General features: G+C 69.2%; 64 protein-coding genes and 1 pseudogene (2 of these 65 running past the window's edge). 50 read left to right on the forward strand and 15 right to left on the reverse strand.

The window, feature by feature from the left end; translation table 11 throughout:
• Window positions 1–130, forward strand: partial view of a Scr1 family TA system antitoxin-like transcriptional regulator gene (locus ACFY9I_RS13650; protein WP_391000889.1) — the 3' end only. 746 nt of this gene lie to the left of the window's left edge; the window shows 130 of its 876 coding nt (coding positions 747–876); the start codon falls outside the window, past its left edge; it ends in the stop codon at window positions 128–130.
• Window positions 127–336 (forward strand): DUF397 domain-containing protein, encoded by a 210-nt coding sequence (locus tag ACFY9I_RS13655; RefSeq protein ID WP_391000892.1) that lies wholly within the window; start codon window positions 127–129, stop codon window positions 334–336. The genes ACFY9I_RS13650 and ACFY9I_RS13655 overlap by 4 nt, the downstream gene beginning before the upstream one ends.
• A 21-nt stretch (window positions 337–357) precedes the next feature.
• Here the strand turns inward: ACFY9I_RS13655 and ACFY9I_RS13660 are convergent, their stop codons facing one another.
• Both ACFY9I_RS13660 and ACFY9I_RS13665 read right to left on the reverse strand, forming a co-directional pair.
• Entirely contained in the window at window positions 358–768 is a 411-nt protein-coding gene (locus ACFY9I_RS13660) for a PIN domain-containing protein (RefSeq protein WP_391000895.1), read from the reverse strand.
• The gene (locus ACFY9I_RS13665; RefSeq protein ID WP_391000898.1) at window positions 765–983 is read right to left on the reverse strand and encodes a type II toxin-antitoxin system VapB family antitoxin; all 219 of its coding nucleotides are present in this window, start codon (window positions 981–983) and stop codon (window positions 765–767) included. Before ACFY9I_RS13665 ends, ACFY9I_RS13660 begins: the two co-directional genes overlap by 4 nt.
• Window positions 984–1454: 471 nt before the next feature.
• Between ACFY9I_RS13665 and ACFY9I_RS13670 the strand changes: the two genes are divergently transcribed.
• Window positions 1455–2282 carry a hypothetical protein gene (locus tag ACFY9I_RS13670; RefSeq protein WP_391000901.1) on the forward strand — a complete coding sequence of 276 codons (828 nt, stop codon included), beginning with the start codon at window positions 1455–1457 and terminating at the stop codon, window positions 2280–2282.
• 13 nt (window positions 2283–2295) lie between these two features.
• On the opposite strand, the gene ACFY9I_RS13675 is transcribed toward ACFY9I_RS13670, so the two are convergent.
• Complete coding sequence (locus tag ACFY9I_RS13675; protein ID WP_391000904.1) at window positions 2296–5112, reverse strand: RNA repair domain-containing protein; 2817 nt, start codon at window positions 5110–5112, stop codon at window positions 2296–2298.
• A 19-nt stretch (window positions 5113–5131) separates the two neighbouring features.
• Complete coding sequence (locus ACFY9I_RS13680; RefSeq protein ID WP_391000907.1) at window positions 5132–6805, reverse strand: RNA ligase family protein; 1674 nt, start codon at window positions 6803–6805, stop codon at window positions 5132–5134.
• Between the two features lie 95 nt (window positions 6806–6900).
• Between ACFY9I_RS13680 and ACFY9I_RS13685 the strand changes: the two genes are divergently transcribed.
• From ACFY9I_RS13685 to truA, 33 genes are all read left to right on the forward strand, one after another.
• Entirely contained in the window at window positions 6901–7179 is a 279-nt protein-coding gene (locus tag ACFY9I_RS13685) for a DUF1275 family protein (protein WP_391000910.1), read from the forward strand.
• A 32-nt stretch (window positions 7180–7211) separates the two neighbouring features.
• Window positions 7212–7526 (forward strand): hypothetical protein, encoded by a 315-nt coding sequence (locus ACFY9I_RS13690; RefSeq protein ID WP_391000913.1) that lies wholly within the window; start codon window positions 7212–7214, stop codon window positions 7524–7526.
• 407 nt (window positions 7527–7933) lie between these two features.
• Window positions 7934–8242 carry a 30S ribosomal protein S10 gene (gene rpsJ, locus ACFY9I_RS13695; protein ID WP_003948644.1) on the forward strand — a complete coding sequence of 103 codons (309 nt, stop codon included), beginning with the start codon at window positions 7934–7936 and terminating at the stop codon, window positions 8240–8242.
• 17 nt (window positions 8243–8259) lie between these two features.
• Complete coding sequence (rplC, locus tag ACFY9I_RS13700) at window positions 8260–8904, forward strand: 50S ribosomal protein L3 (RefSeq protein ID WP_005481233.1); 645 nt, start codon at window positions 8260–8262, stop codon at window positions 8902–8904.
• A gap of 7 nt (window positions 8905–8911) precedes the next feature.
• Window positions 8912–9568 carry a 50S ribosomal protein L4 gene (gene rplD / locus ACFY9I_RS13705; RefSeq protein WP_391000916.1) on the forward strand — a complete coding sequence of 219 codons (657 nt, stop codon included), beginning with the start codon at window positions 8912–8914 and terminating at the stop codon, window positions 9566–9568.
• The gene (gene rplW, locus ACFY9I_RS13710) at window positions 9568–9987 is read left to right on the forward strand and encodes a 50S ribosomal protein L23 (RefSeq protein ID WP_215448529.1); all 420 of its coding nucleotides are present in this window, start codon (window positions 9568–9570) and stop codon (window positions 9985–9987) included. The genes rplD and rplW overlap by 1 nt, the downstream gene beginning before the upstream one ends.
• Window positions 9988–10036: 49 nt before the next feature.
• Entirely contained in the window at window positions 10037–10873 is an 837-nt protein-coding gene (rplB, locus tag ACFY9I_RS13715; RefSeq protein WP_149825919.1) for a 50S ribosomal protein L2, read from the forward strand.
• A gap of 12 nt (window positions 10874–10885) precedes the next feature.
• Window positions 10886–11167 carry a 30S ribosomal protein S19 gene (gene rpsS / locus ACFY9I_RS13720; RefSeq protein WP_033528345.1) on the forward strand — a complete coding sequence of 94 codons (282 nt, stop codon included), beginning with the start codon at window positions 10886–10888 and terminating at the stop codon, window positions 11165–11167.
• Between the two features lie 42 nt (window positions 11168–11209).
• Window positions 11210–11557, forward strand: a complete 348-nt coding sequence (rplV, locus tag ACFY9I_RS13725) for a 50S ribosomal protein L22 (RefSeq protein WP_184904641.1) — start codon at window positions 11210–11212, stop codon at window positions 11555–11557.
• A complete protein-coding gene (gene rpsC / locus ACFY9I_RS13730) occupies window positions 11557–12378 on the forward strand; it encodes a 30S ribosomal protein S3 (protein ID WP_380853521.1) in 822 nt (273 codons plus the stop codon). The genes rplV and rpsC overlap by 1 nt, the downstream gene beginning before the upstream one ends.
• A 5-nt stretch (window positions 12379–12383) precedes the next feature.
• Window positions 12384–12803, forward strand: a complete 420-nt coding sequence (gene rplP / locus ACFY9I_RS13735; RefSeq protein ID WP_004927269.1) for a 50S ribosomal protein L16 — start codon at window positions 12384–12386, stop codon at window positions 12801–12803.
• The gene (rpmC, locus tag ACFY9I_RS13740; RefSeq protein WP_003998824.1) at window positions 12803–13027 is read left to right on the forward strand and encodes a 50S ribosomal protein L29; all 225 of its coding nucleotides are present in this window, start codon (window positions 12803–12805) and stop codon (window positions 13025–13027) included. The genes rplP and rpmC overlap by 1 nt, the downstream gene beginning before the upstream one ends.
• Window positions 13027–13314: a 30S ribosomal protein S17 gene (rpsQ, locus tag ACFY9I_RS13745; protein ID WP_391000923.1), complete on the forward strand. Its 288-nt coding sequence runs from the start codon at window positions 13027–13029 to the stop codon at window positions 13312–13314. The genes rpmC and rpsQ overlap by 1 nt, the downstream gene beginning before the upstream one ends.
• A 97-nt stretch (window positions 13315–13411) precedes the next feature.
• Window positions 13412–13780 (forward strand): 50S ribosomal protein L14, encoded by a 369-nt coding sequence (rplN, locus tag ACFY9I_RS13750; protein WP_003998823.1) that lies wholly within the window; start codon window positions 13412–13414, stop codon window positions 13778–13780.
• 2 nt (window positions 13781–13782) lie between these two features.
• Window positions 13783–14106, forward strand: coding sequence for a 50S ribosomal protein L24 (gene rplX, locus ACFY9I_RS13755; RefSeq protein WP_033528346.1), 324 nt, complete (start codon window positions 13783–13785; stop codon window positions 14104–14106).
• Window positions 14106–14663: a 50S ribosomal protein L5 gene (gene rplE, locus ACFY9I_RS13760; RefSeq protein ID WP_020135807.1), complete on the forward strand. Its 558-nt coding sequence runs from the start codon at window positions 14106–14108 to the stop codon at window positions 14661–14663. The genes rplX and rplE overlap by 1 nt, the downstream gene beginning before the upstream one ends.
• A 5-nt stretch (window positions 14664–14668) precedes the next feature.
• Window positions 14669–14854, forward strand: coding sequence for a type Z 30S ribosomal protein S14 (locus ACFY9I_RS13765; protein WP_003948630.1), 186 nt, complete (start codon window positions 14669–14671; stop codon window positions 14852–14854).
• A 214-nt stretch (window positions 14855–15068) separates the two neighbouring features.
• The gene (rpsH, locus tag ACFY9I_RS13770; protein WP_013001411.1) at window positions 15069–15467 is read left to right on the forward strand and encodes a 30S ribosomal protein S8; all 399 of its coding nucleotides are present in this window, start codon (window positions 15069–15071) and stop codon (window positions 15465–15467) included.
• Window positions 15468–15491: 24 nt separating this feature from the next.
• Window positions 15492–16031, forward strand: coding sequence for a 50S ribosomal protein L6 (gene rplF / locus ACFY9I_RS13775; RefSeq protein ID WP_033528347.1), 540 nt, complete (start codon window positions 15492–15494; stop codon window positions 16029–16031).
• 3 nt (window positions 16032–16034) lie between these two features.
• Entirely contained in the window at window positions 16035–16418 is a 384-nt protein-coding gene (rplR, locus tag ACFY9I_RS13780; RefSeq protein WP_005481210.1) for a 50S ribosomal protein L18, read from the forward strand.
• 39 nt (window positions 16419–16457) lie between these two features.
• Window positions 16458–17063 carry a 30S ribosomal protein S5 gene (gene rpsE, locus ACFY9I_RS13785; RefSeq protein ID WP_003992370.1) on the forward strand — a complete coding sequence of 202 codons (606 nt, stop codon included), beginning with the start codon at window positions 16458–16460 and terminating at the stop codon, window positions 17061–17063.
• A 2-nt stretch (window positions 17064–17065) separates the two neighbouring features.
• A complete protein-coding gene (gene rpmD, locus ACFY9I_RS13790; protein WP_003974250.1) occupies window positions 17066–17248 on the forward strand; it encodes a 50S ribosomal protein L30 in 183 nt (60 codons plus the stop codon).
• Between the two features lie 2 nt (window positions 17249–17250).
• Window positions 17251–17706, forward strand: a complete 456-nt coding sequence (gene rplO, locus ACFY9I_RS13795; protein WP_059079051.1) for a 50S ribosomal protein L15 — start codon at window positions 17251–17253, stop codon at window positions 17704–17706.
• A 242-nt stretch (window positions 17707–17948) separates the two neighbouring features.
• On the forward strand, window positions 17949–19262 hold the full coding sequence (gene secY, locus ACFY9I_RS13800) for a preprotein translocase subunit SecY (protein ID WP_391000931.1): 1314 nt from the start codon (window positions 17949–17951) through the stop codon (window positions 19260–19262).
• Window positions 19262–19924 (forward strand): adenylate kinase, encoded by a 663-nt coding sequence (locus ACFY9I_RS13805; protein WP_391000934.1) that lies wholly within the window; start codon window positions 19262–19264, stop codon window positions 19922–19924. The genes secY and ACFY9I_RS13805 overlap by 1 nt, the downstream gene beginning before the upstream one ends.
• A 143-nt stretch (window positions 19925–20067) precedes the next feature.
• The gene (gene map, locus ACFY9I_RS13810; protein WP_391000937.1) at window positions 20068–20904 is read left to right on the forward strand and encodes a type I methionyl aminopeptidase; all 837 of its coding nucleotides are present in this window, start codon (window positions 20068–20070) and stop codon (window positions 20902–20904) included.
• 295 nt (window positions 20905–21199) lie between these two features.
• A complete protein-coding gene (gene infA / locus ACFY9I_RS13815) occupies window positions 21200–21421 on the forward strand; it encodes a translation initiation factor IF-1 (protein WP_003948620.1) in 222 nt (73 codons plus the stop codon).
• 72 nt (window positions 21422–21493) lie between these two features.
• On the forward strand, window positions 21494–21607 hold the full coding sequence (rpmJ, locus tag ACFY9I_RS13820) for a 50S ribosomal protein L36 (RefSeq protein WP_003998809.1): 114 nt from the start codon (window positions 21494–21496) through the stop codon (window positions 21605–21607).
• Between the two features lie 196 nt (window positions 21608–21803).
• A complete protein-coding gene (gene rpsM / locus ACFY9I_RS13825; RefSeq protein WP_030788235.1) occupies window positions 21804–22184 on the forward strand; it encodes a 30S ribosomal protein S13 in 381 nt (126 codons plus the stop codon).
• A 70-nt stretch (window positions 22185–22254) separates the two neighbouring features.
• On the forward strand, window positions 22255–22659 hold the full coding sequence (gene rpsK / locus ACFY9I_RS13830) for a 30S ribosomal protein S11 (protein WP_003956432.1): 405 nt from the start codon (window positions 22255–22257) through the stop codon (window positions 22657–22659).
• Between the two features lie 158 nt (window positions 22660–22817).
• Window positions 22818–23840 carry a DNA-directed RNA polymerase subunit alpha gene (locus ACFY9I_RS13835; protein ID WP_003966937.1) on the forward strand — a complete coding sequence of 341 codons (1023 nt, stop codon included), beginning with the start codon at window positions 22818–22820 and terminating at the stop codon, window positions 23838–23840.
• A gap of 211 nt (window positions 23841–24051) precedes the next feature.
• Entirely contained in the window at window positions 24052–24558 is a 507-nt protein-coding gene (gene rplQ / locus ACFY9I_RS13840; protein WP_230219591.1) for a 50S ribosomal protein L17, read from the forward strand.
• Between the two features lie 154 nt (window positions 24559–24712).
• Window positions 24713–25576, forward strand: a complete 864-nt coding sequence (gene truA, locus ACFY9I_RS13845) for a tRNA pseudouridine(38-40) synthase TruA (RefSeq protein WP_391000944.1) — start codon at window positions 24713–24715, stop codon at window positions 25574–25576.
• 25 nt (window positions 25577–25601) lie between these two features.
• Here the strand turns inward: truA and ACFY9I_RS13850 are convergent, their stop codons facing one another.
• A complete protein-coding gene (locus ACFY9I_RS13850) occupies window positions 25602–26486 on the reverse strand; it encodes a hypothetical protein (RefSeq protein ID WP_391000947.1) in 885 nt (294 codons plus the stop codon).
• 406 nt (window positions 26487–26892) lie between these two features.
• Between ACFY9I_RS13850 and rplM the strand changes: the two genes are divergently transcribed.
• The 3 genes from rplM to glmM all read left to right on the forward strand — a co-directional run bounded on the left by rplM (window position 26893) and on the right by glmM (window position 29550).
• A complete protein-coding gene (gene rplM, locus ACFY9I_RS13855; protein WP_391000950.1) occupies window positions 26893–27336 on the forward strand; it encodes a 50S ribosomal protein L13 in 444 nt (147 codons plus the stop codon).
• 43 nt (window positions 27337–27379) lie between these two features.
• Complete coding sequence (gene rpsI / locus ACFY9I_RS13860; RefSeq protein ID WP_391000952.1) at window positions 27380–27892, forward strand: 30S ribosomal protein S9; 513 nt, start codon at window positions 27380–27382, stop codon at window positions 27890–27892.
• A 299-nt stretch (window positions 27893–28191) separates the two neighbouring features.
• A complete protein-coding gene (glmM, locus tag ACFY9I_RS13865; protein WP_391000955.1) occupies window positions 28192–29550 on the forward strand; it encodes a phosphoglucosamine mutase in 1359 nt (452 codons plus the stop codon).
• A gap of 127 nt (window positions 29551–29677) precedes the next feature.
• Here glmM and ACFY9I_RS13870 read toward each other — a convergent pair whose 3' ends face one another.
• The gene (locus ACFY9I_RS13870; protein WP_391000958.1) at window positions 29678–30607 is read right to left on the reverse strand and encodes a DUF389 domain-containing protein; all 930 of its coding nucleotides are present in this window, start codon (window positions 30605–30607) and stop codon (window positions 29678–29680) included.
• Window positions 30608–30651: 44 nt separating this feature from the next.
• Complete coding sequence (gene coaA, locus ACFY9I_RS13875; protein ID WP_391000960.1) at window positions 30652–31641, reverse strand: type I pantothenate kinase; 990 nt, start codon at window positions 31639–31641, stop codon at window positions 30652–30654.
• Window positions 31642–31870: 229 nt separating this feature from the next.
• On the opposite strand from coaA, the gene ACFY9I_RS13880 reads away from it, so the two are divergent.
• A complete protein-coding gene (locus ACFY9I_RS13880; RefSeq protein WP_391000962.1) occupies window positions 31871–32101 on the forward strand; it encodes a hypothetical protein in 231 nt (76 codons plus the stop codon).
• A gap of 83 nt (window positions 32102–32184) precedes the next feature.
• Here the strand turns inward: ACFY9I_RS13880 and ACFY9I_RS13885 are convergent, their stop codons facing one another.
• Window positions 32185–33285: a Tat pathway signal sequence domain protein gene (locus tag ACFY9I_RS13885; protein WP_391000965.1), complete on the reverse strand. Its 1101-nt coding sequence runs from the start codon at window positions 33283–33285 to the stop codon at window positions 32185–32187.
• Between the two features lie 268 nt (window positions 33286–33553).
• On the opposite strand from ACFY9I_RS13885, the gene ACFY9I_RS13890 reads away from it, so the two are divergent.
• Both ACFY9I_RS13890 and ACFY9I_RS13895 read left to right on the forward strand, forming a co-directional pair.
• Entirely contained in the window at window positions 33554–40444 is a 6891-nt protein-coding gene (locus tag ACFY9I_RS13890; protein ID WP_391000967.1) for an RHS repeat-associated core domain-containing protein, read from the forward strand.
• Window positions 40441–40947 (forward strand): hypothetical protein, encoded by a 507-nt coding sequence (locus tag ACFY9I_RS13895; protein ID WP_391000969.1) that lies wholly within the window; start codon window positions 40441–40443, stop codon window positions 40945–40947. The genes ACFY9I_RS13890 and ACFY9I_RS13895 overlap by 4 nt, the downstream gene beginning before the upstream one ends.
• Before the next feature lie 107 nt (window positions 40948–41054).
• Here ACFY9I_RS13895 and ACFY9I_RS13900 read toward each other — a convergent pair.
• The 4 genes and pseudogenes from ACFY9I_RS13900 to glmS form a co-directional block, all read right to left on the reverse strand.
• A pseudogene (locus ACFY9I_RS13900) lies at window positions 41055–41492 on the reverse strand (tyrosine-type recombinase/integrase); the annotation flags it as partial.
• Between the two features lie 122 nt (window positions 41493–41614).
• On the reverse strand, window positions 41615–43057 hold the full coding sequence (locus ACFY9I_RS13905; protein ID WP_391000972.1) for an NAD(P)H-hydrate dehydratase: 1443 nt from the start codon (window positions 43055–43057) through the stop codon (window positions 41615–41617).
• 217 nt (window positions 43058–43274) lie between these two features.
• Window positions 43275–43646 (reverse strand): holo-ACP synthase, encoded by a 372-nt coding sequence (locus tag ACFY9I_RS13910; RefSeq protein WP_391000975.1) that lies wholly within the window; start codon window positions 43644–43646, stop codon window positions 43275–43277.
• A gap of 46 nt (window positions 43647–43692) precedes the next feature.
• Window positions 43693–45540 (reverse strand): glutamine--fructose-6-phosphate transaminase (isomerizing), encoded by a 1848-nt coding sequence (gene glmS / locus ACFY9I_RS13915; protein ID WP_391000977.1) that lies wholly within the window; start codon window positions 45538–45540, stop codon window positions 43693–43695.
• Between the two features lie 228 nt (window positions 45541–45768).
• Between glmS and ACFY9I_RS13920 the strand changes: the two genes are divergently transcribed.
• The 4 genes from ACFY9I_RS13920 to tsaE all read left to right on the forward strand — a co-directional run bounded on the left by ACFY9I_RS13920 (window position 45769) and on the right by tsaE (window position 49479).
• Window positions 45769–46323: a hypothetical protein gene (locus ACFY9I_RS13920; protein ID WP_391000980.1), complete on the forward strand. Its 555-nt coding sequence runs from the start codon at window positions 45769–45771 to the stop codon at window positions 46321–46323.
• The gene (alr, locus tag ACFY9I_RS13925) at window positions 46320–47480 is read left to right on the forward strand and encodes an alanine racemase (RefSeq protein WP_391000982.1); all 1161 of its coding nucleotides are present in this window, start codon (window positions 46320–46322) and stop codon (window positions 47478–47480) included. Before ACFY9I_RS13920 ends, alr begins: the two co-directional genes overlap by 4 nt.
• Before the next feature lie 258 nt (window positions 47481–47738).
• Window positions 47739–48980 (forward strand): alpha/beta fold hydrolase, encoded by a 1242-nt coding sequence (locus tag ACFY9I_RS13930; RefSeq protein ID WP_391000984.1) that lies wholly within the window; start codon window positions 47739–47741, stop codon window positions 48978–48980.
• Window positions 48946–49479 carry a tRNA (adenosine(37)-N6)-threonylcarbamoyltransferase complex ATPase subunit type 1 TsaE gene (gene tsaE / locus ACFY9I_RS13935; protein ID WP_391000987.1) on the forward strand — a complete coding sequence of 178 codons (534 nt, stop codon included), beginning with the start codon at window positions 48946–48948 and terminating at the stop codon, window positions 49477–49479. Before ACFY9I_RS13930 ends, tsaE begins: the two co-directional genes overlap by 35 nt.
• Before the next feature lie 100 nt (window positions 49480–49579).
• Here tsaE and ACFY9I_RS13940 read toward each other — a convergent pair whose 3' ends face one another.
• Both ACFY9I_RS13940 and ACFY9I_RS13945 read right to left on the reverse strand, forming a co-directional pair.
• Window positions 49580–49732 (reverse strand): hypothetical protein, encoded by a 153-nt coding sequence (locus tag ACFY9I_RS13940; RefSeq protein ID WP_391000989.1) that lies wholly within the window; start codon window positions 49730–49732, stop codon window positions 49580–49582.
• Between the two features lie 199 nt (window positions 49733–49931).
• Entirely contained in the window at window positions 49932–50492 is a 561-nt protein-coding gene (locus ACFY9I_RS13945) for a hypothetical protein (RefSeq protein WP_391000992.1), read from the reverse strand.
• 124 nt (window positions 50493–50616) lie between these two features.
• On the opposite strand from ACFY9I_RS13945, the gene tsaB reads away from it, so the two are divergent.
• The 4 genes from tsaB to ACFY9I_RS13965 are packed head-to-tail and all read left to right on the forward strand — an operon-like array spanning window position 50617 to window position 53138.
• Window positions 50617–51282: a tRNA (adenosine(37)-N6)-threonylcarbamoyltransferase complex dimerization subunit type 1 TsaB gene (gene tsaB / locus ACFY9I_RS13950; protein ID WP_391000995.1), complete on the forward strand. Its 666-nt coding sequence runs from the start codon at window positions 50617–50619 to the stop codon at window positions 51280–51282.
• The gene (gene rimI, locus ACFY9I_RS13955; RefSeq protein ID WP_391000998.1) at window positions 51279–51791 is read left to right on the forward strand and encodes a ribosomal protein S18-alanine N-acetyltransferase; all 513 of its coding nucleotides are present in this window, start codon (window positions 51279–51281) and stop codon (window positions 51789–51791) included. The genes tsaB and rimI overlap by 4 nt, the downstream gene beginning before the upstream one ends.
• Entirely contained in the window at window positions 51784–52881 is a 1098-nt protein-coding gene (gene tsaD, locus ACFY9I_RS13960) for a tRNA (adenosine(37)-N6)-threonylcarbamoyltransferase complex transferase subunit TsaD (RefSeq protein WP_391001001.1), read from the forward strand. The genes rimI and tsaD overlap by 8 nt, the downstream gene beginning before the upstream one ends.
• Window positions 52878–53138 (forward strand): hypothetical protein, encoded by a 261-nt coding sequence (locus ACFY9I_RS13965; RefSeq protein ID WP_391001004.1) that lies wholly within the window; start codon window positions 52878–52880, stop codon window positions 53136–53138. The genes tsaD and ACFY9I_RS13965 overlap by 4 nt, the downstream gene beginning before the upstream one ends.
• A gap of 95 nt (window positions 53139–53233) precedes the next feature.
• Here ACFY9I_RS13965 and ACFY9I_RS13970 read toward each other — a convergent pair whose 3' ends face one another.
• Window positions 53234–53805 carry the 3' portion of a hypothetical protein gene (locus tag ACFY9I_RS13970; RefSeq protein ID WP_391001007.1) on the reverse strand. 4 nt of this gene lie beyond the right edge of the window, so only the last 572 of its 576 coding nucleotides appear in the window; its start codon lies beyond the right edge, outside the window; its stop codon occupies window positions 53234–53236.

Genomic DNA, 53805 nt, shown 5'->3' on the forward strand with positions numbered 1-53805 from the left:
CAACGGTCGGGCGACCCATGATCCCAAACGCCTGCGCATCCTTGAGTTGCGGTATGGCACCATCCGGGCTGAGGCGCTCTCGCCCCGGGAGTCGCTGGCCTTCATCGAGCAACTGCTGGGAGAGAAATGATCCACAAGATCGCTGGCGGGGACACCTCCGACTTGGCGTGGTTCAAGAGCAGTTACAGCGGTGGCACCGACGGCGAGTCATGCGTCGAGGTCGCGGCCGTCCCCGGCACCGTCCACATCCGCGACTCCAAAGACATACGGCTCCCTCAGCTCGCGCTCACGCCGTCCGCCTGGGCGGACTTCGTGTCGTACGCGGCCGAGGGCTGAGCAGTCAGTCGCTCGTCCTGATCAAACGACCGACGGCTGTCCGCGGACGGCGGAAAGGCCCGGCCTGGCCTTGGTGACGGCGGCGAAGTCGTCATCGACGTGGAGCAGGGTCAGGCGATGATGCTCGGCGGTGAGTGCGATCAGGATGTCGATCGGCGAGGGCCCTCTGTGGTGGCCGATCTGCAACAGGTCCCGCTGCACTGCGATGATCTTCGGCCACGGGTCGTCGATGGCCGGTACCCAGCCGAAGGTCTGGCCGATCATGGTGAAGAAGGGCTCGTGGTCGCGGTCCGCGCGCAGGCCGGGCATCAGCTCCGATTCGACCGGAGGACAGATGGCCACCAGGCCGCGTGCCACGCGATCGGGCCAGGGCGCGCCGAGCTGGCCGCGCAGGAGCCGCCAGACGGCGGACGTGTCGGCAAGGTAGGTCACAGCCCTGCTTGCTCCCTGGCTTCGAGTACGTCGAAGTCGAGGAAGTCGTCGGCGTTGGCCTGGAGCCAGCGCAACGCGCGGGCTCGGTCCTCGGCGCTGATCGCCGACGCTATGGCCAAAGCCCGGTTGATGGTGTCCCGCTTGGTCTTGGTGCCCAGTTGCTGCTGGGCGAAGGCCAGCATGTCGTCGTCGAGGTCGACCAGGGTCCTGGACATGGTGCCTCCCGCGCGAGTCGTATATACGGTCTCTGATCGTATATCAACCGGGCTGTGCGGGGAGGTCTGGCCCGAATTCGCCGCTGATCGGCGTCGTGCATCCGCACCGCAAGAGCTCGACGCACTCTGTGGCCCCTGTGCCGGGGCGTGCCGTGTCGGGCATCGTCCCCGGCGGTGACGTCATGGTCGTCGTGGTGCGGATGTTCGGGCCGACGGCGGGCGCAAGTGACGTACCGGTGTCCCGACGGCACCGTGGAAGAGCGGATCCTCTATGAGGAGGACGCCAAACGGCTGGCGCCGACTGGTCTCCAGCCGCACCTTCACCATGACGCCGGTTTCTCCAGTGCTGTCATGCATCCCTGATCGAGGGCAAAGTCTGCCCTCTGAGGTGCGTTGACCTGTGGAATCGCCGCGATATCACTCTTGGTACTCTGCCGCCTCCCGTACGGACATCCATTCGAAGAGGTGTGAATGAAGACAGGCAGACGAACCGTCGCGGTGGCCACGCTCGTGGGGGCGCTCGGGCTCTCGGTGCTGAACGCGCCGTCGGCTCAGGCGGCGGATACAGGGATCACCGTGTCGGACATCGTCATCAACCACGGCAAGCCGATCGTGGTCGGTACCTCGAAGGACGTGGAGCCGCCCATCTCCTTCAACATCGCGCTGCCGTCCGGGTACAGCACATCCAACCCCTCCCGCTACGACGCCTACCCCTTCCTCTACCGCGGCACCATGAAGACGGCGGCCAGCACAGGGGAGAACTTCATCGGGCCGGGCGGTTACACCTGCTACGAGATCGACTCCAAGCACGCCCGTTGTGAGGGCAACCTCTACATCGACCCGCACCCGAGCCAGGAACACGTCGACTCCAACAGTGACGCCACGACGTGGAAGGTCGGTGTCTCGCTGCGGCTGTGGAAGGCCGACGGCGGTCTGAAGACCGAGGAACTCGAGACGCGGTCCACGACCGCCCAGCTCAAGCGCGCGGCCAAGGCCACGACCAACGCCTCCCCGGAGCCCGTCACCAAGGGCAAGGCCATCACCGTCACCGGCAAGCTGACCCGGGCGAACTGGAGCACGAAGAAGTACGACGGCTACGGCGGCCGTACCGTGAGCCTCCAGTTCAAGGCCAAGGGCACCGACACCTTCAAGACGGTCAAGAAGTCCACCACCAGCAGCACGGGGGCACTGAAGACCACGGTCACGGCCTCCGCCGACGGCTCGTACCGCTGGGTCTACTACGGCAACAGCACGACCGGCGTCGCCACCAGCGCGTCGGACTACGTCGACGTGCGCTGACCGCCCAGACCCCTCAGTACAGGGTCGGCACCTCGCCGCCCTCGGCCCGGGTGAGCGTGACCCCCGCCAGACCGCGTAGCCGGCGTTCCGCCACGGCGGTCAGCTCGTCGGTGGTCGGCGGGGTCTGCCCCAGGCCGATGGCGTAGCGGGCGGGGGCCGTGGTGAAGGGGCGGGGCCAGGCGTGGCAGTCGGGGGCCAGTTCGGCGAGGTCCGTGACCAGGGCCCGCATCCTGCCCCGGACACGGCCCTCGTCCGCGCCCTCGTCCCGGCTCCCGCTCCCTCCCCCCGCCGTCACGATGGCCCAGGCCGCATGGCGACGGTGGAGCGGGGGAGGGGCGAGGAGGTCGGGGAACGAGCCGCCTTCCTCCAGCAACTCCCAGGCACGGAACAGCTCTTGTGCCACGAGATCGCGCATGCCCTCCGTGACCTGCTCCGTGCAGGAACGGACCGGGGCGGACGGGGTCGCGACGGTGAGGGGACCGGCGGGAACTCCGCCGGATCCTCCCACCGGCTCGCGCCAGTCCCACGCCGCCCACGTCGCGAAGAAGTGCCGGAGGAGGTCGGCCGGTGACAGGTCACCGGCCTCGCCCGTCCGCCTGTCGCCGGTCTCCCTCGCCGTGCGGGCCGCCAGCACGGACCAGGCCAGCCCCGGGAGCCCTCCGAACGGTGCCGAGTCCAGGCCCCTCGCCCTCGCCCACGCCTTGACCTGCCTGGCCAGCCGGGCGAATGCCTGACCGTGGGCGCCCATCGACGTGAGCACCGCCTCCGCATCGCTCACCGCGCTGAGCGCGATCGCCGCCGCCTCGCCCAGCTCGGCCCGCCGCGCCACCGCCTCCGCCGGGTCCATCGCCCCGGTGGCCACGACCGCCAGATCCACGTCCAGCCCGTCGAGTCGCAACCGTACGCCGGGTACGCGAGCGCCGATCACCTCGCGTACGTCGCCGACCGACGCATGCGTCATCGCGATCAACTTCGCCTGCACATCGACCAGTTCCACCGACCCTGGCAGTGCCGCCACCAGGTCCAGGTCCGCCCCCGGCAACGCGCAGCCCATGCGCCGGGAGCCGACCACGTGTACGACGCCGTCCGGGAGTGCCTCCGCGACGAGGCGGGCGGCCCGGTCGGCCACCTGGTCCCCACCGGGCCCGTCCACCTCGTACGGCGTCGACTCTTCCGCCCACCGCACCTCTCCCGTCCCGAGGCTCACCGTCCCCCGCACCCGCATGGGCTCGTCCCCGCGCCGCGACAGCAGCGCCAGTTCGCCGACGCTGGCCGACAGGGGCGTGAGGCGGGCCGCGCAGGCGGCGGCCAGCGCGTTCGGGTCGGTGGTGCGGCCCAGGCTCAGATGCGGGGTGAAGCCCTCATGCCGACCGCGACAGTGCGGGAAGTGGCGTACGAGGGTGCTGTGCAGCTCGGCCCAGGGCCCCTCCCTGCCCGCCGCCGGGTCGAGCCACACCGTCGCGTCGTCCCGGTGGCCGAACCAGTGCACGCCCTCCAGTCGGACGTCGAACGGAGCCGTCGTGGCCCCCGCGAGCGCCGAGGTCGCCTGCTCGAAAGCGTGTTCCGGTACGAAACCGAAGAGGACGTTCACATGCGGGGGCCAGCGGTGGATCTGCGGGTCGTGCTCCCGGCGGATGTCCTGCAACGGCGGCCACAGCTCCTCGGGAGGCAGCCAGGCCAGTGCCGTGCGCGCCGTCGGACGGATGTCGAGGCTCGCGGGGGTGTCCGTGTCCGGGTCGGCCGGAGCCACCTCCGCCCTCACCCCGTAGTGGTCCGAGATGTACAGCCCCTCCGGCGTCGGCGCGTCCCCGTAGAGCTCGGCCCGTGCCACCCGCAGCCCCTCCCCGCGCAGCAGGACCCGGTCCAGGCGGGACGCCCGCCCCGACAGGGACGAGATCGCGGCCAGGGGGTTCGCACCCGGGTCGAAGGTCGGGGTGGTGTCGGCGGCGCCGTGGGTCTCGCTCCAGGCGTCCCGCATACCGAGGCTCGTCTGCGGGGTATCACCGCCGTCGTTGAAGTCGCCCAGCAACAGCAGGTCGGCGTCCAGCCCCGCCAACCCCTCGGCGACACGGGTCAGTTCGGCGGCGCGGCGCCCCGCCCCGTCGGTGGAGTGGTCACTGCTCAGATGCGTCGCCGCGACGACGAGGGGGCGTACGCCCGTGTCCACGACCACGGCGGTCACCGCCTTGTGCGGGCCCAGCGCGTGGAAGGCGGCCTCGCGCACCGGCAACCGGCTCAGCAGGAGCAGCCCGCACTCCTCCACGTCCCGGCCACGCGGGTCCGACCCCAGCGTCCAGCCCTCCCGCACCCAGGGTTCGCGCAGCAGCACGGCCAGCAGCGCCGGCTCGACCTCCTGCAACGCGATCACGTCCACCTCGGCGTCGCGCAACGCCCGCAACAGCAGCGGCCTGCGCCGGGCGGTGTCGATGCGGTCGGCGTCGTAGCGGTCCCAGAGTGTGTTCCAGGTCAGCACCCGTACGGTTCCTGAGGCGACTCCGCGCGGTGAGCGCGTGGGGGCCCAGCCCTCCCCGCCCCACGCGCACGGCGTGCGCGCCGTGAAGAACGGCGCACGCAACAGCCGGGCCTCCCGTACGCGCCCCGCCTCCGTCGCGTCGATACGGTCCACCCCCGTGGTCCGGTCCCAGACCAGCTCACCGTCCGCCTCGAAGAACAGCACCCGGTGCCACGGGATCTCGCCGCCGGGCACGAACGCGGGCAGCGGCACCCGCTTGGGCGCGGCGCCCCGCTGCAGGACGCCGAGCACGAAGCGGGCCGGGTCGAAGCGCGCGTCCCAGCGCACCCGGTGGTAGATCTCCTCGCTCGTCCGCACGGTTCCTCAGACCTCTTCCTCAGACCTCGTCCTCTATGGTCCCGCTCGCACCGACGTACCAGGTGCGGTGCGCGTCGCCCGGATACGGCGGGGCGAAGCGGCGCAGCTGGCCGGTGAGCACGTCCGGCGGCACGGGGTGCTCGCGGCGGCCGTTGCGGCGTACCAGCTCGTCCTCGTCGACCAGGACCACGGCGTGGGTGATCAGGGCGTTGCGGCGGTGGGCGACCGCGTGCACCAGTGAGCGCTGCTGGTGGGTCAGGGAGGTGGCGTCCCACACCGTCGTTCCGCCGGCGGCGAGTGCCGCGTCCAGCCGGTCCAGCCCGGCGCGCAGCACATCGGCGTTGGCCCGCTGGTCGGCGCGTGCGCCGCGCGCGGCGCGCAGGTCGTCGAGCGATACGTACGTGTCCACGCCCGCGAGCCCTCGCGCGAACGTGCTCTTGCCGCCGCCGGCCGGGCCGACCAACTGGATCAGCCTCGGGAAGGCCCCCGACCGCCACCGCCAGGTAGCCGCGACGGCCTCCGCCGCATCTCCTACGCGCCCCCGCACATACGCCTCCCGCCCCTCGGCCCGGCACCGGAGCGCCGCGTCGGCCGGCAGAGCGGCGAACGCCTCCGTCAGGGCCCGCTCGTCGAGGCCCCGCACCTCCTCGGCGTGCAGCGCCGACCACTCCACCTGCTCGTGCGCCTCGTCCGTCGCCGCCGTGGCCCGGGCGACCGCGTGCAGCAGGCCGAGATCGGCGGCCAGGGAGAGCCGGGCCAGGCCCGTCCGGCGGTCCTCGTCCGGATACGGCCGGTGCAGCGCGGAGTGCAGCCCCACGAGATCGGCCACCCGGCGGGCCAGCGGCATCCCCACGGCCCCGGCCAGCCGGGCGGCGACCCGGGCCCGTCGGCCGCCCGGGGCGTGCGCGTGCAGCAGCGCGGCCAGGACGCCGACGAGCCGCTCGTCGCCGGTCCGCCCCTCCGGGGCGAAGCGGGCCACGGCCTCCCCGTCCCCCTCCCCGGGCAGTCCGACGGCCTCCGCCAGCGCCTCGGCGTCCACGGGCGCGCCGGAGCGCACGGCCCACAGCGGCGCACGCGCCCCCAACCCGTTCTCCACGACGGCCGCGTGCATCCAGTGCGTGTCCGTCCGCACGTGCCCGGCCCGCACCCACTTGGCGACGCGCGCGCCGAACTCGTCCGCGGTGAAACCGTCCACGACCCGGACGACGTACCCCTCCTGCCGCCCGAGGTCCAGCCGCAGCGCGCGCAGCGCCTTCTCGTCGAACACACCCCGCCACAGCACCCGCGGCACGGGGATGCCGAGCCCGCGCAGCAGGTCCACGGTCCGGTCCCAGCCCAGGCAGCGCCCGTCCGCGTCCCACACCGAGAAGCCGTAGAACCAGCTGTCCAGGTCGTCGTACGGGAGGGAGTGGCGCGCGAACATGTTCTCGCCGCACACCCGCCAGCCCGCCGGGACGGCGTGGCCGATACGGGCCTGGAGCGCCTTGACCCAGGTGCGGGAAGGGTGGTGCGCGGAGTCGAGCGAGCGGGCGTGCAGGCCGTCGGCGTACAGCGTGGTGTTCTCGCCGTCGAGTTTCTCGGTCACGACGACCTCGCGGCCGCGCAGGCCCGACAGGTCGGTGACCCGCAGATCGTCGGCGGTCGCGCCGGGGGACCAGGGCAGATGCCTGGTCCGCGGATAGTGCGTGCGCATGATGGACGTTCCCCCGTGACAGCCGACTTACCTGATCAGCGTAGGAGCGCGGCTCACGGCGGGCGAGCGGATTACGCGCGGCTCAGGGTCCGGGTATGAAGCCCAGAGCGGGTGTCGGGCTCACCTCGATCATGGTGGTGCCCACGGTGACGACCGGTGTGATCGAGGCCGTCAGCTTCCTGGTGCTCGGCCCGGTGTTCACCGCCGTGCAGACCGGCAACCTCCTCTTCCTCTCCTTCGCGCTCACCGGTGCCCCCGGTCTCTCCCCGGCGGCGGGCGTCTCGTTCGCCGGCTTCACGGTCGGCGCGGTGCTCGGTTCCCGGTTCGAGTCGACCGTGGACGCCCGTGCCGGCGCTGGTTCCCGCCCGCGCTGATCGGCGAGGCGCTGCTGCTGGGACTCGGCGGGGTGGTCGCCTGGCGCACGGGCCTCGACGTGCCGGGCCACCCGGCGGACGGTCCGCACTTCGCCGTGGTCGCCCTGGCCGCCGGGGCCATGGGCGTGCGCAACATCACCACCCTGCGGGCCCGGGTCGCGGACGTGGGCGCCTGGCTCCACCACGAAGGGGTGCGCCCGGCGGCGGTCCTGCTGATCCCGGCCGTCCTGGTCCTCCTGCTCGGCACCGCGTTCTGGCGCGAAGGCCCCCCGGACCGTGAGGCCGGCGCCGCGCACGTCGGAGCCGGGCTGAGCCGTCGACCGCGGCCGGGCGGCGCCCGGGTTTGACCTGCGTCACTCTCGGGGTAATCTCTCCGGCTCGATTGGCGGAGGCGCTGCGCCGTATGGCAGACTAGCGGGGTTGCTCGGTCGAGTGTTGATGCTGCGCGCCTCCCGCCGGGAGGACCGGAAGCGAGTCCCACAGTACTCGTCGCCCCAACTGCCTGATGGCAGCGCTGGGGCGGACGTACGGGAATCTTTCGGGAAGTGTCAGTGCGGCACCGGCCAGGCACCCGGTGGGCCTCCGCCCCCGGCCCGCGGCTGTAGGTGGGGCCGCGTTTCCCAAGACTGGGGATGTTCGAACAAGGGACATCCGTGTCAGCGGGAGCGCGACACGCCCGACCGCGTGGGTCGGAGGGGCGGGTGACGGAACACCGGGTTCCAGAGCGTTCGAGACAAAGGACTACTGAGTAGCCATGGCGGGACAGAAGATCCGCATCCGGCTCAAGGCCTACGACCACGAGGTCATCGACTCCTCGGCGAAGAAGATCGTCGAGACGGTGACCCGCACTGGTGCGTCGGTCGCGGGCCCGGTGCCGCTGCCCACTGAGAAGAACGTGTACTGCGTCATCAAGTCGCCGCACAAGTACAAGGACTCGCGCGAGCACTTCGAGATGCGCACGCACAAGCGCCTGATCGACATCCTCGACCCCACCCCCAAGACCGTTGACTCTCTGATGCGACTCGACCTCCCGGCCGGTGTCGACATCGAGATCAAGCTCTGAGGGTCGGTGAGCTGAGAATGGCTAAGCAGATCAAGGGCATCCTGGGCGAGAAGCTCGGCATGACGCAGGTGTGGGACGAGAACAACCGTGTTGTTCCGGTCACCGTCGTCAAGGCCGGCCCCAACGTCGTCACCCAGGTCCGTACGAACGATGTCGACGGCTACGAGTCGGTCCAGATCGCCTTCGGCGAGATCGACCCGCGCAAGGTGAACAAGCCCCTCAAGGGCCACTTCGCCAAGGCCGACGTCACCCCCCGCCGCCACCTCGTCGAGATCCGCACCGCGGACGCCTCCGAGTACACGCTGGGCCAGGAGATCTCCGCCGAGGTCTTCGAGGCCGGCGTCAAGGTGGACGTGACCGGCAAGAGCAAGGGCAAGGGCTTCGCCGGTGTCATGAAGCGTCACAACTTCAAGGGCCTCGGCGCCGGACACGGCACCCAGCGCAAGCACCGCTCGCCGGGCTCGATCGGTGGCTGCGCCACCCCGGGCCGTGTGTTCAAGGGCCTCCGCATGGCGGGTCGCATGGGCAACGAGCGGGTCACCACCCAGAACCTGACCGTCCACGCCGTTGACGCGGAGAAGGGTCTGCTGCTCATCAAGGGCGCGGTTCCCGGTCCGAACGGCGGCCTCGTCCTGGTCCGCACCGCGGCCAAGGGGGCCTGAGGTACCGATGAGCACTGTTGACATCCTTTCGCCTGCCGGCGAGAAGACCGGAAGCGTCGAGCTCCCCGCGGAGATCTTCGGCGTCGAGAAGGTCAGCATCCCGCTGATCCACCAGGTCGTCGTCGCGCAGAACGCGGCTGCCCGCCAGGGCACGCACAAGACCAAGACCCGCGGCGAAGTCCGTGGTGGCGGTAAGAAGCCTTACCGGCAGAAGGGCACCGGCCGCGCCCGTCAGGGCTCGACCCGCGCGCCGCAGTTCGCCGGTGGTGGCGTCGTGCACGGTCCCGTGCCGCGTGACTACTCGCAGCGGACCCCGAAGAAGATGAAGGCCGCGGCCCTGCGCCACGCCCTCACCGACCGGGCCCGCCACAACCGCATCCACGTCGTCTCCGGCGTGATCGAGGGCGAGAACCCGTCCACGAAGGCCGCCAAGTCGCTGTTCGGCAAGATCTCGGAGCGCAAGAACCTGCTCCTGGTCGTCGAGCGTGCCGACGAGGCCGCGTGGCTCTCCGCCCGCAACCTGCCCCAGGTGCACATCCTGGAGCCGGGCCAGCTGAACACGTACGACGTGATCGTCTCGGACGACGTGGTCTTCACCCAGGCCGCTCTCGAGTCCTTCGTCGCCGGCCCGAAGGCCAACGACACCGAAGGGACTGAGGTCTGATGGCCATCCGTCACCCCTCCATCGCCTCCAAGGCGGCCAAGGCCGCCAAGGCCGCGCGCGTCGCCAAGGCGCGTCGTCACGCCGCCGAGGGCAAGAACACCGTCGTCACCGCGCCCAGCAAGGCGTTCACGGACCCCCGTGACGTGCTGCTGAAGCCGGTCGTGTCGGAGAAGAGCTACGCGCTCCTCGACGAGGGCAAGTACACGTTCATCGTGGCCCCCGGCGCCAACAAGACCCAGATCAAGCAGGCCGTCCAGGCGGTCTTCTCGGTCAAGGTCACCGGGGTCAACACGATCAACCGCCAGGGCAAGCGCAAGCGGACCCGCACGGGCTTCGGCAAGCGTGCCGACAGCAAGCGCGCGATCGTGACCCTTGCCGAGGGCGACCGTATCGACATCTTCGGCGGTCCGACCGCGTAAGCGGGTCGGAGCGTCCAGATAATCGGAAACTTCCGAGGACTGAGAGACAATGGGAATCCGCAAGTACAAGCCGACTACGCCGGGCCGCCGTGGCTCCAGCGTCGCCGACTTCGTCGAGGTCACGCGGTCCACGCCGGAGAAGTCGCTGGTTCGCCCCCTGCACAGCAAGGGCGGCCGTAACAATTCCGGTCGTGTGACCGTCCGTCACCAGGGTGGCGGCCACAAGCGCGCCTACCGCGTGATCGACTTCCGTCGTCACGACAAGGACGGCGTGCCGGCGAAGGTCGCGCACATCGAGTACGACCCCAACCGCACCGCGCGCATCGCGCTGCTGCACTACGCCGACGGCGAGAAGCGCTACATCCTCGCCCCGCGCAACCTGCAGCAGGGTGACCGCGTCGAGAACGGTCCCGGGGCCGACATCAAGCCGGGCAACAACCTGGCGCTGCGCAACATCCCGGTCGGTACCACGATCCACGCGATCGAGCTCCGTCCCGGTGGCGGCGCCAAGTTCGCCCGCTCCGCCGGTGCCTCCGTGCAGCTGCTCGCGAAGGAGGGCGCCTACGCCCACCTCCGCATGCCGTCCGGTGAGATCCGCCTGGTCGACGTGCGCTGCCGCGCCACCGTCGGCGAGGTCGGCAACGCCGAGCAGAGCAACATCAACTGGGGCAAGGCCGGCCGCAAGCGCTGGCTGGGCGTCCGCCCGACCGTTCGCGGTGTGGCGATGAACCCGGTTGACCACCCCCACGGTGGTGGTGAGGGCAAGACCTCCGGTGGTCGCCACCCGGTCAGCCCCTGGGGTCAGAAGGAGGGTCGTACTCGTTCGCCGAAGAAGGCTTCGAACAAGTACATCGTCCGCCGCCGCAAGACGAACAAGAAGCGCTAGGAGCGGGTTCAGATGCCGCGCAGTCTCAAGAAGGGGCCCTTCGTCGACGACCACCTGATCAAGAAGGTGGACGCCCAGAACGAAGCCGGCACCAAGAACGTCATCAAGACCTGGTCCCGTCGCTCGATGATCATCCCGGCCATGCTCGGCCACACGATCGCGGTGCACAACGGCAAGACCCACATTCCGGTGTTCGTCACCGAGTCGATGGTCGGCCACAAGCTCGGCGAGTTCTCGCCGACGCGCACCTTCCGGGGTCACGTCAAGGACGACCGGAAGTCGAAGCGCCGCTAACAGCGGGGTGGAATGACCATGACAGACACTGGAAGGACAACCATGGAAGCCAGGGCCCAGGCGCGGTACATCCGCGTCACGCCCATGAAGGCCCGCCGCGTGGTGGACCTCATCCGTGGCCTCGACGCCACGGAGGCTCAGGCGGTCCTGCGTTTCGCCCCGCAGGCCGCGAGCGTGCCGGTCGGCAAGGTGCTGGACAGCGCCATCGCCAACGCCGCGCACAACTACGACCACACGGACGCCTCCTCGCTGTTCATCAGCGAGGCGTACGTCGACGAGGGCCCGACCCTGAAGCGGTTCCGTCCGCGTGCCCAGGGCCGTGCCTACCGGATCCGCAAGCGGACCAGCCACATCACCGTGGTCGTCAGCAGCAAGGAAGGAACCCGGTAATGGGCCAGAAGGTAAACCCGCATGGGTTCCGGCTCGGTGTCACGACCGACTTCAAGTCGCGTTGGTACGCCGACAAGCTGTACAAGGACTACGTCAAGGAAGACGTCGCCATCCGTCGGATGATGACGTCCGGCATGGAGCGCGCCGGCATCTCCAAGGTCGAGATCGAGCGCACCCGTGACCGCGTCCGCGTGGACATCCACACCGCGCGTCCGGGCATCGTCATCGGCCGCCGTGGCGCCGAGGCCGACCGCATCCGCGGTGACCTCGAGAAGCTCACGGGCAAGCAGGTCCAGCTGAACATCCTCGAGGTCAAGAACCCCGAGACGGACGCTCAGCTCGTGGCCCAGGCCGTCGCCGAGCAGCTCTCCTCCCGCGTCTCCTTCCGCCGTGCCATGCGTAAGAGCATGCAGTCGGCGATGAAGGCCGGCGCCAAGGGCATCAAGATCCAGTGCGGTGGCCGCCTCGGTGGCGCCGAGATGTCCCGCTCGGAGTTCTACCGCGAGGGCCGCGTGCCCCTGCACACGCTCCGCGCGAACGTGGACTACGGCTTCTTCGAGGCCAAGACGACCTTCGGCCGCATCGGCGTGAAGGTCTGGATCTACAAGGGCGACGTCAAGAACATCGCCGAGGTCCGCGCCGAGAACGCCGCTGCCCGTGCGGGTAACCGCCCGGCGCGCGGCGGTGCCGACCGCCCGGCCCGTGGTGGCCGCGGTGGCGAGCGGCGCGGTCGCAAGCCGCAGCAGGCTGCCGGCGCCGAGGCCCCCAAGGCCGAGGCCCAGGCGTCCGCTCCGGCTGAGAGCACCGGAACGGAGGCCTGACCGACATGCTGATCCCCCGTAGGGTCAAGCACCGCAAGCAGCACCACCCGAAGCGCCGTGGTCAGGCCAAGGGCGGTACGACGGTCGCGTTCGGCGAGTACGGCATTCAGGCCCTCACGCCGGCGTACGTGACCAACCGCCAGATCGAGGCGGCCCGTATCGCGATGACCCGCCACATCAAGCGTGGCGGCAAGGTCTGGATCAACATCTACCCGGACCGCCCGCTCACGAAGAAGCCCGCCGAGACCCGCATGGGTTCCGGTAAGGGTTCGCCGGAGTGGTGGATCGCGAACGTGCACCCGGGCCGGGTCATGTTCGAGCTGTCCTACCCCAACGAGAAGATCGCCCGTGAGGCCCTGACTCGCGCCGCCCACAAGCTGCCGATGAAGTGCCGGATCGTCAAGCGCGAGGCAGGTGAAGCGTGATGTCGGCCGGTACCAAGGCGTCCGAGCTGCGCGAGCTGGGTGACGAGGAGCTTCTGGCGAAGCTTCGCGAAGCCAAGGAAGAGCTGTTCAACCTCCGCTTCCAGGCGGCGACCGGACAGCTTGAGAACCATGGCCGTCTGAAGGCGGTCCGCAAGGACATCGCGCGGATCTACACCCTGATGCGCGAGCGTGAGCTGGGCATCGAAACGGTGGAGAGCGCCTGATGAGCGAGAACAACGTGACTGAGACGAACACCGAGACGCGCGGCTTCCGCAAGACTCGTGAGGGCATCGTCGTCAGCGACAAGATGGACAAGACCGTCGTCGTCGCCGTCGAGGACCGCAAGAAGCACGCCCTGTACGGCAAGGTCATCCGTAGCACGAGCAAGCTCAAGGCCCACGACGAGCAGAACGCCGCCGGCATCGGCGACCGCGTCCTCCTGATGGAGACCCGGCCGCTGTCCGCCACGAAGCACTGGCGCGTCGTCGAGATCCTCGAGAAGGCCAAGTAATTTCCTGCGGGGCATTCCTCGCAGGACAGTTCCGCCAGGCTCCGGGGGCCGTTCCTGAACGGCCCCCGGGGAACCGGCAGACAATCAGGAGATAGACGTGATCCAGCAGGAGTCGCGACTGCGTGTCGCCGACAACACTGGTGCGAAGGAGATCCTTTGCATCCGTGTGCTCGGTGGCTCCGGTCGCCGCTACGCGGGCATCGGTGACGTCATCGTCGCCACCGTCAAGGACGCGATCCCCGGTGGCAACGTGAAGAAGGGTGACGTCGTCAAGGCGGTCATCGTTCGCACCGTCAAGGAGCGCCGTCGTCCGGACGGCTCGTACATCCGCTTCGACGAGAACGCCGCCGTCATTCTGAAGAACGACGGCGACCCTCGCGGCACCCGTATCTTCGGCCCCGTCGGCCGTGAGCTGCGCGAGAAGAAGTTCATGAAGATCATCTCGCTCGCGCCGGAGGTGCTGTAAGCATGAAGATCAAGAAGGGCGACCTGGTCCAGGTCATCACCGGTAAGGACAAGGGCAAGCAGGGCAAGGTCATCGCGGCCTTCCCCCGCGAGGACCGCGTCCTGGTCGAGGGTGTCAACCGGGTCAAGAAGCACACCAAGGCCGGTCCGACCGCTCGCGGTTCGCAGGCCGGTGGCATCGTCACGACCGAGGCCCCCATTCACGTGAGCAACGTTCAGCTCGTCGTGGAGAAGGACGGCAAGAAGGTCGTCACGCGTGTCGGTTACCGCTTCGACGACGAGGGCAACAAGGTTCGCGTTGCCAAGCGGACGGGTGAGGACATCTGATGGCTACCACCACGACTCCGCGTCTCAAGACGAAGTACCGCGAGGAGATCGCGGGCAAGCTGCGTGACGAGTTCAAGTACGAGAACGTCATGCAGATCCCCGGCCTCGTCAAGATCGTGGTCAACATGGGTGTGGGCGACGCCGCCCGCGACTCCAAGCTGATCGAGGGCGCCATCCGCGACCTCACCACGATCACCGGTCAGAAGCCGGCCGTCACCAAGGCCCGTAAGTCCATCGCGCAGTTCAAGCTGCGTGAGGGCCAGCCGATCGGTGCCCACGTCACCCTCCGTGGCGACCGCATGTGGGAGTTCCTGGACCGCACCCTGTCGCTCGCGCTCCCGCGCATCCGCGACTTCCGTGGTCTGTCCCCCAAGCAGTTCGACGGCCGTGGCAACTACACCTTCGGTCTCACCGAGCAGGTCATGTTCCACGAGATCGACCAGGACAAGATCGACCGTACCCGGGGCATGGACATCACCGTGGTGACCACGGCGACCAACGACGCTGAGGGCCGTGCGCTCCTTCGTCACCTCGGCTTCCCCTTCAAGGAGGCGTGAGCGAGATGGCGAAGAAGGCTCTGATCGCGAAGGCTGCTCGCAAGCCCAAGTTCGGCGTGCGTGGCTACACGCGCTGCCAGCGCTGCGGCCGTCCCCACTCCGTGTACCGCAAGTTCGGCCTGTGCCGCGTGTGCCTCCGTGAGATGGCTCACCGTGGCGAGCTGCCGGGCGTGACCAAGAGCTCCTGGTAATCCCCACTTTCAGGGATTCCCGAAGCTCTCGGTAAGCACTGGGCGTGTCAGGCGCCCACCCATCCATGGCTTAGGCTTGGAGGGTTGGGCGCCTGACGGTAGCCCGTACGACTTACTACGCCGTAGGTCCCCGCACCGCACCCGTCCCGCCATCGAGTGGGGAGAGGGATGGCGCATACAGGAAACCCCGGCGAGAGAGGCCGAAGGCCAATTCATGACCATGACTGATCCGATCGCAGACATGCTTACGCGTCTGCGGAACGCGAACTCGGCATACCACGACTCCGTGACGATGCCGGCATCGAAGATCAAGTCTCACATCGCGGAGATCCTCCAGCAGGAGGGCTTCATCACGGGCTGGAAGGTCGAGGACGCCGAGGTCGGCAAGAACCTCGTCCTGGAGCTGAAGTTCGGCCCCAACCGTGAGCGCTCCATCGCGGGCATCAAGCGGATCTCCAAGCCCGGTCTCCGGGTGTACGCGAAGTCCACCTCCCTGCCCAAGGTGCTGGGCGGCCTCGGCGTGGCGATCATCTCCACGTCGCACGGGCTCCTCACCGACAAGCAGGCCGGCAAGAAGGGCGTAGGCGGAGAAGTCCTCGCCTACGTCTGGTAGCGGAAGGGAACGGAGGAAACAGCTATGTCGCGCATTGGCAAGCTCCCCATCACGGTTCCCGCCGGCGTGGACGTCACCATCGACGGCCAGACGGTCTCGGTCAAGGGCCCCAAGGGCACGCTGACCCACACCGTCGTGGCGCCGATCGAGATCGCCAAGGGTGAGGACGGCGTCCTGAACGTCACCCGCCCCAACGACGAGCGTCAGAGCAAGGCCCTGCACGGCCTGTCCCGCACGCTGGTGGCGAACATGATCACCGGCGTGACCCAGGGTTACGTGAAGAAGCTCGAGATCAGCGGTGTCGGTTACCGCGTGCAGGCCAAGGGTTCGAACCTCGAGTTCGCGCTCGGCTACAGCCACCCGATCACCGTCGAGGCGCCCGAGGGCATCACCTTCAAGGTGGAGAACCCCACCCGGTTCTCGGTCGAGGGCATCGACAAGCAGAAGGTCGGCGAGGTTGCGGCCAACATCCGCAAGCTGCGCAAGCCCGACCCGTACAAGGCCAAGGGCGTCAAGTACGAGGGCGAAGTCATCCGCCGCAAGGTCGGAAAGGCGGGTAAGTAAGCCATGGCATACGGCACGAAGATCGCTAAGGGCGACGCTTACAAGCGTGCTGCCATCAAGCGGCGCCACATCCGTATCCGTAAGAAGGTCAACGGTACGGCTGAGCGTCCCCGCCTGGTCGTGACCCGCTCGAACCGCCACATCGTGGCCCAGGTGATCGACGACCTCAAGGGTCACACCCTTGCGTCGGCGTCCACCCTGGACTCGTCGATCCGTGGCGCGTCGGAAGACAAGTCGGCGCAGGCCGGCAAGGTCGGCGCCCTGGTCGCCGAGCGTGCCAAGGCCGCCGGTGTCGAGGCCGTTGTGTTCGACCGAGGTGGTAACCGGTACGCGGGTCGCATCGCGGCCCTGGCCGACGCCGCCCGCGAGGCCGGGCTCAAGTTCTGAGCTCGCTGCGTAGCTAGCGGAAAGAGAGAGGTAAATCCAATGGCTGGACCCCAGCGCCGCGGTGGCGGTGCCGGTGGCGGCGAGCGGCGGGACCGGAAGGGCCGTGACGGCGGCGCAGCTGCCGCCGAGAAGACCGCGTACGTTGAGCGCGTCGTCGCGATCAACCGCGTCGCCAAGGTTGTGAAGGGTGGTCGTCGCTTCAGCTTCACCGCGCTGGTCGTGGTGGGCGACGGTGACGGCACCGTGGGTGTCGGTTACGGCAAGGCCAAGGAGGTGCCGGCCGCCATCGCCAAGGGCGTTGAGGAGGCCAAGAAGCACTTCTTCAAGGTCCCCCGTATCCAGGGCACCATCCCGCACCCCATCCAGGGTGAGAAGGCTGCCGGCGTCGTCCTGCTCAAGCCCGCGTCCCCCGGTACCGGTGTTATCGCCGGTGGTCCGGTGCGTGCCGTGCTCGAGTGCGCCGGTATCCACGACGTGCTGTCGAAGTCGCTCGGCTCCGACAACGCGATCAACATCGTGCACGCGACCGTGGCGGCCCTGAAGGGTCTGCAGCGTCCCGAGGAGATCGCGGCCCGCCGCGGTCTGCCCCTCGAGGACGTCGCCCCCGCGGCTCTGCTCCGTGCGCGTGCCGGGGCGGGTGCGTAATCATGGCGCAGCTCAAGATTACGCAGGTCAAGTCCTACATCGGCAGCAAGCAGAACCACCGTGACACCCTGCGCTCCCTTGGTCTCAAGGGCATCAACACGCAGGTCGTCAAGGAGGACCGCCCCGAGTTCCGCGGCATGGTGCACACCGTCCGCCACCTCGTGACGGTCGAGGAGGTCGACTGATCATGGCGGAGAACAACCCGCTCAAGATCCACAACCTCCGTCCCGCCCCGGGCGCCAAGACCGCGAAGACCCGTGTCGGTCGTGGTGAGGCGTCGAAGGGTAAGACGGCCGGTCGTGGTACCAAGGGCACGAAGGCCCGCTACCAGGTTCCGGAGCGCTTCGAGGGTGGCCAGATGCCCCTCCACATGCGTCTCCCGAAGCTGAAGGGCTTCAAGAACCCCTTCAAGACGGAGTTCCAGGTCGTGAACCTGGACAAGCTCGCCGCCCTCTACCCCGAGGGTGGGGAGGTCACCGTTGCCGACCTGGTCGCCAAGGGTGCCGTCCGCAAGAACAGCCTCGTCAAGGTCCTCGGCCAGGGCGAGATCTCCGTGGCGCTGCAGGTGACGGTCGACGCCGTCTCCGGCTCCGCCAAGGAGAAGATCACCGCCGCCGGCGGTACCGTCACCGAGCTCGTCTGAACCCATCAGGTGTCTCGATGACGTGAGCGATCCCGACCGGGGATACCCCACAAATGGGGTATCCCCGGTTGGTCGTTCCTAGGGAAGCAGTCTCGCCGGTAAGGTGACCTGCGCTGCCCGTTTTCACAGGGGACCCCTAACCGGGCACTCGATGCGGCAGTTAAACGTTACGTAAGTCGTCCTCATCAGAATCTCAAAACCGTCACCCTTGACGCAGTAGCGCGGGGGTCGCAGGAGGCACCGTGCTCACCGCGTTCGCCCGGGCGTTCAAGACGCCCGACCTGCGCAAGAAGCTGCTCTTCACGCTCGGCATCATCGTGATCTACCGGATCGGCACCCATGTGCCGATCCCTGGCGTCGACTACACCGCCGTCCAGTTCTGCATCGACCAGGCCCAGACCAACACGGGTCTCTTCGGTCTCGTGAACATGTTCAGCGGCGGCGCGCTTCTGCAGATCACGATCTTCGCGCTCGGCATCATGCCGTACATCACGGCGAGCATCATTCTGCAGCTGCTGACCGTGGTGATCCCGCGTCTGGAAGCCCTGAAGAAGGAGGGGCAGTCCGGTACGGCGAAGATCACGCAGTACACGCGTTATCTGACGGTGGCCCTGGCCATCCTGCAGGGCACCGGCCTCGTCGCCACCGCGCGCAGCGGCTCGCTCTTCAGTAGTTGCTCGCAGGCCAGCGCGATCGTCCCCGACCAGTCGATCTACACCACCATCGTCATGGTCGTCACCATGACCGCCGGTACGGCCCTCGTCATGTGGCTCGGTGAGCTGATCACCGACCGCGGCATCGGCAACGGTATGTCGATCCTGATGTTCATCTCGATCGCCGCCACCTTCCCGTCCGCCCTGTGGGCCATCAAGGAGCAGGGCGACCTGGCGGGCGGCTGGATCGAGTTCGGCACCGTCATCGCCGTCGGCCTGGTCATGGTCGCGCTCGTCGTCTTCGTGGAGCAGGCTCAGCGCCGTATTCCGGTCCAGTACGCGAAGCGTATGATCGGCCGCCGTTCCTACGGCGGTACGTCGACCTACATTCCGTTGAAGGTCAACCAGGCGGGCATCATCCCTGTGATTTTCGCCTCGTCGCTGCTCTACATTCCGGCCCTCATCGTGCAGTTCTCCAACTCCACGGCGGGCTGGGCGAGTTGGATCACCGCCAACCTGGCCGACACGGCCGCGCCGGCGCACATCACGATCTACTTCTTCCTCATCGTCTTCTTCGCCTTCTTCTACGTGGCCATCTCGTTCAACCCCGAGGAAGTCGCGGACAACATGAAGAAGTATGGTGGCTTCATCCCGGGAATCCGGGCTGGCCGACCGACCGCTGAGTACCTGAGCTACGTACTCAACCGGATCACCTGGCCGGGTTCGCTGTACCTGGGTCTGATCGCTCTCGTGCCGACAATGGCGTTGGCTCCCTGGGGTGCAAATGCCAACTTCCCGTTCGGTGGAACCAGCATCCTGATCATCGTGGGTGTGGGTCTGGAGACGGTGAAGCAGATCGAGAGCCAGCTCCAGCAGCGCAATTACGAAGGGTTCCTCCGCTGATGCGAATCGTCCTCGTCGGGCCGCCGGGTGCCGGGAAGGGAACGCAGGCCGCGTTCCTGGCGCAGAACCTGTCGATCCCGCACATCTCCACGGGCGACCTGTTCCGGGCCAACATCAGCAAGCAGACGGAGCTCGGCAAACTCGCGAAGTCCTACATGGACAAGGGCGAGCTGGTGCCGGACGAGGTCACCATCGCGATGGCCAAGGACCGCATGGAGCAGCCGGACGCCGAGCAGGGCTTCCTGCTCGACGGCTTCCCGCGCAACGTCTCGCAGGCCGAGGCGCTGGACGTGACGCTCCAGGACGAGTCCATGAACCTCGACGCGGTGCTGGACCTGGAGGTCCCCGAGGAAGAGGTCGTCAAGCGGATCGCCGGCCGTCGTATCTGCCGGAACGACTCCTCCCACGTCTTCCACGTCACGTACAAGAAGCCGAAGCAGGAGGGTGTCTGCGACGCCTGCGGCGGCGAGCTGTACCAGCGTGACGACGACTCCGAGGAGACCGTCCGCAAGCGCCTGGAGGTCTACCACACCCAGACCGAGCCGATCATCGACTACTACAAGGCCCAGGGCCTCGTGGTGACGATCTCGGCGCTCGGCCCGGTGGAGGAAGTCACCCAGCGCGCCATGGAGGCGCTCAAGCGCGAGGACGACGGCCAGTAGGCCGTCAGTCGTCCAGTACGACATAGGCCGCGGTGCCCGCGAGGGGCGCCGCGGCCGTACTGTTGTGTAGGCAAAAACCCGGAGCCCTCAGGACCGGGACCCCTTGAGTTCGTAGGCACAGAAGACGGAGAGCGCAGGCCCCCATGGTGCAGATCAAGAGCCCCGAGCAGATCGCCAAGATGCGCGAGGCGGGGCTGGTCGTCGCCGCCATCCACGCGGCCACCCGGGAGGCCGCCGTGCCGGGCGCCTCCACGAAGGACCTCGACGAGGTCGCCCGCAAGGTGATCGCGGAGCACGGGGCGAAGTCGAACTTCCTCGGGTACGGCGGTTTCCCGGCGACCATCTGCACATCGGTGAACGAGGTCGTGGTCCATGGCATCCCGAGCGACGAGGTCGTCCTGAAGGACGGCGACATCATCTCGATCGACTGCGGCGCGATCGTGGACGGCTGGCACGGGGACGCGGCGTACACGGCGTTCGTGGGGTCGGGCCACGCTCCGGAGCTCATCGAGCTGTCACGGGTGACCGAGGAGTCCATGTGGGCCGGCATCGCGGCGATGAAGCTGGGGAACAGGCTCGTCGACGTCTCCCGGGCCATCGAGACGTACATCCGGCGGCAGCCGAAGCCGGGGGGCGGGAAGTACGGGATCGTCGAGGACTACGGCGGGCACGGCATCGGGACCGAGATGCACATGGACCCGCATCTGCTGAACTACGTCGAGCGGCGGCGTGGCAAGGGGCCGAAGCTGGTGCCCGGGTTCTGCCTCGCCATCGAGCCGATGGTGTCCTTGGGCACGCCGAAGACGGAGGTCCTGTCGGACGACTGGACCGTGGTGACGACGGACGGCACGTGGTCCTCGCACTGGGAGCACTCGGTGGCGTTGACGGTGGACGGGCCGTTGGTGCTCACCGCCCCCGACGGGGGCAAGGCCAAGCTCGCGGAGTACGGGATCACTGCGGCTCCTGATCCGTTGAGCTGAGCTCCCGTGCCGGGTGCCGGTGAGCGGGGGACGGTCGCGCCGTTCCCCGCGCCCCTCATGGGCCCGCGCCCCTCGTGGGCCCGCGCCCCTCGTGGGCCCGCGCCCCTCAGGGGCCCGCGGCCCATCGAGGCGTGCTGCGGCCCGCCCGAGTAAAGATCTTCGGCCATGGGCATCCTTACCCGAATTCGTGTTTCCGGGAGCCCTGGCGTAGACTGACTCGTCGGCTCTCGTGTTTCCGTGTGTCCTCATTCGGTTACGTGGAGTCGATCAAGGTAGTCGATTCGAAGGGCGAAGCGTGGCCAAGAAGCAAGGTGCCATCGAGATCGAGGGCACTGTCGTCGAGTCTCTGCCGAACGCCATGTTCAAGGTCGAGCTCCAGAACGGCCACCAGGTCCTGGCACACATCAGCGGCAAGATGCGTATGCACTACATCCGCATCCTCCCTGACGACCGGGTCGTGGTGGAGCTGTCTCCGTACGACCTGACGCGTGGCCGGATCGTCTACCGCTACAAGTAGATCTTGCCCCCGCTCTCCGTGCCCCGGTCTCCGGGACTCGGGTGGTGGCACTGACCCGGAGAACCTCACCCCATGAAGGTCAAGCCGAGCGTCAAGAAGATCTGCGACAAGTGCAGGGTGATCCGCCGTCACGGTCGGGTCATGGTCATCTGCGAGAACCCGCGCCACAAGCAGCGCCAGGGCTAACGCACGGTCGACCGCTCCCTCTGCATCGATATCGCAGGGATTCGCGCGACGCGAGCTGAATTGTTCATACGCAGGACCCAGGCGCCGACAGTGCCTGACACCCCCGGCTCGGAGGCCGGGGACCCGGTTCGTACCTGGTACGGCGGCCGGGAGCCGGTTCTGCGGAAGACCTCCGACAATCACCAGGAGCCATTGAATGGCACGCGTTTCCGGTGTTGACATCCCGCGCGACAAGCGCGTGGAGGTCGCCCTCACCTACGTGTTCGGCATCGGCCGGACCCTCTCCCAGGAGACGCTGGCAGCGACCGGCGTCGACCCGAACACCCGCGTCCGCGACCTCTCCGAGGAGCAGCTCGTCGCGATCCGCGAGTACGTGGACAACAACATCAAGACCGAGGGTGACCTCCGTCGCGAGATCCAGGCCGACATCCGCCGCAAGGTCGAGATCGGCTGCTACCAGGGTCTCCGTCACCGTCGTGGTCTGCCCGTCCGCGGTCAGCGCACCAGCACCAACGCCCGCACCCGCAAGGGCCCGCGTCGCGCCATCGCCGGTAAGAAGAAGCCGGGCAAGAAGTAGTCCTCAGCGGACAACGCTTCATCAGCGGTCTTCGCTGTAGGACCGACCACCTCCCCGTAGGAGTTAGTAGATGCCCCCCAAGGGTCGTCAGGGCGCTGCCAAGAAGGTGCGCCGCAAGGAAAAGAAGAACGTCGCTCACGGCCACGCGCACATCAAGAGCACGTTCAACAACACGATCGTCTCCATCACGGACCCCTCGGGCAACGTGATCTCCTGGGCGTCCGCCGGCCACGTCGGCTTCAAGGGCTCCCGGAAGTCCACGCCGTTCGCCGCGCAGATGGCCGCCGAGTCGGCTGCCCGTCGCGCGCAGGAGCACGGCATGCGCAAGGTCGACGTGTTCGTCAAGGGCCCGGGTTCGGGTCGTGAGACGGCCATCCGTTCGCTGCAGGCGACCGGCCTCGAGGTCGGCTCCATCCAGGACGTCACGCCCACCCCGCACAACGGCTGCCGTCCGCCCAAGCGCCGCCGCGTCTGACCCTCCGGGTCGGGTACGCGACTGCTTGGTCTGAGGTTTTCGGGCGGTATGGCTCTTCGGGGTCATATCGCCCGTACCCTTGTACGCAACACCATCAGGCCCCGCCTGGTGGCATCAGGGCGTCAAATAGCGGGCGCCCCTGACAGAAGGATCACCACATGCTGATCGCTCAGCGTCCCTCGTTGACCGAAGAGGTCGTCGACGAATTCCGCTCCCGGTTCGTGATCGAGCCGCTGGAGCCGGGCTTCGGCTACACCCTCGGCAACTCCCTGCGTCGTACGCTCCTGTCGTCGATCCCCGGTGCGGCTGTCACCAGCATCCGGATCGACGGTGTCCTGCACGAGTTCACCACCGTGCCGGGCGTCAAGGAGGACGTCACCGACCTGATCCTCAACATCAAGCAGCTGGTCGTCTCCTCGGAGCACGACGAGCCGGTCGTGATGTACCTGCGCAAGCAGGGCCCGGGTCTGGTCACCGCCGCCGACATCGCGCCCCCGGCCGGTGTCGAGGTGCACAACCCCGACCTCGTCCTCGCCACGCTCAACGGCAAGGGCAAGCTGGAGATGGAGCTGACGGTCGAGCGTGGCCGCGGTTACGTCTCCGCCGTGCAGAACAAGCAGGTGGGCCAGGAGATCGGTCGTATCCCGGTCGACTCCATCTACTCGCCGGTTCTCAAGGTCACGTACAAGGTCGAGGCGACTCGTGTCGAGCAGCGCACCGACTTCGACAAGCTGATCGTCGACGTCGAGACCAAGCAGGCGATGCGTCCCCGTGACGCCATGGCCTCCGCCGGTAAGACGCTGGTCGAGCTCTTCGGTCTCGCCCGTGAGCTCAACATCGACGCCGAGGGCATCGACATGGGCCCGTCCCCGACGGACGCCGCTCTCGCCGCCGATCTGGCGCTGCCGATCGAGGAGCTGGAGCTCACCGTTCGGTCGTACAACTGCCTCAAGCGTGAGGGCATCCACTCCGTGGGTGAGCTCGTGGCTCGTTCTGAGGCCGACCTGCTCGACATCCGTAACTTCGGTGCGAAGTCGATCGACGAGGTCAAGGCGAAGCTGGCGGGTATGGGTCTCGCGCTCAAGGACTCCCCGCCCGGATTCGACCCCACCGCCGCGGCCGACGCCTTCGGTGCCGACGACGACGCGGACGCGGGCTTCGTGGAGACCGAGCAGTACTAAGAGCTCGGGCCATACGGTCCGTACTCGGGTGCGGGTGCGCTGTGCTTGATCGCGCCCCGCGACGGAGTCGCACATCGGCACCGCCCCGCGCCCCTTCCGGACGACGCGCCCCTTCGGGGGCTTGTCGTCCGGATCTCTGACAGGCGACCGCCTGCTCAGATACTGACCTCGGTACCTGATACGGCCGGGGCAGACACCTAGGAGAAACGCCATGCCGAAGCCCACCAAGGGTGCCCGTCTGGGCGGTAGCGCCGCGCACGAGAAGCTGCTCCTCGCGAACCTCGCGAAGTCGCTCTTCGAGCACGGCCGCATCACCACCACCGAGGCGAAGGCCCGCCGTCTGCGGCCGTACGCCGAGCGTCTGGTCACCAAGGCGAAGAAGGGCGACCTTCACAACCGCCGCCAGGTGCTCCAGGTCATCACGGACAAGAGCGTCGTGCACACGCTCTTCACCGAGATCGGCCCGCGGTACGAGAACCGTCCGGGTGGCTACACCCGTATCACCAAGATCGGTAACCGCCGTGGCGACAACGCGCCCATGGCTGTCATCGAGCTGGTCGAGGCGCTGACGGTCGCGCAGGAGGCCACGGGCGAGGCCGAGGCCGCCACGAAGCGTGCCGCCAAGGACGCGGAGACGCCTGCCGCTGAGGCCAAGGTGGACACCACCAAGGCCGACGACAGCGCGGACGAGGCTGCCGAGGAGTCCAAGGACGCGTAAGCGTTCTGCGGGGAGCTGCCCGGTCGGCGCTGCGGCTTCGTCGTGGTTGTTGTTCGCGCAGTTCCCCGCGCCCCTGGAAGAGGGGGCGCGTCTGAGTGGGTCCGTTCCTGTCACGGGAGCGGGCCCGCTTTTTTGTACCTGAGAGGATCCAGGGGTGAGTGACGAAGTACAGCACGGTCATGTTCGTGTTCGGCTGGATCTGTCGTACGACGGGAGCGAGTTCTCCGGGTGGGCCAAGCAGGCCGGGGGGCGGCGGACCGTGCAGGGGGAGATCGAGGACGCGCTGCGGACGGTCACGCGGTCCCGGCGGACGTACGACCTGACCGTGGCCGGGCGGACCGATGCCGGGGTGCACGCACGGGGACAGGTCGCGCACGTGGACCTGGAGCGGGAGGTCTGGGACGAGCACCACGGGAAGCTGCTCAAGCGGCTCGCGGGGCGGCTGTCGCGGGACGTACGGGTATGGGCGCTCCGGGAGGCGCCCAGCGGCTTCGACGCGCGGTTCTCGGCCGTCTGGCGCCGGTACGCCTACCGGGTCACCGACAATCCCGGTGGTGTCGATCCGTTGCTGCGGGGTCACGTGCTGTGGCACGACTGGCCGCTCGACGTGGACGCCATGAACGAGGCGGCGCGGGCCCTGTTGGGGGAGCACGACTTCGCGGCCTACTGCAAGCGGCGGGAGGGGGCCACCACCATCCGTACGCTGCAGGAGCTGAGCCTGGTGCGTGGGGACGACGGGATCATCACCGCGACCGTGCGGGCGGACGCCTTCTGCCACAACATGGTGCGGTCGCTGATCGGGGCGCTGCTGTTCGTGGGGGACGGGCACCGGGGGCCCGAATGGCCCGGGAAGGTGCTGGCCGCCGGCGTGCGGGACTCCGCCGTGCATGTCGTACGGCCGCACGGGCTGACCCTGGAGGAGGTCGGCTACCCGGCGGACGAGCTGCTGGCCGCGCGGAACAAGGAGGCGCGGAACCGGCGGAGTCTGCCGGGCGTGCCCGGGGGCGGCTGCTGCTGACCCCGGGGGGCGGGCGCTCTCCGGGTCACTGCCCGTTGGCCGCGGCGGCCGCCTGGGTCTCGCCCCGGCGGCGGATCTGGTCGAAGGTGGACCTGCCGAGGTCGTCGCCGGCGGTGAAGACGGCCCTGTCCTTCTCCGTCACGTCCTTGCCCTTGGTGAAGCCGGAGAGGGTGAAGTAGGCGTAGCGGCCGTAGGAGTTGAGGGTCGTACGGCAGACCGTCGTACGGCAGAAGGCGGGGACGCCCTCACCGGAGAGGGAGACGATGGTGCTCTGCTTGTCCCAGTCCGCCTTGACCTTGGTCGCCTTGGCCTCGGTGTCGAACAGGGCGACGCCGACCGTGACCGCGACATCGTCCCGGTGGTACGTCACGCGCATGAAGCGGGTGCAGTCGTTGCCGGTCAGGAGCTTGTCGAGGGTGCCCTGGACGGCCGAGGCGCAGTCTGTCGTCGAGGCCGTGGCGCCCTTGCGGTAGACGTTGTTGTCGCGGCTGGTCAACTGGGAGCCCGGGAAGAGGATGTCCGGGCTGATCGGCGCCTTGTCCTTGCCCGAGCTGGAGATGAAGTCCTTCGGGTTCAGCGGGGGCGGGGCGGAGGTCGGGGCGAACGACGGGTCCGTCTTGGCGCTGGCGCTCGGGATGTCCGCCGTGGCCGGGAGATCGTTCGGGCCGTTCGCCGTGGTGTTGCCGCTGTCGGCGTTGACGACGGCGACAGCCACGGCGACGCCTATGCCGACCGTGGCGAGGGCGCCGCCGACGATCATCAGGAGTCTGCGGCGCCGGTTGCGTGTTTCGGACTGCTCGGCGAGTGACGCCCAGTCCGGGGTCTGGTTACTGGTGGAATCCCACTGATTGTCCCACGGATTGTGGGAACCCCCGGGGCTCCACTGGGACCCCCCCTGCCCAAAGCTCATGGGTCGCATTTTAGACGGGTGCGGGGGCGTGCTGGTCAGTGTCCGCAGGGACTTGAGCCCCTAGCGTGACTTCTGGGGTGCGCGCAAATGCGGCCAACTGTGGGTGGTCGGGGCGATCGCGGTGATGGCGTCGGGGCGGGGGTGCGGGGGCGCCGCGGGTGATCGGGGCCGGTCGCGCACGGCGGAGCGGGGCCGTTTTGACCCGTCCGGCCCTGCCCGGCTAAGCTGCGTGTTCGTTATGTGTATTGGCTTGCTCATTCTCACGTGAGGGGCCCTTACACCGGTCCACCGGGCCGATGACCAGCGAGCCAGCACGCGGTTGCGTCACCGCTGTGCGGCAAGGGCTGTCGTGATCGTCTTCGGTGACCTGTCAGGAACCTCACTGAAGAAGCGAAGGCTACGAACCGTGCGTACGTACAGCCCCAAGCCCGGCGACATCACTCGCCAGTGGCACGTCATCGATGCCCAGGACGTCGTCCTGGGTCGTCTGGCGACCACCGCTGCCACCCTTCTGCGCGGCAAGCACAAGCCGATCTACGCCCCCCACGTCGACGCTGGTGACTTCGTCATCATCATCAACGCGGACAAGGTCCACCTGTCCGGCAACAAGCGGACCCAGAAGATGGCCTACCGCCACTCCGGCTACCCGGGTGGTCTGCGCTCCGTCCGTTACGACGAGCTGCTGGAGAAGAACCCGGAGAAGGCCGTCGAGAAGGCCGTCAAGGGCATGCTCCCCAAGAACACCCTCGGCCGTCAGATGCTCTCCAAGCTGAAGGTCTACTCGGGCGACCAGCACCCGCACGCTGCCCAGCAGCCGGTGCCGTTCGAGATCACCCAGGTCGCGCAGTAAGTCCGGCCACACCCCCAAGCCTGAAGAGAATCTGAGGAGAATCGTGGCCGAGACCACTGCCGAGCAGCCGCTCGAAGAGCTTGACATCGACAGCTACACCACGGAGTCGGACGTCCCCGTCGAGGGCGAGTACACCTCCGAGTCCATGGCCTCCCGCTTCGGCGACCCGCAGCCGGCCGCCGGCCTGGGCCGTCGCAAGAACGCCATCGCCCGTGTCCGGATCGTCCCGGGCTCCGGCAAGTGGAAGATCAACGGGCGCACGCTCGAGGACTACTTCCCGAACAAGGTGCACCAGCAGGAGGTCAACGAGCCGTTCAAGGTTCTTGAGCTCGAGGGCCGCTACGACGTCATCGCCCGCATCTCGGGTGGCGGTGTCTCCGGTCAGGCCGGTGCGCTCCGTCTCGGTGTCGCCCGCGCGCTGAACGAGGCCGACGTCGACAACAACCGCGGCGCGCTCAAGAAGGCCGGCTTCCTCAAGCGCGACGACCGTGCGGTCGAGCGCAAGAAGGCCGGTCTGAAGAAGGCCCGCAAGGCCCCGCAGTACAGCAAGCGCTAAATCGCGCTCGCGCCCTGCCGCGCGCATCGCCCCGGTGGCACGTACCCGTGCCGCCGGGGCGGTTTGCGTAGCAGGGTCGATTCTTTATCGCACGCTTATGCACAGACTGTCGGTACAACCCCGAAAGGGGGAGGACAGTCTCAGGGGATGTACTTGGTCCGGGGAGTGCCGGGACACTCGGGACATCCGGTAGGGGAACGCCCGGTACGGGACCATCGGGTACGGAACCACCGGAGGCCGCCGGGCACGGGGCCATCTGGTACGAGCCGCACCTTCTCAGCAATTCGGAGGACACCACAGTGGGACGACTCTTCGGCACGGACGGCGTGCGCGGTGTCGCCAACGCGGATCTGACGGCCGAGCTCGCGCTCGGACTCTCCGTCGCGGCGGCACACGTACTCGCCGAGGCGGGAACGTTCGAGGGCCACAAGCCGGTGGCGGTGGTCGGGCGGGATCCGCGAGCGTCCGGGGAGTTCCTGGAGGCGGCCGTCGTGGCCGGACTCGCCAGCGCGGGCGTCGACGTGCTGCGCGTCGGTGTGCTGCCCACCCCCGCGGTGGCTTTCCTCACGGGCGAGCTGGGCGCCGACCTCGGCGTGATGCTCTCCGCCAGCCACAACGCCATGCCGGACAACGGCGTCAAGTTCTTCGCCCGCGGCGGCCACAAACTCGCCGACGATCTGGAGGACCGGATCGAGGGCGTGTACGAGGAGCACCGGACCGGGGCGCCCTGGGACCGGCCCACCGGGGCGGGTGTCGGGCGGGTCCGGTCGTACGACGACGGCTTCGAGGGGTATGTCGAGCACCTGCTCTCCGCCCTCCCCAACCGGCTCGACGGCCTCAAGGTCGTCCTCGACGAGGCGCACGGGGCCGCCGCCGGGGTCTCGCCGGAGGCGTTCACGCGTGCCGGTGCCGAGATCGTCACGATCGGGGCGGAGCCGGACGGGCTCAACATCAACGACGGGTGCGGGTCGACGCACCTCGGGCCGCTGAAGGCCGCCGTCGTCGAGCACGGGGCGCACCTCGGGATCGCGCACGACGGGGACGCCGACCGGTGCCTCGCTGTGGACCACGAGGGCAACGAGGTCGACGGGGACCAGATCCTCGCGGTGCTCGCGCTGGCCATGCGGGAGCGCGGCGTGCTGCGGTCCGACACCGTGGTCGCCACCGTGATGTCCAACCTCGGGTTCAAGCTGGCGCTGGAGCGGGAGGGGCTGCGGCTCGTCCAGACGGCGGTCGGGGACCGGTATGTGCTGGAGGAGATGAAGGAGCACGGGTACGCGCTCGGGGGCGAGCAGTCCGGGCACGTGATCATCTCCGACCACGCGACGACCGGGGACGGCACGCTGACGGGGCTGCTGCTGGCGGCTCGGGTCGCGCAGACCGGGCGTACGCTCAAGGAGCTGGCCGGGGTGATGGAGCGGCTGCCACAGGTGCTGATCAATGTGCCGGATGTGGATCGGTCGCGGGTGTCCACGTCCGCGGAGCTGTCGGCGGCGGTTGCCGAGGCGGAGGGTGAACTGGGGTCCACCGGGCGGGTGTTGTTGCGGCCGTCCGGCACCGAGCCGTTGGTGCGGGTGATGGTCGAAGCCGCCGATATCGAGCAGGCTCGGGCTGTTGCCGGGCGGCTCGCCGACGTGGTGAAGTCTGCGCTCGGCTGAATCGCCGGGTGGGGGCGTGGGGTTCCGCGCGTCGCGGGCTGCGGGTTCGTAGGTGGCTTGTCGAGCCCACGCGGCGGTAGCCGCATATCCAGCACGGCCCCGCGCCCCTTTTGTGGTGGGCCCCTGGTTATGGAGTGCTGCGTTGTCTTGACCACAGCCACTTCTGGCAGAGCAGGGTGAGGGTGCCGGCCAGGACGATGCCCAGGAGGTTCAGGAGCAGTTGCTCCGTGGAGCCCACCGTCTGCTTCGTGTCGCCGTAGGCCAGGGCCACCGCCGCGTTCGCGGCGGCCGGGACCGTGGTGACCGAGATGGCCACGCCCACGAGGGCTCCGGACTTGGCCGAGGTCAGGGAAAGAGTGCCCGCGATGCCCGCCAGGACCGCCACGATGAAGGAGAAGGCGTCGGGGGCGTAGACGAAGGCGGTGTTGGGGCGGTCGGCCTCCAGCTTCGCCTCGGTGAAGTAGCCGAGCGAGTCCATGAAGAGGCTGAAGGCGACCGTCGCCGCCATGGCCGCCGCGAAGCCCACCAGGAGGGCGATCAGGGAGCGCAGGGCGAGGCGTGGGTGGCGTTGGACGATGGAGGTGCTGATGCCGGCCAGGGGGCCGAACTCGGGGCCCACCGCCATCGCGCCGACGATCAGGACCGCGTTGTCCAGGACCACACCGCAGGCCGCGATCATCGTGGCCAGCGTGATGAAGGCGACGTAGGTGAAGGAAAGCGTCGACTCCTCGTGGGTGGAGTTTGTCATCTGCTCCCAGAGGACCGCGTCCGCGCCTTCGCCCGGGGCCTCCTTCTCGGCGTCGTCGGCGCGCTCGGAGAGCGAGAGGTCGATGTTCTCGACGGCGATGGAGCCGGTCTTGTCGAGGTCCAACTCCCGTAGCGCATTGATCAGTTCGTCGCCGGCCTCGCGTGCGACGTCGCACATCACCACGTCGCCGGCGGGGTGGTGGGCGGCGCCGTGCATGACGACGAGATGGGTGGCCCCGACCGTCTTCTCGATCAGGCGCACCACTTCGCCCGTCTTGGCGGACGGCGAGATCAGACGCAGATGCAGCATGCCGTCTTTCTAACAGGCCGACATCATGTCCACGAGGGGCCGTCTCACAGTTTGCGCAGGCTGAGGCGCTGGACCTTGTGGTCCTGGCCCTTTCTGATGATGAGGGTGGCGCGGCCTCGGGTGGGGGCGATGTTCTCGACCAGGTTGGGCCGGTTGATGGTGCGCCAGAGGGCGCGGGCGTAGTCGAGGGCGTCGTCCTCGGAGACCTGGGTGTACTTGCGGAAGTACGAGTCGGGCTTCTGGAAGGCGGTCTGACGGAGTTTCTTGAAACGGTTGAGGTACCAGCGCTCGATGTCGTCGGCGGCGGCGTCGACGTACACGCTGAAGTCGAAGTAGTCGGCGAGACCGACGCGGGTGCGGCCGTCCTTGCCGGGGAGGGCGGGCTGGAGGACGTTCAGGCCCTCGACGATGAGGATGTCCGGGCGGCGGACCGTGAGCCGTCGGTCGGGGACGATGTCGTAGATGAGGTGGGAGTAGACGGGGGCCGTCACCTCGTCCTTGCCGGCCTTGATGTCGGCGACGAAACGGGTCAGGGCCCGGCGGTCGTACGACTCGGGGAAGCCCTTGCGGGAGACCAGGCCGCGTTCCTGGAGGTCCTTCATGGGGAGCAGGAAGCCGTCGGTGGTGACCAGTTCGACGCGCGGGTGTTCGGGCCAGCGGGCCAGGAGGGCCTGGAGGAGGCGGGCGACGGTGGACTTGCCGACGGCCACGGAGCCGGCGACGCCTATGACGAACGGGGTGCCGGACTGGGAGCCCTGCTCGCCCAGGAAGGTGTTCAGGGCGCCGCGCAGGCCGTCGGTGGCGCCCACGTAGAGGTTGAGGAGCCGGGACAGCGGCAGATAGATGTCCCGCACCTCGCCGAGGTCGATGACATCGCCCAGGCCGCGCAGCTTCTCGACCTCCTCGGCGTTCAGGGGGAGCGGCGTCTTTTCGCGCAGCGCGCTCCACTCGGTACGGGTGAGGTCGACGTAGGGAGTCGCCTCCGGCCTGGGCCGGTGGGCGCTCCGCGGCAACGAGGAGACCGGTGAGATCACAGTCCATTGTTAACGGAGTTCGAACGGGGTGGCGGGGTGGGGTCCGTCACGCGGGGCCGGGCGGGCGGGTGCGCGGTCCGCCCGGGGTGTCGAGGGTTCGCCCTCGCTGTGCGTGAACTATGGCGAAGGTATGGACCGCCGGTGGGGAAGGGACTAGCGTCCCGGCCGTCGGGAGGGAGCCGCCTCCCGGCTGACCAGGGGGAAATGGGGGTTTGGGGTGGCTTTTGGCGTGCGCGCGCGCTTACGGGACGCGGTTCGACGGGGGGCCGCGCGCGATGACGTGGAACTCGCCGGGCGGGTGTGCAGTGAGTTGTCGGCGGATCTGCCGGACGAGGATCTGGGTGAGTGCCTCGACGACGCGATCGACATGTACCGGATGGGAAGCAAGCCGCGGTGCGAGGAGGTGGAGTACCTGGGGATGGTGAAGGAGGCGATCGACCGGATCGAGGAGGGGGAGTGAGGCGACCGAGGGTGCGCCCCGTCCGTCTTCGAGGTCCCGCCGGTTCTAGGGGGCCCGCCGGTTCTCCTGGGGGCGGCCGCGGGTCAGATCAGCAGGTCCTTGTAGTAGATGCTGGCCTTCTTGCGGCTGTCGGTGGCGGACGTCACCGAGCCGAAGCCGCTGCACAGGCGTACGGCCTGGGGGGCGGCCGGGTCGGGGACCTGGATCGCCATGCCCTCGGGCTCCCGGTAGAGGAGCGAGTAGCCGGCCTTGGTGGGCTTCTGCTCGACGATGCCGCCGGTGTTCCAGTCGACGCAGGTGATGAAGGTGTTGCCGTCGGGTGCGACGGAGCCGTTCGCGCCGTACTGGGAGCCGGCCAGCAGATACAGATAGCTGCCGAAGGTCGTGAAGCCCTGGAACACGTCGGTGTAGCCGGGCTGGAGGTCGGTGGGCTGGGCCACGTCCGCGAGGGCGGTCCGGCCGCCGCTCTTGAAGGCGGCGAGGTCGTAGAGCCGGTAGCGGAAGACGCCGCCCACCCGGCAGCGGACGGTGAGCCGGGAGTGGACCGGGTCCAGGGCCACCGTGGTCCGGTCGACACCGGACTCCAGGCTGTGCTGGGTGAGGGCCGGGGAGTCCGGGGTCAGGATCGTTCCGTTCGCGAACTTGAAACGGGCGAGACGGCTGCCCCAGCCGTCGACGGTGCCGTCCGTGTTGGTCGTCGGGACGGCCTTCGTCTCCGTCCACAGGAAGCTGCCGGAGCTCGTCGATTCGACGCCGATCTGTACGCCGTGGCCGAAACCGCGTAGGTACATGGTCCCCAGGATCCGGCCCGAGGTGTCGAGCCGGGTCAGGCACAGATCGCCGTTGGCGTCCCGCTCGGCGCCGGAGTACGCCCGTGACTCACCGGGCAGCCGAAGGCCGCCGTCCATCAACTGCACCGTGAACAGATGGCCGCTGGCGTTGTCGAACGCGAACGATTGCAGGACGCGGGTTCCGGCGAGTCCGATCTCGCGCAGCAGCACGTCGGATCCGTCGTCCAGGTCGAAACGCTTGGTGGCGGTCACGGCGCCGGGGGTCGTGGTCTCCCGGTGGTCCGTGTCGGACGCACGATCGACCAGTCGGGTCGACGCGATCGCAATCGCCGGTACGGCCGCCGCGCCGACGCCGACGCCGGCCAGTCTCAGGAGCTGTCTGCGATCGAGCATGGTGATGGAGCCCCCCGGAAGAAGTGTGTCGTGCTCGCGGCGCGTCATTAAAGCACCTGGCGTTCGGGGCGGACAGGGAAGGAATTTTAAGTGATCTTTATATCCGACTGTCCTGTCTTCGTATAATTTGATCACGTTGGTTTTGCGTCAGTGGTGGGTTAACGTCCCGCCGCAAGTGCGTCGTTCACGCAGTGGCGGTTGGGTGTTTGCGGCAGTGTCCGCGTAACGGGGTGGGGTTGTGGGGCGGTCTGCCAGACGTGGCCTTGTCGTGTCCGTGTCGAGCGCGATGCTGTGCGGTCTGCTGTCCGTGCCGGCGTTCGCCGCTGTCGTGGACGCGGCGAAACCGAAGGACAGGACGGTCAGCGTGCCGACGGGCGACGCTCAGGCCGTGCCCCGGCAGCGGGCCGAGCAGACCATGACCAAGGCGCCGAGGACGACCTGGCCCCAGCGGACCGGGGCGGCGGTCGACCTGCGGGAAGCACCCACGGGTGACCCCTTGGCCGTGGCGCCCTCGGGCGCGGTCGTCGACGCCGACAGCACCGGCCGCGCGGCGCAGGACGCCGTGGTGACCGTCCAGAAGCCCACGACCGAGCAGCGCACGCTGGCGGGCATCCCGCCCCAGGCCGCCTTCGCCAAGTGGCGGAAGGCCGCGAAGGAGGGCACGCTCAGCGGCGACAACCGGCTCGTGCGGGCCGGCGGCACCCCCGCGCACGTCGACGTCCAGGTCCTCGACCGCTCCGAGGTCGAGCCGGTCGGCGGAATCGGCATGGGCCTGCGGCTCACCCGCGACGACGAGGTCGAGGCGCCCGGCCCGGTCCGCGTCACCCTCGACTACTCCGGCTTCAAGTACGCCCACGGCGGAGACTTCGCCGACCGACTCCGGCTGGTCCAGATGCCCGCCTGCGCGCTGACCACGCCCGAGAGGGAGGGCTGTTCGCCGGATCTGAAGCAGTTCGTCGACACTGACAACGACGTGCGGTCCGGGACGCTGTCGGCGACGGTGTACGCGGACGCCGACCCGACCGCGGTGTCGGCCGACGACGACTCCTCCCCGCTGAGCCGGTCGACCTACGCGACCGCCACCGGGGCCACGGTGCTGGCGGTGACCTCCGGGTCGTCGTCGGACGAGGGCGACTACCGGGCGTCGACGCTCAGCCCGTCCGGTTCGTGGGACGTGTCCACCGGCTCGGGCGCCTTCACGTACAACCTGCCGATCCAGCTGCCCAAGGCGCCGTTCGGCACCACGCCCTCCCTGGCCCTCACCTACAACTCGCAGTCCGTCGACGGCCGTACGTCGGCCACCAACAACCAGGCCTCCTGGGTCGGCATGGGCTGGGACCTGGAGGTCGGCTACATCGAGCGGCGCTACAAGAACTGCGCCCAGGACGGTCTGTCCACGATCGGTGACATGTGCTGGGAGTCGCCGAACACGAGCGCGGAGCCCGATGGTGCCGGCTACGTCATCAACCTCAACGGCGTCACCTCGCAGTTGGTCCAGGACGGCACCGGAACCGGCTCGTACCACCTCCAGGACGACCCGGGCTGGCGTGTCCAGCACCTGTGGAACGGCCACGGCAGCGACGACGAGTACTGGGTGATCTCCTCCCAGGACGGCATGCGCTACTACTTCGGCTGGGGGCGCGCCGAGCGGAACAACGCCGCGACGAACTCCGTCTACACACTGCCCGTCGTCGGCAACGACACGAGCGAGCCGTGCCACAGCCAGTACCCCGAGCCGTGCACCCAGGCCTGGCGCTGGAACCTCGACCGGGTGGTCGACCCCAACGAGGTCGAGAACGCCTACTTCTACGACAAGCAGAAGAATCACTACCGCTCGGTCGCGAACACCGACAAGGCACGCTCGTACGACGCCGGCGGCTATCTGACGAGGATCGAGTACGGCTGGGCCTCCCAGATCACCGGCGCCCTGCTGCCCGCCAAGGTGGAGCTGACCCATGTGGGCCGCTGCGTGGAGCGCATGGCGGAGACGGACCCCCTCGGCGACGAGCCCGCGGCCTGCCCCGGCATCTCCACCAACCCGGACTCCTACCCGGACGTGCCCACCGACCTGATGTGCGACGGCACGGCCGGCGACAGCTACTGCGCGGGCAAGACGTACTACCCCACGTTCTTCACCACGGACATGCTGTGGGACATCAAGACCTTCGTCAGCGACGACGGCGGCACCACGTGGGACCCGGCCATGCAATACCAGACCAAGCACGGCCTGCCCAACCCCGACGGCACCGTCGGCAAGACCCTCTGGCTCGACTACGTGCAGCGCAAGGGCTACGGCGACGGCACCGACCTGCGGCTGCCCGTCATCAACTTCAACGGTGAGTGGAAGGACAACCAGGTCGGCTCCTCGCTGCTCAACTTCCGCCGGGTGACCAAGGTGTACGGCGACCTGGGCGCGACGACGAGCGTGACCTACGGCCAGCCGGACGCCTGCGACATCGACAACCTGCCGAGCCAGTCCTCCAACACCCAGCTGTGCTTCTGGCAGAAGTGGGAGCCAGAGGGCTCGTCCGGGACGAAGACCGGCTGGTTCAAGAAGTACCTGGTCACCCAGGTCTCCGTGGACCCCGGCGTCGGCCAGGGCGCCGACGGCGACGGCGACCCGACCATGACCACGCGCTACGAGTACAACGGCGGCGCCGGCTGGCGGTTCACCAACGACCCGCTGGTGGCCGACGAGGACGAGACCTGGTCCGACTGGCGCGGCTACCAGCAGGTCGAGGTGTTCACGGGAACGAAGAGCAACGCGGCCTCCACCTACCACTGGCTCTACCGGGGCCTGGACGGCGACCGCACCTCCAAAACCGACTCCTCCGCGACCCGCACCGTCACCGTCAAGGACGGTCAGGGCACCGAGTATCCGGACTCGGCCTGGCTGGTCGGCAAGACCATCGAGACCAGCAAGCGCGACGGTGACGGCAGCTCGCACGAACGGACGTTCAAGGAGTACTGGGCACACGTCACCGCCGCGTACGAAGGGCTGCCCGACGCCCGCTTCGTCCGCGACAGCAAGACATCGACGCACCAGATGACCTCTCAGGGCTGGCGCGTGCGCACGGTCAAGGACGAGTACGAGGACACGTCGTCCACCAGCACCACGTACGGCCTTCCGCTGCGCACCAACGACTGGGGTCTGGAGAACTTCGACGACAACCGCTGCACCACGTACGGCCGCGCCTACAGCACCGACACCTTCCCCGACTCCGACGTCAAGCGCTGGATGATCGTCGAGGACGAGCGCAATCACTACGCGGCCGACTGCGCCGCGCGCAGTTCCTCGAACCGCGACGGGTACGCGGTGACGCTGTACGACGGCTCGACATCAGTGGCGAACAACGACGCCGCCTTGGCCGACGGCAACGTGACGGAGCAGCGCGTCTATACGGACGCCACCCACTACCGCACCACCAGGAGCGACTACGACGGCGCCGGCCGGTCCATCGCGGTCTACGACGGCAAGGGCGCCAAGACCACCACGACCTACTCGCCGACGACGTCCTGGCCGGTCAACGGCGTCACCATCACCACCCCGGATCCCGACGGCACCGGCTCGGCCACAGCGATGTCCACGACCACCTCGTACTCACGCCTGTGGGGCACTCCGTACAAGATCCTGGACGCCAACGGCCACACCACCCGGGTCGTCCACGACTCGGTCGGCCGCTACAGCACCGTCTTCAAGCCGACGGAGATCGCCAACTACCCCAGCGGCAAACCGTCGATCAAATTCACCTACACCATCCCGACCGCGACGAACAGCGACGGAGTGCCGGACACGATCACCGGCCCTCCCCGGGTGACCACCGGCGTCCTGCAGGCCGGCAGCACCTATGTCAACACCTACGCCTACCTCGACGGTCTGGGCCGTACCCGCGAGACCCAGTCGACGGCGCCGGACGGCACCGGCCGCACCGTGGTCTCCACCCGCTACGACACCTCCGGCAATGTCACCGGCACCTCCGCGCCCTTCTACAACTCCAGCGGCTCGGGCTCCGGCATGGTGCTGCCCACGGTCGAGAACCTGCCGTCGTACAACGACCCGATCATGGACTGGGCGGGCCGGGCGACCGAGGTGCAGACCCTCGCCAACGGCACTCCGCAGGCGACCGGCCACACCCGCACGCACTACTACGGCGACTACACCACCACCGTCCCGGCGACCGGCGAGCGCATGGACACCTTCACCGACGTCTTCGGCCAGACCACAAAGGTTGTGGAGCACGGCCCGCGCGGGCCGCAGTCGACGTCGTACCAATACACCCGCAGCGGTCAGCTGAAGAAGATCACCGATGCGAAGGGCAACGCGACCACCTACACCTACAACTGGCCGGGTGACCGTACGGCCACGAACGAGCCGGACACCGGCTCGTCCTCCAGCACCTACGACGAGAACGGCCAAGTAGCCACCGCGACCGACGGCAACGGCAGGACGCTGACATACGCCTACGACACGCTGCAGCGGCCCACGACGATCAGTAACGGCACGACGACACTGTCGAAGCTGTCGTACGACAGCGCCCCCGGCGGCGCGGGCCAGCCGGCCTCAGCCACGAGCTACGCGAACGGCAAGGCGTACACCGCGACCATCACCGGCTACGACGACCGCGGCCGGGTGACGGGCAAGCGGTACACGGTCCCGGACGACGGCTCCGGCTTTGCCGGCACCTACGCCCTGGGGTACGGCTACGACCTCGCCGACCACATGACGTCGGTGAGCTACCCGGCGGTCGGCGGCCTCCCCGCGGAGACCGTGACCACCACCTACTCGCCCCAGGGGCTGCCGACCGAGGTCTCGTCGCCACTGGCCACCTACCAGTCGTCCATCGGCTTCGACCGCCTGGGCCGCCTCAACGCCCGCACCTTCGGTGCAAGCGGCAGCACGGACGCCACCATCAGCCGCGCCTACACCTTCAACGACAGCGACGGCAGCGGCGCGCTGTCCAACATCAGGACAACGGTGACCGCGGGCGGCACCACGAACGTGGCTCAGGACGACACCTTCACCCGCGACCTCGGCAGTATGCTCACCGGCGTCACGGACGGTGTGACCGGGCAGAGCGAGTGCTACACCTACGACGAACTCAGCCGGCTCACCCACGCCTGGACGACGCAGGCGACGGACGGCTGCACGGGCGCGGCGGCGTCCGACCTGAGCAGCGGGCTCGACCCGTACGACACGACGTACAGCTACGACGAACTCGGCAACCTGAGGTCCGTCAAGGACACGACGACCACCGGCTCGACGACGAAGGACTACGCCTACCCCGGCTACAGCGCGGACGGCTCGACCTACACGGCGGGCCAAGCACGTCCGCACGGCGTCACCCGGGCGGGCAACGACGTCTTCGCCTACAACAACGCGGGTCAGATGACGTCGCGCACGGTCGCCGGGGTGCCGTCGACCCTGGACTGGAACGACCAGAACCGCGTCAGCCAGGTCACGCAGCACAAGTCCACGGGCGACACGGTGTCGAAGTACGTGTACGACGCGAACGGCAACGTCCTGCTGCGTACCTCTCCCACCGAGGACGTGCTGTACCTCGAGGGCCACGAGCTGCACCGGGCCACCGGAGGCAGCGTCACGGCAACGCGCCAGTACGTGGCGGCGGGCACCCCGGTCGCGATGCGGGGCGCCAACGGTATGACCTGGCTTCTTGGCGACAACCAGGCGTCGACGTCGCTCCTGGTCGCTGTAGACGGCACGGTCGCCCGCCGCCGGTACACGCCGTTCGGCGCGCAGCGCGGCAGCACGGGCCTGCCGTCCTCCACCGACCGGGGCTTCCTCGGCAAACCGGAAGACGACTCCACCGGCCTGTCGATTCTCGGTGCCCGTATGTACGACGCGTCGCTCGGGCGGTTCCTCAGCCCGGACGAGCTCAACAAGCCGTACTCACCACAGGAGATGAACGCGTACAGCTACGCGATCAACAACCCGATCGCGTTCAGCGACCCGAGCGGTCTGGAGATCTCGGTTCCCGGGAAGGGCTCGCAGCCGTACACGTGCAAGAGCAACCTGGACTACTGCCCCAAGAAGGTGCAGAACGCGGTCGGTTACAACCCCGATACCAAGACGGTCGGCTACGACCCGGTGACCGGCAGTGGTGCTCCGCCGGCGAAGGTTTTGAAGGAATTCTTCGGCAAGGTCAAGGTCCCCAGCATCAGCCAGATGGTCGGCTGGGGTTCGTACCGGGAGAACCTCCCTCTTTCACTCAATATCGAGCTGTACTTCCGCGACCGCTGCCTGGACGGCCTTCAGGGCATGAGCTCCTGCATGGCCATGGCGGAGTACTACGACAACTGGTCGGCCGTCAGCGAAATCCCCATCAACCCCTGCGAGGCTTCGAGTCTCTGTCAGTCCCTCGGCGACCTGGCCGCGGGAATGATGGCCAGAGGCATGAAGGGTTCGCCCTGCAGCTTCGACCCGCAGACACCGGTGCTGATGGCAGACGGCAAGACCAAGCCCATCGGCAAAGTCGCACCAGGTGACCACGTCGAAAGCGGCGACCCCGACGACGGCAAGCACGTAGGCCCGCGCAAGGTCACCGCCCGATTCGTCCACCGCGACGACGACCTCGTCGACCTCACGATCCGCGGCACCGACGGCCACGACTCGGTGCTCCACACGACGTCCGATCACCCTTTCTGGAACGACACAACCCACAGCTGGGTCAAGGCCGCCGACCTCCGCCCCGGCCACGTCCTCAACACGGACACCGACAACCACGTCCGGATCGTGGCCGTCGAGGACCGGCCCGGCAGCGCCGGCATGTACAACCTCACCGTCGAACAGCTGCACACGTACTATGTGCTGGCGGGCGAGACACCGGTCCTCGTTCACAACAGCAACTGCTCCATCGGGTCGGTGACTGGGCCTGCTGGCGAGGTGTTGCCACTGCCTAAGGGAGCTGCTGGCACACCGGTTGCCACAGGTAAGGGCTGGGCTTACGACATTCCGACCGGAACCAAGGGCCTCGATCCTCGGGTGGTGCAAGTTCGGGTGATGGACCCTGTCACCACCGGCAAGTATCAGTACCCGAACGGTTATGTGGTGTACATGAATAAAGCAGGCCAGTCAGTCAATCCCCTAACTGGACAAACGGTCGGCAAGGCTGACCCCTACAATCACATCCCGATCCCATGATCTCGATAAATGATCTCGTCCATGCCAGGCCGTATCCGGAATTTTTCGGCTCGGTCGAAGTGGATCCCCTGCGAGAAGCGGACGCGCTGCAAGAGGCGCAGCTGCTCGACTCTCGGGTGTGTCACTTGACCTCCACGGCGGCTCTTCTCTTCGAACTGCGCACCTCTTTGCAGTTTGAAGTGGGAAATTCTGCACTGCTTGTGGTCCGAGGTCTGCGCTCGTTCGACTGGAAGTCACCGACAAAGCAGGTTCCTCTCGCGGCGCTGACGGTAGTATCCAGTGTTGCGGACCGGTCGGGTGGTTCTCTTCGTGCGAGATTCGAATTCTTCCCGGAGGCGCACCTTGCAGTGGCGGGCGATCTGGCGGAGTTTTACGTCCTCGAAGCGGAAGGAATCGGCGACGTGCCGCCCGACTATTCGAGCGTGGACTTGAAAAAGGTTCAAGGTGCCTTGCCATCTTGGTCCTCCGTGTGCAGCTTGCTTCAGGCGTCAATTTTGCACTGAGGTAGCAACGCGGGGGTTGGCGATGTTCCCGTTAGCGAATCGAAGCCCCGCCAGGCGTAGTCTGGCGGGGCTTCGCTGGTGTTTGACGGCAGTAATTGACGGCAACGTCAGTGGACGGGGACAGAGCAAGGAGGCGGTTCGTTGCTGTCGGCGTCGGCTTTCTCGGTGACCTCCGGTCCGCCGAGGGCGGTGCTGAGGGTGTCGATGGCGTCTCGCTGGAGGCGGAGCCTTACGTGGGCGTAGACGGTGGCGGTGACACCGATGTGGGCGTGGCCGAGGAGTTCCTTGATCACGACGAGTTCGACTCCCTGCTCTAGGAGCAGGGTCGCGGTCGAGTGCCTGAGGTCGTGAAATCGGATGCGGCGGAGGCCGGCCTTGCGGAGGAGCGTGTTGAAGGTGCGGGTGAGGTTGGTCGGGTCGATCGGTCTGCCCTGCACCGTGGTGAATACGTACCCGTCGTGCTGCCACGTGGTGCCTACGACCTCACGCTCGCGCTTCCCGCCCGTGCTGGTGCGCTGCAGGGGTCGGCGGATTGCGGCGGTGCCCGCGAACGCATTCGGAATTCCCTGGAATTCCCCCAGCGGTGTAGACCACTGACGGCAGTAGTGACGGCAACACCAGCAGACTGGCCTGCCTGAGCACAGCGGTGACTGTGGGCGGCGCCCGGTCAGGCCGTGATGACGTTCCGCCAGGCCCTCGGAATGGCCTCCGCCACGTCGTGGGCGCCCGTCGGGGCTCCGTCGGCGGCGTAGCGGCCCGCCAGGCCGTGGATGTAGGCGGCGACGCTCGCCGCGTCCAGGGGGGAGAGGCCGGCGGCCAGGAGGGAGCCGGTGAGGCCGGAGAGGACGTCGCCGCTGCCGGCGGTGGCCAGCCAGGGGGTGCCCGTGGCGTTGACGCGGGCCGGGGCGGCGGGGGCGGGGTCGGCGATCACGGTGGTGGAGCCCTTGAGGAGGACCGTGGCGTCGTAGGCGCGGGACAGTTCGTGTGCCGCGGTCAGGCGGGCGGACTCGACCTCCTCGCGGGAGACGCCCAGGAGGGCCGCTGCCTCGCCGGCGTGGGGGGTCATCACCGTGGGGGCCGTGCGGGTGCGGACCGTTTCGCGGTCGGCGAGGCGGAGGCCGTCGGCGTCGAGGAGGACCGGCACGTCGGTGGAGAGGGCCTCGGCGACCGGAGCCGCGTCGTCGCCCGCTCCGGGGCCCGCGACCCAGGCCTGGACCCTTCCCGCCTTCTTCGGGCCGTCGTTCGAGACCAGGGTCTCCGGGAAGCGGGCGAGGACCGCGTCGGCGGCGGCGCCCACGTAGCGGACGGCGCCCGCGCCGCCGCGCAGGGCGCCCGCGACCGCGAGGACCGCCGCGCCCGGGTAGCGGGTCGAGCCCGCCGCGATGCCCACCACCCCTCGGCGGTACTTGTCGCTCTCCTGGGACGGGCGGGGGAGGAGCGCGGCCACGTCGGCGTGCTGGAGGGACTCCAGGGCGGGAGTGGCCGGGAGGGTGTCGTCCAGGCCGATGTCGATCAGGCGGACCGAGCCGGCGTACTCGCGGGCCGGGTCGATGAGGAGGCCCGGCTTGTGGGTGCCGAAGGTGACGGTGAGGTCGGCGCGGACGGCCGGGCCGCGCACCTCGCCGGTGTCCGGTTCGATGCCGCTCGGGAGGTCCACGGCGATGACCGTGGCGCGGGAGGCGGCCGCGAGGTCGGCCAGGGGAGCGGCGTCGGGGCGCAGGCCGCCCTTGCCGCCGATGCCGACGATGCCGTCGAGGACGAGGTCGGCGTGGGGGACGAGGTCGGCGGCGGTGGTGGGCGCGGCTGTGGTACCGCCCGCGCGGCGGAAGGACTTCAGGGCGCCCGGGTGGGTGCGGTCGGGGTTCAGGAGGACGGCTGTCACTCCCGCGCCCCGTTTCGCCAGGCGGGCACCGGCGTAGAGGGCGTCCCCGCCGTTGTCGCCGCTGCCGACGAGGAGGACGACACGGCTGCCGTAGACGCGGCCCAGGACGTCCGCGCAGGCCGCGGCCAGGCCTGCGGCCGCGCGTTGCATCAGGGCGCCGTCGGGGAGTTGGGCCATGAGGGTGCGTTCGGCTGTGCGGACGGTTTCTACACGGTGGGCTGAGCGCATGGGGAAGAGTCTGCCTTGTGTCTTGGGGCGGGTGCAGCGGGGCGGGGGTGCTGGGTGCGCTTGGCTGGCGCCGGGCGGGGGTGGGGTTCCGCGGCTCGGCGGTTGCGAGGTGCCGCCGCGCCCACCCGTGCCGCCCCAGCGGCACGATTGCCCGCAGCTGGGTGAGGGGGCGGGGCCGCGCTCCGTAACCATGACGCCCCCTCACCCCTCCGCCCCCTCACCCCTCCGCCACCACCACCGCCGAAGCCACCCCCGCGTCGTGGCTCAAGGAGATGTGCCAGGACTTGACGCCCAGTTCGGCGGCGCGTGCCGCGACCGTGCCGGTCACCCGGACGCGGGGCTGGCCGGAGGGTTCGACGTAGACCTCGGCGTCGGTCCAGCGGAGGCCGCTGGGGGCGCCGAGGGCCTTCGCCAGGGCCTCCTTCGCCGCGAAGCGGGCCGCGAGGGAGGCGATGCCCCGGCGTTCGCCACTGGGGAGGAGGATTTCGCCGGGGAGGAAGAGGCGGTCGGCCAGGCTGGGCGTGCGGTCCAGCGAGGCGCGGAAACGGTCGATCTCGGCGACGTCGATGCCGACTCCGATGATGGGCATGATCCGCACCCTACGGTGCCCGTGACGGCTGCCCCCTCCAGGCTCCTCACTCCACCGTCACCGACTTCGCCAGGTTCCGCGGCTGGTCCACCTCGTTGCCCCGGGCCGTCGCCAGTTCGCAGGCGAAGACCTGGAGGGGGACCGTGGCGACCAGGGGCTGCAGCAGGGTGGGGGTGGCCGGGATGCGGATGAGGTGGTCGGCGTAGGGGAGGACGGACTCGTCGCCCTCCTCGGCGATCACGATGGTGCGCGCACCCCGCGCGCGGATCTCCTGGATGTTGGAGACGATCTTGTCGTGGAGGAGGGAGCGGCCCGCCGGGGACGGGACCACGACGACGACCGGTAGGTCTTCCTCGATCAGGGCGATGGGGCCGTGCTTCAGCTCGCCCGCCGCGAAGCCCTCCGCGTGCATGTACGCCAACTCCTTGAGTTTCAGCGCGCCTTCGAGGGCGACGGGATAGCCGACGTGGCGGCCCAGGAACAGCACCGTGTTCTTGGTGGCCAGGGTGCGGGCCAACTCCCGTACCGGCTCCATCGTTTCCAGGACCCGTTCCACCTCGTGGGAGATGCGGGACAGGTCGCGGATCACCGCCCGGATCTCGTCGCCCCACTTCGTGCCGCGCACCTGGCCGAGGTACAGCGCCACGAGGTAGCAGGCCACGAGCTGCGTGAGGAACGCCTTCGTCGAGGCGACCGCCACCTCCGGGCCCGCGTGGGTGTAGAGGACCGCGTCCGACTCGCGGGGGATCGTCGAGCCGTTGGTGTTGCAGATGGCGAGGACGCGGGCGCCCTGTTCGCGTGCGTGGCGCAGGGCCATCAGCGTGTCCATGGTCTCGCCGGACTGGGAGATGGCGATGACCAGGGTGTGCGAGTCGAGGATCGGGTCCCGGTAGCGGAACTCGCTCGCCAGCTCCACCTCGCACGGGATACGGGTCCAGTGCTCGATGGCGTACTTGGCGATGAGGCCCGCGTGGAACGCCGTACCGCACGCCACGATGACCACCTTGTCCAGCTCGCGCAGCTCGGAGGCGGGGATCCGGACCTCGTCCAGGCTGAGGGAGCCCGCCGCGTCGATACGGCCGAGCAGTGTGTCCGCGACCGCCTTCGGCTGCTCGGCGATCTCCTTGAGCATGAAGTAGTCGTAGCCGCCCTTCTCCGCTGCCGACGCGTCCCAGTCGACGTGGTACGAACGGACGTCGGCGGGGCGGCCGTCGAAGGTCGTCACCGTGACGCCGTCGCGGCGCAGTTCGACGACCTGGTCCTGGCCCAGCTCGATCGCGGAGCGGGTGTGGGCGATGAACGCGGCGACGTCCGAGGCGAGGAAGGCCTCGCCCTCCCCGACGCCGACGACCAGGGGCGAGTTACGGCGTGCGCCCACCACGAGGTCAGGTGCGTCCGCGTGCACCGCGACCAGGGTGAACGCGCCCTCCAGCCGGCGGCACACCAGCCGCATCGCCTCCGCCAGGTCGTCGCACGAGGAGAACTCCTCGGCGAGCAGATGGGCCACCACCTCGGTGTCCGTCTCGGAGGCCAGGTCGTGGCCCCGCTCGGCCAGTTCGGTGCGCAGCGCCGCGAAGTTCTCGATGATGCCGTTGTGGACGACGGCGACCCGGCCCGCGTTGTCGAGGTGCGGGTGGGCGTTGGTGTCCGTGGGGCCGCCGTGGGTCGCCCAGCGGGTGTGGCCGATGCCGGTCGAACCGGACGGCAACGGGCGGCCGACCAGCTCCTTCTCCAGGTTGACCAGCTTCCCGGCCTTCTTGGCGGCGGCCAGGCCCCCGTCCGCCAGCACTGCAACGCCCGCCGAGTCGTACCCCCGGTACTCCAGTCGCTTCAGCCCGGCCAGGACCACGTCGAGCGCGGACTGCGAGCCGACGTATCCCACGATTCCGCACATATCAACCCCTGTGTCATGCCGTCTGTCGTGCCGTGTGTCGTGCTGTGTGTCGTGCCGTGCGCGACCTTTTCGTGTGCCTTCTGTGACTGTACGTGACAATGCGGCGTCCGGGAGGCGTCCGGGCGGCGTCCGGTGAGCCCTCATATCGGGTGACTTCGTACCCGGATATCGGGTGACCGCACGCGCGGCACCTCCTCGCGTGCGTGGGCGCCACGTATCGCTGATCACATGACAAGCGGACGAATCACCTCCCGTGCCGTCGCCGTGGTCCTCGCGCTGTTCGCCGTCCTCCCCGTCGACGGAGCCGCGGCCGACCAGTCCTGGCCGGTCGACACGCCGGACCGGGCGCTGGCGCCACGGGTGTACACGCCCGATGCGGCGGAGGACCGGGTGGAGCCGAGGGACGCGGCGGCCGGGACGTACGACCTCGTCGAGCACGTGCCGCTGAGCGAGGCCGGGGCCGGGGCGGTGTCCGGGGCCGGGGCGGTGGCCGGTGCCGAGGTCACCCGCACGACGCTCACGGGGCCCTGCCAGCGACAGGTCGAGCGGTATCTGAAGCGGAAGGCCGACGGGAAGCAGTCACGGGCGGACTGCCTCGCGATCCGGGCGTTCCAGATCAAGCACGAGCTCGAGCCGGCGATCGGTTCAAGGACCGGGTTCACGTGTGGGGGAGGCGGGCCGGGAAGTGAGGCGGGTGCCGGAGAGGAGGCTCTGTGCCTCGGCGCCGGGCTGCGCCCGTCCCGCGAGGCGTCCGGGCGCTCTGAGACACTGGGGCTGACATGAGTGAGACAGCACCTCTGCGGCGCGCGCCCCTGCGGGCCCGTGCCGAGATCGATCTGGATGCCCTGCGGGCCAATGTGCGGACGTTGCGTGCGTCGGCGCCCGGAGCCGAGCTGATGGCCGTGGTCAAGTCGGACGCGTACGGCCACGGGGCGGTGCGGTGCGCGCGGGCGGCCGTCGAAGCGGGCGCGACCTGGCTGGGAACGGCCACGCCGGAGGAGGCGCTGGCGCTGCGGGCGGCGGGGCTGTCGGGGCGGCTCATGTGCTGGCTGTGGTCGCCTGGCGGGCCCTGGCGCGAGGCGGTCGAGGCCGAAGTGGACGTCTCCGTCAGCGGGATGTGGGCCCTCGGGGAGGTCACCGACGCCGCCCGCGAGGTCGGCCTACGCGCGCGTGTGCAGCTCAAGGCCGACACGGGGCTCGGACGCAACGGCTGCCAGCCGGACGACTGGCCGGAGCTCGTCGCCGAGGCGCTGCGGGCACAGGCCGAGGGGCTCGTCACCGTCACCGGGCTCTGGTCGCACCTCGCGTGCGCCGACGAGCCGGGGCACCCGTCGATCGACGCCCAGCTCACCGCCTTCCGCGAGATGGTCGCGTACGCCGAGGTCCAGGGCGTCCGCCCCGAGGTGCGGCACATCGCCAACTCGCCCGCCACCCTCACCCGCCCGGACGCCCACTTCGACCTCGTACGGGCGGGCATCGCCGTGTACGGCATCTCGCCCAGCCCGGAGCTGGGCAGTTCGGCCGATCTCGGACTGCGCCCGGTGATGCGGCTCAGCGCCTCGCTCGCGCTGGTCAAGCACGTGTCCGGCGGCCACGGCGTCAGCTACGGCCACCACTACGTCACACCGGGCGCCACCACCCTCGGCCTGGTGCCCGTGGGGTATGCGGACGGCATCCCCCGGCACGCCTCCGGTACGGGGCCCGTGCTGGTCGGCGGGAAGTGGCGGACGGTCGCCGGCCGGGTCGCCATGGACCAGTTCGTCGTCGACCTCGGCGGGGACGAACCCGCCGCCGGGGACGAGGTCGTGCTGTTCGGGGCGGGTGACGGGGGCGAGCCGACCGCCGAGGACTGGGCGAAGGCGGCCGGAACCATCGCGTACGAGATCGTGACGCGCATCGGAACCCGCGTTCCGCGCGTCTATGTCGGCACGGGAGAGTGAGCGGACACGAACGAGGGGCCCACGAGTGGCTGACCCCGAGTCCGTGACCGTGTGGGACTTGAACGTGTGGGACGTGTGGGACGTGCACCTGTGTGACATGAGCGTGTGTGACATGAAGGCGTGTGACCTGAATGCGTGTGACTTGAACGCGTGGGCCTGACCACGAGTAAGTGAAAGACGAACAAGATAGGTAACTCCGTACGGATGTGCGGAGTTGCGGTGGCAGCGGGACCGGACGTCGGCGAAGAGGAGCAGGACGTGAGCGAGAGCAGCGCGGAGGCCGTGGAGGCCGTCGCGAGCGCGGCCGCCGCCACGGCCGCCTCCGGCGACGGGATCTGGCGCAGAGCCGGCATCGCCGGGGCGGCGATAGGCGTGGTCGCGGCGGGCGCGGCGGCCGGTGTCGCCATAGAGCGGCTCACCGTCGGGCGCGGCATGCGCCGCAAGGCCCGCCTCGCACTCGACTCCACCGGCCCGTACGGGGCGCTGCGCGGCACCCCCGGCAAGGCGTTCGCCGACGACGGCACCGAGCTGTACTACGAGGTCGACGACATCGAGCCGGAGGCCGGCCTCTCGCCCCGCAGGCGCCGCCTCTTCGGCCGCAAGGCCCCCGCCCCGGTCACCGTCGTCTTCAGCCACGGCTACTGCCTCAACCAGGACTCCTGGCACTTCCAGCGGGCCGCGCTGCGCGGGGTCGTACGGACCGTGCACTGGGACCAGCGCAGCCACGGCCGCTCCGGGCGCGCCCAGGTGAGCGACGGGGCGCCGGTCACCATCGACCAGCTCGGGCGCGACCTCAAGGCCGTGATCGACGCGGCCGTGCCGCAGGGGCCGATCGTGCTGGTCGGGCACTCCATGGGCGGGATGACGATCATGGCGCTGGCCGCGCACTACCCGGAGCTGATCCGCGAGCGGGTCGTCGCCGTCGCGCTGGTCGGTACGTCGTCGGGGCGGCTCGGCGAGGTCAACTTCGGTCTGCCGGTCGCGGGCGTCAACGCCGTGCGGCGGGTGCTGCCCGGGGTGCTCAGGGCGCTGGGGCAGCAGGCCGCGCTGGTGGAGCGGGGGCGGCGGGCGACGGCCGACCTGTTCGCCGGGATCATCAAGCGGTACTCGTTCGCTTCGCGGGACGTCGATCCGGCGGTCGCGCGGTTCGCCGAGCGGATGATCGAGGGCACGCCGATCGATGTGGTCGCCGAGTTCTACCCGGCGTTCACCGAGCACGACAAGACCGAGGCGCTGGCGGCGTTCGCCGAGCTGCCGGTGCTCGTGCTGGCCGGGGTCAAGGATCTCGTCACACCGAGCGAGCACAGTGAGGCCATCGCCGATCTGCTGCCGGACGCGGAGCTGGTGCTCGTGCCGGACGCCGGGCATCTGGTGATTCTGGAGCACCCCGAGGTGGTGACCGACCGGCTCGCCGACCTTCTCACCCGTGCGGGGGCCGTGCCGGCGGGGGCTACCGTAAGTGGTTATGGAAGCGCCAGCAGCACCGCACGTCCCGGGTGAGCCGGGGTCCTCTCGGTCGTCCTATGAGATCGTCATCCATTCTCCCGCGCAGATGCTTGATCTGGGCCGGCGCCTGGCCAAGCTGTTGCGCGCGGGGGATCTCGTGATGCTCAACGGGGAGCTGGGGGCCGGAAAGACGACCCTCACGCGGGGGCTCGGAGAGGGGCTGGGGGTGCGAGGTGCGGTTACCTCGCCGACCTTCGTCATCGCCCGCGTCCACCCGTCCCTGGTGGAGGGGCCGCCGCTCGTCCATGTGGACGCGTACCGCCTGGGCGGCGGGCTGGACGAGATGGAGGACCTCGACCTCGACGTCTCGCTGCCGGAGTCGGTGGTCGTGGTGGAGTGGGGCGAGGGGAAGGTCGAGGAACTGGCCGACGACCGGCTGAGCGTCGTCATCCACCGGGCCGTCGGGGACACGACGGACGAGGTGCGGCATGTGACGGTGACCGGGCTGGGGGCGCGGTGGGCCTCGGTGGAGCTGGGTGTGCTGTCCGCGTAACGCCTGGTAGCCCGCCGATCGTCTCTTCCGACTAGGCGTCGGCAAGTGTTGCGTTCGGTGCGTTCGGCGTGGTCACATGGTAGCCAGGTCCTTGGTTAGGTCAACCTAACTTGGTTCGCCGGGAGTACCAGGAGGCGTCCATGTCGGTATCGGAGCGGAAGCCCTCCGGGGCGGGCGGGGTGTCGATGCGGGACCTTCTGGCCGCGAGCGCGGCGGCGAAGGCGATCTCCACGCCGCCGACGGCTCCGCCCACGGCTCCGCCGGTGCAGGTGGAGGGGCGGCGGTCTGTGGTTGGACGGTGCCGCAAGGCCGCGTAGCCGTCGTAGCGGTGTGGCGCTGCGGGTGGGGTGGTTCGGTCGTGGCGCGGCCGCGGGTGGGTGGGGGCCGGTCGCGCGGTTCCCCGCGCCCCTGAGATACCCGGCGACTCCCTGTCCGGTGACCAGGACAGACCCCTACTCGACGACGACCACCTGCGTGCCGATGCCCGCGAAGTCCCACATCGCCTTGCCGTCCTTGCGGGACTCGCGGATGCCGCCCGTCTTGGTGGTGGGGTCGGGCTTGGGGGTGGAGCCGTCGACCGCCGCGCTGAAGCCGATGACGACGCCGTCGACCGTGGTGAAGCGGACGACGTGTTCGATGGGCGTGCCGTCGGAGCCGGTGACGGCGGCGGAACGGGACGAGACGGTGTAGGTGGCGGGGGCCGGGTCGACCGTGCTGGGGGTGACCTCGAAGGTGCGGGTGACCTTCTCGCCGGCGCCGACCAGCCAGACGCGGTCCTCGTCGAGGGAGTAGACGACCCGCTCGCCGGTGCCCGAGTCGGAGGGGAGGACCTCGTCCGTGTCCTTCTCCCGCTCGGCCGGGGCCTTGGACTTCTTGGCCGCCGGGGAGTCGGAGGCGGTCGGTTTGCCCAAGTCGTCGGGGGCGTTCGCCGACGCCTGGTAGGCGAGGAAACCGACTGCGGCGATGGCCGCCGCGGTGAGCCCGGCCACGAATCCCGAGCTGCTACTGGCCACCTTGTGTGTCCACCTCTCGTACCCACGTACGCCCTTGATGTACGTCTGTGCTGTGACGGTAGCAGCAGAGGGAGCCTGGACCGGGTCGGCCGTGTCCCGGCCCGAAGCGCCGTAGGCTGTTTGCGTGCTCTTGCTCGCTCTGGATACCGCCACCCCCGCCGTCACCGTCGCGCTGCACGACGGGACGGATGTCGTCGCCGCGTCGAGCCAGGTGGACGCGCGTCGTCACGGGGAACTGCTGCTGCCCGCCGTCGACCGTGTGCTGGCCGAGGCGGGGACCCGCCTCGACGCCGTCACCGGCATCGTCGTGGGCATCGGTCCCGGCCCGTACACCGGGCTGCGCGTCGGCCTCATGACCGCCGACACCTTCGGCCTCGCCCTCGGGGTCCCCGTCCACGGACTGTGCACCCTCGACGGGCTCGCGTACGCGGCCGGGGTCGAGGGGACGGCCGAGGGGCCGTTCGTGGTGGCGACCGACGCCCGGCGCAAGGAGGTGTACTGGGCGCGGTACGAGGACTCGCGCACGAGAGCGACGGAGCCGGCCGTCGACCGGCCCGCCGAGATCGCGGAGCTGGTGGCCGGGCTCCCTGCGGTGGGGGCGGGCGCGCTGTTGTACCCCGACACCTTCCCCGACGCCCGCGCGCCCGAGCACGTTTCCGCGGCCGCCCTCGCGGCGCTGGCAGCCGAGAGGCTCGCGGCGGGCGAGAAGCTGGAGGCGCCCAGGCCGCTGTACCTGCGCCGGCCGGACGCCCAGGTGCCCAAGAACTACAAGGTGGTCACCCCCAAGTGACGCACGCGGTGCTGCGCGAGATGCGCTGGTGGGACATCGAGCCCGTACTGGAGCTGGAGAAGGACCTCTTCCCCGACGACGCCTGGTCGCGGGGCATGTTCTGGTCGGATCTCGCCCACGCGCGGGGCCCGAACGCGACCCGGCGGTACTTCGTGGCGGAGTCCCCGGACGAGAACGGGCGGATCATCGGCTACGGGGGCCTCGCCTCGGCCGGGGACACCGCCGACGTGCAGACCATCGCCGTCGCCCGCGAACACTGGGGCACCGGCCTCGGCGCGCTGATCCTGACCGAGCTGCTGCGGGCCGCCACCGCCTTCGAGTGCGCCCAGGTGATGCTCGAATGCCGGGTCGACAACGTCCGCGCCCAGAAGCTCTACGAGCGCTTCGGCTTCGAGGCGATCGGCTTCCGCCGCGGCTACTACCAGCCGGGGAACGTGGACGCCCTGGTCATGCGGCTCAACGACCCCTCCACATCCGTCTCCGCACAAGGAACCGAGATCAATGGCTGACGAACCCCTGGTCCTGGGGATCGAGACCTCCTGCGACGAGACCGGCGTCGGCGTCGTGCGCGGGACGACCCTGCTGGCCGACGCGATCGCGTCGAGCGTCGACGAGCACGCGCGCTTCGGCGGGGTGGTGCCCGAGGTCGCCTCGCGGGCGCATCTGGAGGCGATGGTCCCGACGATCGACCGTGCGCTGAAGGAAGCGGGGGTGAGCGCGAAGGACCTCGACGGCATCGCCGTCACCGCCGGGCCGGGCCTCGCCGGCGCCCTGCTGGTGGGCGTCTCGGCGGCGAAGGCGTACGCGTACGCGCTGGGCAAGCCGCTGTACGGCGTCAACCACCTCGCCTCCCACATCTGTGTGGACCAGTTGGAGCACGGGGCGTTGCCGGAGCCGACGATGGCGCTGCTGGTGTCGGGGGGCCATTCGTCGTTGCTCCTTTCGACGGACATCACGTCGGACGTACGGCCGATGGGGGCGACGATCGACGACGCGGCCGGCGAGGCCTTCGACAAGATCGCGCGCGTGCTGAACCTCGGGTTTCCCGGCGGGCCGGTCATCGACCGGTACGCGCGCGAGGGCGACCCGGACGCGATCGCCTTCCCGCGCGGGCTGACCGGGCCACGCGACCCGGTCTACGACTTCTCCTTCTCGGGGTTGAAGACCGCCGTGGCCCGCTGGATCGAGGCCAAGCGGGCGGCGGGGGAGGAGGTGCCGGTGCGGGATGTGGCGGCTTCCTTCCAGGAGGCGGTCGTGGATGTACTGACGCGGAAGGCCGTGCGGGCCTGCCGTGACGAGGGCGTGGACCATCTGATGATCGGTGGCGGTGTCGCCGCCAACTCCCGGCTGCGGGCGCTGGCCCAGGAACGGTGCGAGGCGGCCGGGATCCGACTGCGGGTACCCCGGCCGAAGTTGTGCACGGACAACGGGGCGATGGTGGCGGCTCTGGGCGCGGAGATGGTCGCGCGGGGGCGCGCCGCCTCCGACTGGGACCTGTCCGCCGACTCCTCCCTGCCGGTCACCGACCCGCATGTGCCGGGCACCTCGCACGCGCACGACCACGTCCACGAGGTCAGCAAGGAGAACCTCTACTCGTGACCGTCGCCCTGATGTGGGAGGCCCGGGCGGTCGCCGGCCGGGGTGCGGAACTCCTTGCCTGGGCCCGTGCGCGGGAACTGCCCGACACCGGGCGGCTCCTGCGCCGCGAGACCCTCCGGGCGCCCCAGGACCGGGTGCTGGTCATCACCTGGTGGGACGCGGAGTATGACGCCGAGCTGCCGGAACTGCCGGAGCCCGACGCCGGGTTGGTCTGCCGGGCGGTGCACCGGTGGCGGTTCGAGTCACTGGGCGAGTGACACCACCCTGGTAGGAATCCGGCGCCAGTACTTCCAAAAGTACTCCGGAAGTACTCCGGAACTGCCGAGTTCGCGGCGGTCGTGAGCCGGGCCGGTCACCGCCTCGGTCCCGCGACGGCGTAGGCCGCGGTGCCGGCGACCGCGAGGACCAGGGCCGTCCAGGTACCCGCCGACGTGCCGGGTGGCAGCAGCATCCAGGTCCCCACCTGCATCGGCGTGCTCGTCGAGGGCGGGGCGGAGAACGAGAACGCCAACCAGGCGAACGGCAGCGTCCACCCGAACTGGCCGCCCGAGAGCGCCGCGCCCAGGGCCGCCAGCCCCATCAGTCCCGCGCTGTCCCGGACGACGAACGCGGTGGTGGCCATGGGCTCGCCCATCGCCTGCACGGCCAGCAGCACCGCGCCGACCACGGCGCCGAGGAGCAGCACGTGCGCCGCTCTGCGGGGCGCCCAGCGGATCGCGGCCGTCCGGTCCAGCGCGAGGTCCTGCCCGCTGAGCCCGGTCGAGGCCGCCATCACCCCTGCGGCGAGGACGAGCACGGCCGGTCGCGGATCACCGGGTCCCCCGTTGCCGTCCCGGGCGAGCACCCCCACCACCACCGCGCCGACCACCACTGCGGCGAGCGAGGCGGGCACCTGACGCGAGCGCGCGTACAGCATCAGCCATC

The organism is Streptomyces sp. NPDC012510, from assembly GCF_042955065.1.
In the GTDB taxonomy this organism is placed as follows: domain Bacteria; phylum Actinomycetota; class Actinomycetes; order Streptomycetales; family Streptomycetaceae; genus Streptomyces.

What these genes read in the sequence shown, in the direction of transcription:
- ACFY9I_RS13685 (WP_391000910.1), top strand. Translation starts at nt 6,901, where the DNA reads ATGAAGCCCAGAGCGGGTGTCGGGCTCACCTCGATCATGGTGGTGCCC.
- rpmD (WP_003974250.1), top strand. Translation starts at nt 17,066, where the DNA reads ATGGCGCAGCTCAAGATTACGCAGGTCAAGTCCTACATCGGCAGCAAG.
- rpsQ (WP_391000923.1), top strand. Translation starts at nt 13,027, where the DNA reads ATGAGCGAGAACAACGTGACTGAGACGAACACCGAGACGCGCGGCTTC.
- rpsH (WP_013001411.1), top strand. Translation starts at nt 15,069, where the DNA reads ATGACCATGACTGATCCGATCGCAGACATGCTTACGCGTCTGCGGAAC.
- ACFY9I_RS13850 (WP_391000947.1), bottom strand. Translation starts at nt 26,486, where the DNA reads ATGAGCTTTGGGCAGGGGGGGTCCCAGTGGAGCCCCGGGGGTTCCCAC.
- rplB (WP_149825919.1), top strand. Translation starts at nt 10,037, where the DNA reads ATGGGAATCCGCAAGTACAAGCCGACTACGCCGGGCCGCCGTGGCTCC.
- ACFY9I_RS13665 (WP_391000898.1), bottom strand. Translation starts at nt 983, where the DNA reads ATGTCCAGGACCCTGGTCGACCTCGACGACGACATGCTGGCCTTCGCC.
- rplQ (WP_230219591.1), top strand. Translation starts at nt 24,052, where the DNA reads ATGCCGAAGCCCACCAAGGGTGCCCGTCTGGGCGGTAGCGCCGCGCAC.
- rplF (WP_033528347.1), top strand. Translation starts at nt 15,492, where the DNA reads ATGTCGCGCATTGGCAAGCTCCCCATCACGGTTCCCGCCGGCGTGGAC.
- ACFY9I_RS13885 (WP_391000965.1), bottom strand. Translation starts at nt 33,285, where the DNA reads ATGCTCGATCGCAGACAGCTCCTGAGACTGGCCGGCGTCGGCGTCGGC.
- rpsE (WP_003992370.1), top strand. Translation starts at nt 16,458, where the DNA reads ATGGCTGGACCCCAGCGCCGCGGTGGCGGTGCCGGTGGCGGCGAGCGG.
- ACFY9I_RS13895 (WP_391000969.1), top strand. Translation starts at nt 40,441, where the DNA reads ATGATCTCGATAAATGATCTCGTCCATGCCAGGCCGTATCCGGAATTT.
- tsaE (WP_391000987.1), top strand. Translation starts at nt 48,946, where the DNA reads ATGGAAGCGCCAGCAGCACCGCACGTCCCGGGTGAGCCGGGGTCCTCT.
- ACFY9I_RS13805 (WP_391000934.1), top strand. Translation starts at nt 19,262, where the DNA reads ATGCGAATCGTCCTCGTCGGGCCGCCGGGTGCCGGGAAGGGAACGCAG.
- ACFY9I_RS13765 (WP_003948630.1), top strand. Translation starts at nt 14,669, where the DNA reads ATGGCGAAGAAGGCTCTGATCGCGAAGGCTGCTCGCAAGCCCAAGTTC.
- rplR (WP_005481210.1), top strand. Translation starts at nt 16,035, where the DNA reads ATGGCATACGGCACGAAGATCGCTAAGGGCGACGCTTACAAGCGTGCT.
- rpsS (WP_033528345.1), top strand. Translation starts at nt 10,886, where the DNA reads ATGCCGCGCAGTCTCAAGAAGGGGCCCTTCGTCGACGACCACCTGATC.
- rpmC (WP_003998824.1), top strand. Translation starts at nt 12,803, where the DNA reads ATGTCGGCCGGTACCAAGGCGTCCGAGCTGCGCGAGCTGGGTGACGAG.
- ACFY9I_RS13905 (WP_391000972.1), bottom strand. Translation starts at nt 43,057, where the DNA reads ATGCGCTCAGCCCACCGTGTAGAAACCGTCCGCACAGCCGAACGCACC.
- rplE (WP_020135807.1), top strand. Translation starts at nt 14,106, where the DNA reads ATGGCTACCACCACGACTCCGCGTCTCAAGACGAAGTACCGCGAGGAG.
- rpsC (WP_380853521.1), top strand. Translation starts at nt 11,557, where the DNA reads ATGGGCCAGAAGGTAAACCCGCATGGGTTCCGGCTCGGTGTCACGACC.
- rplP (WP_004927269.1), top strand. Translation starts at nt 12,384, where the DNA reads ATGCTGATCCCCCGTAGGGTCAAGCACCGCAAGCAGCACCACCCGAAG.
- rplO (WP_059079051.1), top strand. Translation starts at nt 17,251, where the DNA reads ATGGCGGAGAACAACCCGCTCAAGATCCACAACCTCCGTCCCGCCCCG.
- alr (WP_391000982.1), top strand. Translation starts at nt 46,320, where the DNA reads ATGAGTGAGACAGCACCTCTGCGGCGCGCGCCCCTGCGGGCCCGTGCC.
- glmS (WP_391000977.1), bottom strand. Translation starts at nt 45,540, where the DNA reads ATGTGCGGAATCGTGGGATACGTCGGCTCGCAGTCCGCGCTCGACGTG.
- rplD (WP_391000916.1), top strand. Translation starts at nt 8,912, where the DNA reads ATGAGCACTGTTGACATCCTTTCGCCTGCCGGCGAGAAGACCGGAAGC.
- map (WP_391000937.1), top strand. Translation starts at nt 20,068, where the DNA reads ATGGTGCAGATCAAGAGCCCCGAGCAGATCGCCAAGATGCGCGAGGCG.
- ACFY9I_RS13920 (WP_391000980.1), top strand. Translation starts at nt 45,769, where the DNA reads ATGACAAGCGGACGAATCACCTCCCGTGCCGTCGCCGTGGTCCTCGCG.
- rpmJ (WP_003998809.1), top strand. Translation starts at nt 21,494, where the DNA reads ATGAAGGTCAAGCCGAGCGTCAAGAAGATCTGCGACAAGTGCAGGGTG.
- ACFY9I_RS13910 (WP_391000975.1), bottom strand. Translation starts at nt 43,646, where the DNA reads ATGCCCATCATCGGAGTCGGCATCGACGTCGCCGAGATCGACCGTTTC.
- rpsM (WP_030788235.1), top strand. Translation starts at nt 21,804, where the DNA reads ATGGCACGCGTTTCCGGTGTTGACATCCCGCGCGACAAGCGCGTGGAG.
- ACFY9I_RS13655 (WP_391000892.1), top strand. Translation starts at nt 127, where the DNA reads ATGATCCACAAGATCGCTGGCGGGGACACCTCCGACTTGGCGTGGTTC.
- rplV (WP_184904641.1), top strand. Translation starts at nt 11,210, where the DNA reads ATGGAAGCCAGGGCCCAGGCGCGGTACATCCGCGTCACGCCCATGAAG.
- ACFY9I_RS13670 (WP_391000901.1), top strand. Translation starts at nt 1,455, where the DNA reads ATGAAGACAGGCAGACGAACCGTCGCGGTGGCCACGCTCGTGGGGGCG.
- rpsK (WP_003956432.1), top strand. Translation starts at nt 22,255, where the DNA reads ATGCCCCCCAAGGGTCGTCAGGGCGCTGCCAAGAAGGTGCGCCGCAAG.
- ACFY9I_RS13680 (WP_391000907.1), bottom strand. Translation starts at nt 6,805, where the DNA reads ATGCGCACGCACTATCCGCGGACCAGGCATCTGCCCTGGTCCCCCGGC.
- rplC (WP_005481233.1), top strand. Translation starts at nt 8,260, where the DNA reads ATGGCTAAGCAGATCAAGGGCATCCTGGGCGAGAAGCTCGGCATGACG.
- tsaD (WP_391001001.1), top strand. Translation starts at nt 51,784, where the DNA reads ATGGCTGACGAACCCCTGGTCCTGGGGATCGAGACCTCCTGCGACGAG.
- ACFY9I_RS13835 (WP_003966937.1), top strand. Translation starts at nt 22,818, where the DNA reads ATGCTGATCGCTCAGCGTCCCTCGTTGACCGAAGAGGTCGTCGACGAA.
- rplX (WP_033528346.1), top strand. Translation starts at nt 13,783, where the DNA reads ATGAAGATCAAGAAGGGCGACCTGGTCCAGGTCATCACCGGTAAGGAC.
- ACFY9I_RS13870 (WP_391000958.1), bottom strand. Translation starts at nt 30,607, where the DNA reads ATGCTGCATCTGCGTCTGATCTCGCCGTCCGCCAAGACGGGCGAAGTG.
- rplW (WP_215448529.1), top strand. Translation starts at nt 9,568, where the DNA reads ATGGCCATCCGTCACCCCTCCATCGCCTCCAAGGCGGCCAAGGCCGCC.
- rpsJ (WP_003948644.1), top strand. Translation starts at nt 7,934, where the DNA reads ATGGCGGGACAGAAGATCCGCATCCGGCTCAAGGCCTACGACCACGAG.